This is a genomic window from Pseudomonas mangiferae (assembly GCF_007109405.1).
Classification (GTDB): domain Bacteria; phylum Pseudomonadota; class Gammaproteobacteria; order Pseudomonadales; family Pseudomonadaceae; genus Pseudomonas_T; species Pseudomonas_T mangiferae.
On sequence record NZ_VJOY01000022.1, the window covers coordinates 1 to 40,672 of the forward strand.

Consider the following 40,672-nt stretch of genomic DNA (forward strand, 5'->3'; position numbering starts at 1 on the left):
AGCCCACCCACCGCCACCGCCGCCCACACTGGGCGACGCCCGCACCGCAGGTCGCCCAGCAGGCTGAACAACCCGAGGAACAAGCCGGGCAGCGCGTCCACCATCAACCGCGCGCCGTAGGACCAGCCCGCCCACCAGTGGGGAAAATGGCTGATGGAAACCAAGTGCGCCAGGGGCCAGGCCAGGGTGAGCAGACCCAGGCCGAGGGCGTCGCGGCCCTGCCCCAGCCGCCCCAGGCTGCCCGCCAGCGACACCAGCAGGAATGGCGAATAGACCAGCAGGCCGCGGGCCGGGCTGATCAGGTTGCCCCACAGTGCCGTAGCGAAATCGCCATCCTCCAGCCGCTTGGGCAGGTAGTAGTCCGGTAGCCACTGGCCGTATTCCAGCTGGCTGAAGCCGGCGAACAACGCCAGCCAGGCCAGCAGCACGGTCCCCGCCAGCAGGGCCAGCCGGCGATCCCGGCAGCAGAAGCAGTAGAGCAGCAGGCAGGGCGCCAGCAGCGCCAGGGTGGGCCGGCACAGGTAGGCCAGGAACAGCGCGCTGCCGATGGCCAGGGCGCGCCAGGCCATAGCCCAGGGCGGGTTGCGCACCGCCCAGTAGAGCGCGGCGCTGGAGAACACGAAGGTGAAGTCGTGGGACCAGAGGCCGGTGCCCACGGTACTGGCCAGGGAACTGCCGAACCAGCACAGCCCGGCCAGCAGCAGGCTCTGCCGCGGCCCCAGGTACAGCCGCGCGGTCTTGTACAGCAGGTAGAGGATCAGCCAGGCCGCGCCGGTGGAGAGGATCAGTTGCAACGGCGCCTCGTCCTGGGTCATCCGCCACCCCGCGGCATGGGCCACGGCGACGGCGGGCGTGCTCAGCAGGGCTGTGCCCAGGGGGAAGTAGTTGTAGAAGTGCCCGTTCTTTTCGTGAACGCGGAAGCCGAAGGTCTTCAGGTAGTCCGCGCCGTAGGCGTCCAGCTTCAGGGTGCCGCGTTCCACCAGGGACTCGCTCACCAGCAGCGTGCCCAGGGGGTCGCTCTCGGTGTTGCGGGTGCGCTGGGTGGCGATCACCAGCGCCACCAGCAGGGCCAGCAGCAGGGCGAGGCCGAAGGGCCTGGAAAGCGGTGAGGTCATGGTCGGCGATCGCCTGCGCACCCGGGAAGCCGGGGATGATAGCGGCGCGCGGGGCAGGTTCAAGCCCGGCGACGCAGCCGCGTGCCGGGCGTCACTCGCTGCGGATCTGCGCGTGGCTGATCAGGGCGAAGATCAGGCTGCCGCCGACGATGTTGCCGCCCAGGGTGGGCAGGGCGAACTGCAACCAGAACGCCTTCCAGCCGATCTCCCCGGCGAACACCAGGTAGCCCACTTCCGCGGAGCCCACCACGATGTGGGTGAAGCTGCCCAGGGCCATGCAATAGGTGACGATGATGATGATCCAGACCTTGGCGTTTTCCGCCGCCGGGATCAGCCAGACCATGGTGGCGATCATCCAGCCAGAGACGATGGCCTTGGCGAACATGCCGTAGGCATCGTTGTGCATGACCTCCCGGCCGATCTCCAGGAAGGCCTGGTCGGTGGCGGCGTCGAAGATCGGCAGGTGCAGCATGGCGTAGGCGAACGCCAGGGTGCCGGTCAGGTTGCCCAGCAGCACCACCGTCCACAACCGCAGCAACAGCAGGGCCTTGCCCAGCCCCGGCTCGGCCATCAGCGGCAGCACGGCGGTGAGGGTGTTCTCGGTGAACAGCTGCTGGCGGGCGAGGATCACCCCGAGGAAGCCCACCGGGTAGCCGAGGCTGGCCACCAGGGCGGTCAGCGGATGGCCGTCCAGGTGGGCGCGGAACAGGCCCATGGCCATCAGCGACAAGCCCAGGGTCGGCCCGGCGGCCAGGGCCGACCACCACAGCGCCTGCAGGGTGCGCTGCAACTCGTGGTCACCCTGGGTGCGGATGACCTCGTGGAGCACCCGCGCCTTGGGCGGCTGGCTCTTCTCGACGGTTTCCTGCTCGTCCCGGGACAGGTCCGGCTTGCCATGGCCGGAGGGGGAACCGTCCAGAGGGCGTTCGTCCCGCTCGTTGCGTGGCCTCTGGTCGGCGGCCTGCCAGTCCTCGTCCCGCGTCCCTTCACCTGCTGCCATGTCCGGCCCCTACTGCCTCGCGCGTTCCGCTATAGGCAGCGGGGCGCGGGCGGCGGTTCAACTCACCTGCGCGGGCCCGGCGTCCTAGAAGCGCAGGTACCAGAACAGCGCGGTCTCGCCCTGGAGCCCGTTCTGGGCGCTGTAGAGCAGGCGGTCGATGCCGCCCAGCTCGAACCCGACGTGTTGGTAGAAACGGCAGGCCGGCACGTTGGTGTCCTGGGTCTCCAGCATCAGCCCCGCCAGTCCGCGCTGTCGCGCCCAGGTCACCGCGGCCTCCATCAGCCGCTGCGCCACGCCACGGCGGCGGTGGCGCGCCTCGACACCCAGGTCCTCCACGCAGGCGTAGCCGTTCCATTGCTCGCCGAGCAGCAGGTAGCCGGCCCAGCCCTCTGCGTCCCGGACCGCCAGCAGGGCCCGGTCGGCCGCGTCGCGGGCCATGCGGAACGCCTCGGGGTCCTGGCCATAGTCCTTGCGGTAGGCGGGCACCGGCCGCAGGCAGTCCTCCACCCGAACGCCGAAGGCCGGCTCGAACACCTGCGCCACCTCGAAGGCGAAATCGCCGTGCGCCAGCCAGGCGAAGAATTCCTCGTCTACCGCTTCGATTCGCATGCCGCCCTGCCCTCCTGGTTGCGATGCGGCTCATCTCAGCGGATGCCCCGCGACCTGGCAAGCCTTCAGTACCAGACCCTGGCCGCCTCGCGCATGAAAATCTCCACGGTCTTCGGGCCGATGCCCTCGAACGCCTGCAGGCGTTTCTCGCAGTCGGCCCGGTCCGTGCTGGCCGCCCGCAGGTTGCCCAGGCGGCCGCCATAGTCCGCCTGCAGCCGGGCGCACAGCGCGAGCAGGCGCGCCGCGGTGGACTCGTCGTAGCGCACGTAGCGGGCCTCGCCCAGCATGCGCACCAGTTGGCGATGGCTGCACCGGCCCAGGGCCTGGGGCGTGTCGCAACGGTGGCGTTCGGCGATGACCCGGTAGGCCTCGGCAGCGATCTCACGCTGGATGCGCTTGCCGAACAGGAAACTGGCCAGCAGCCACTTGAACAGCCCGCCCTCGTCGCCCGGGTCGATGCCCAGGTCCTTCGCGGTGATCTCGCCCATGGCGCCCCTCCTGTGACCGGTCCCTGGTTTCGAGCGCCGCCGCCCCGTCGGGGTTCGCCCAGGACATCGCCCGTTCCGGCGTGGCGAATTCACCGGCCTGTCACGCTAGCGTCACGAACCTTCCCTAACGTCCAGCCTGCTTCATTCTGGCGGTGTCCGCGGAGCATCCGGCTGGGCCGGCGCGGTACCGGAATTTTTCATAGCGAAGGATAGAGACATGACGACCCGCCACGCCCTGGCACTTTCGATCGCAGCCTCCATTGCCCTGCTGGCCACCGCCGGCTCCGCCTCGGCTCAGGACAGCCAGGAAAGTTCGACCAAGCTGATGCGGCACATGAGTGATCGCGCCGCCCGCGGCGACGTCACCCAGTTCGGCGGCGCGCGACGCGTCGACCGCAACCTGACCAACGAACTCAAGAATTCCCTGTCCGACGCGCCGGCGAAGAACGTGATCCTGCTGATCGGCGATGGCATGGGCGACTCGGAAATCACCCTGGCGCGCAACTACGCCATGGGCGCCGGCGGCTACTTCAAGGGCATCGACGCCCTGCCCCTGACCGGCCAGTACACCCACTACGCCCTGCACAAGGACACCGGGCTGCCGGACTACGTCACCGATTCCGCCGCCTCCGCCACCGCCTGGTCCACCGGCACCAAGAGCTACAACGGCGCCCTCGGCGTGGACATCGACGAGAAGGACCACGTCACCCTGCTGGAGCTGGCCAAGGCCAAGGGCCTGGCCACCGGCAACGTGTCCACCGCGGAACTGGAGGACGCCACCCCCGCCGCGCAGATGTCCCACGTCACCTCGCGCAAGTGCTACGGCCCCAGCGTCACCAGCACGGACTGCCCGCGCAATGCCCGCGAGAACGGCGGCCGTGGCTCCATCGCCGAGCAGATGCTGGACACCCGTCCGGACGTGGTGCTGGGCGGCGGCGCGAAGACCTTCGGCGAAGTGGCCAAGGCCGGCCAGTGGCAGGGTCTCACCCTGCTGGACCAGGCCCGTGCCCGCGGCTTCAAGGTGGTGAACGACCAGGCCGGTCTCGATGCCATCAAGGTGGCCGACCAGAACCAGCCGGTGCTGGGCCTGTTCGCCGACGGCAACATGCCGGTGCGCTGGATCGGCCCCAAGGCCAGCTACCACGGCAACCTGTCGCAGCCGGCGGTCACCTGCGAGGCCAACGCCGAGCGCGGCGCCAGCGTGCCCACCCTGTCGACCATGACCCAGAAGGCCATCGACCTGCTGAAGACCAACCGCAACGGCTTCTTCCTGCAGGTGGAAGGCGCGTCCATCGACAAGCAGGACCATGCCGCCAACCCCTGTGGCCAGATCGGCGAGACCGTCGACCTGGACGAAGCCGTGCAGGTGGCCCTGGCCTTCGCCAAGGCCGAGGGCAACACCCTGGTGATCGTCACCGCCGACCACGCCCACTCCAGCCAGATCATCCCGCCGGAAACCTCGGCGCCGGGCCTGTCCCAGGCCTTGCTGACCAAGGACGGCTCGGTCATGGCGGTGAGCTACGGCACCTCCGAGGGCAGCTCCCAGGAGCACACCGGGACCCAGCTGCGCGTTGCCGCCTATGGCCCGAACGCTGCCAACGTCACCGGCCTCACCGACCAGACCGACGTGTTCTTCACCATCCGCAACGCGCTGCAACTGCGCTGATCCACGGCTCGACGCCACCCACGAAAAACGGACCCTCGGGTCCGTTTTTTTCGTTTCGGGCCGGCCTCAGGCCGGGGCGTCGAAACGCTGGCGCAGGCGCACCGCCAGGCGCTCCAGCTCGGCGGGGTCGGCCTTGCCCTGGGCATGGTTGCCCAGCCCCTGGTCGGCGTAGCGCGGGACGATGTGCATATGGATATGGAACACCGTCTGCCCGCCCGGGGCGCCGTTGAACTGCATGAGCTGCACGCCGTCGGGCTTCAGCTCATCCACCACCACCCGGGCCACCTTCTGCACCGCCAGGGCCAGGGTGCACAGGGTGTCCGGCTCGATCTCCAGCAGGTTGCGCGCCGTGGCCCGCTTGGGGATCACCAGGGTGTGGCCGAAGGACTGGGGGAACAGGTCGAGGAAGGCGAGCACGTCGTCGTCCTCGTAGATGCGGAAGCAAGGGGCATCGCCGCGGATGATCTGGGCGAAGATGTTCTGTGGATCGTAATCGCCGTACAGGCTCATGGTGGTCTCCATGCAAGGGTTCGCAGGCGACCATACCGGTTTATCGACGACGGGTTAAGGTGGCCGCCGGTTCGCCGGTTCGCCGGTTCGCCGGGTCGCCGGCGGGTCGAACCGGTCTGGGGCGCGTACGGCTCAGTGGGGCTCGCCCGCCTCGTCCGCGCTGAACCCGTAGGCCCGTTCCACCCGCGCCACCCGGGTGGCGAAGGCGTGGTACCAGTCGGTGCGGCCGCGCTCGCGCACGGCGGCATGCTCGGCGTGGTCATGCCAGGCGCGGATCGCCGCCTCGCTCTCCCAGTAGGACACCGTCAGCCCGAGGCCGTCGGAGCGGGCCGACTCCACACCGAGGAAGCCGGGCTGGTGCTGCGCCAGTTCCAGCATCCGGCGGGCCGCCTCGGCGTAGCCCGACGCGTCGTCGCGGCGCCGGGAGCTGAAGATCACCGCGTAGTACGGCGGCCGCGGCGTGTCGGCGATCAACCGACGCGCCTCCGCTCGTGGGCCGCCTGCACCGCGCAGGCCCCCACCAGGCCGGCCACCACCGGCGGCAGGCGCCCGGCCAGGGCGGCCCGCTCCGGCTGGAACAGGGTGGCGAGGAAGAACGGGTGGTCCTGCAACTCGATGGCGCGCACCTCGCCGGCCTCGTCCAGGCCGCTGGCCTGCAGCCGCTCGGCCATCAGCGGCTCGCGGAAGGCCGTTTGCAGGCCATAGCGGCACAGGTATTCCTCGGTGATTTCCAGCACGCCGTAGAGCTCGGCGATCTGGGTGCCGGAGACCAGCTTCACCCGGCCCGCCACGTCCACCAGGGCGCAGCTCAGGGGGGCGATCAGCGGGTCCGGCGCCTCGGGGTTCAGCTCCGCGTGCTGCGCCTCGCCCCAGCCCAGGCAGTGGCGGGCGTACTCCAGCAGGGTGTGCTGGAAGCCGCCACAGGTGCCGAGGAACGGTACCTCGTGCTCCCGGGCGTAGCGGATTGCGGTCAGTGCACCGTCGGTGTCGCGGTAGGGGCTGCCCGGCACGCACCAGATGCCGTCGTAGTCGGCGAGGACGCTGCCGTCGCCGATCCGCTCGGTGCCCAGCCAGTCGGCCTCTACCTTCACCTGCAAGGCCTCGCCGGCCATCTCCAGCGCCAGGGGAATCGCCTGGTGCGCCTTGATCTGTTCGCTACGCTCGCCCACGAGGGCGATCCTGACCCGATTCACGCTGAACATGCCGCTGCTCCTCTCGCTCGCACTACCGACTGGCCCGACGGGCGGAGCCACTATAAGCTGGCGTCCACGCAACAAATATTGGCGTTCAGACAAGCGAAGCATGCAGCGATGCAATATCGAGTCGATTATTCCGACCTGACCCTGGTGCTGGCCCTGGTACGTGGCCGCTCCCTGGCGCGGGCCGCGGAAATGCTCCAGGTGGACGTGTCCACGGTGTTCCGCTCGGTGCGCCGGCTGGAAGCGGCCTTGGGCACCGCGCTGTTCGAGAAGAGCCGCCGCGGCTACCTGCCCACCGGCGCCGCCCAGGCCCTGGCGGAACAGGCCGAGCGCGCCGAGCAGGCGCTGGACGCGGCGCGGGTCGCCCTGGAACAGGGCCAGCAGGTGGTCAGCGGGACGGTCCGGGTGACCTGCACCGACGCGGTGCTGCACAGCCTGCTGCTGCCGGCCCTGGCGCGCTTCATGCCGTCGTATCCGGCGCTGTCCCTGGAACTGGCCACCTCCAACGAATTTGCCAACCTCAGCCGGCGTGACGCGGACATCGCCCTGCGCCTCACCAACACCCCTCCAGAGCACCTGGTAGGCCGACGCCTCGGGGTCATCTCCTACGCCATCTACGGGCGCGCCGGGTTTCGCGAGGCGGTGGCCCGGGAACCGGCGCGGCTGCCGTGGATCGTGGTGGACGACGCCATGCCCGACCACACCACGGTGGTCTGGCGCCGCCAGCACCACCCCGACGTCACCCCGGCCTACCGCTGCAGCGGCATGTTCTCGGTGGCCCGGCTGGTCCAGGCCGGCCTCGGCGTGGCGGCCCTGGCGGACTTCGTCGCCCGCGACCTGGACGGCCTGGAACGCCTGTCCGACGCCCTGCCCGGCTGCGACAGCGAACTCTGGCTGCTCACCCGCCCCGACTGCCGCGCCCTGCGCTCGGTGCAGACCCTGTTCGACGAACTGACCCGCTCGGTGCGCCCCTGAACCGGAAACCGCTTCGGGACCGGCGACCGCCCGTCCTCGCTCTCCCCTCTGCCCAGGACCCACGATGATCACACGCCGCCGAATGACCCTGGCCCTGCTGGCCGGCCCCCTGGCCGGGCTGGCGCTCCCGGCCCTCACCCGTGCCGCGCCCCGGCCTGCCCTCCGCCCGGACGACCTGGAGGCGCGGCTGATCGCCCTCGAAGGCGAGACCGGCGGACGCCTGGGGGTGGCCGTGCTGGACGCCAGCGGCGGGCTCCGCGCCGGCCATCGCCAGGACGAGCGCTTTCCCCTGTGCAGCACCTTCAAGGTGCTGCTGGCGGCCCAGGTGCTGGCCCGCTGCGACCAGGGTGTCGAGGACCTGGAACGGCCGGTGCGCGTCCGGGCCGACGACCTGCTGGACTACGCCCCGGTCACCCGCCCCGCCGTCGGCCGCGAGCTGAGCGTGGCGACCCTCTGCGAGGCGGCCATCACCCTCAGCGACAACACCGCCGCCAACCTGCTGCTGGCGCGCAGCGGCGGCCCGGCGGGGCTCACCGCCTTCCTCCGCAGCCTCGGGGACAAGGTGACCCGGCTCGACCGTATCGAGCCCGACCTCAACGAGGCGCGCCCGGGCGACCCACGCGACACCACCAGCCCGGCGGCGATGCTCCACAGCCTGCAGCGGCTGCTGCTGGGGGACGCCCTGGCGCCCGCCTCCCGCGACCGCCTGGAGGCCTGGATGGTGGCCACCCGCACCGGTGATGCGCGGCTGCGGGCGCGGCTGCCCGCGGACTGGCGGGCCGGCGACAAGACCGGCACCGGCGCGCGCGGCACCTACAACGACGTGGCGCTGTTCCGCCCGCCCCAGGGCGGCCCCTGGCTGGTGAGCGCCTACCTCACCGGCGCCAGCGCGCCGGCGGCCCGCTGCGAGGCGGCCCTCGCCGAGGTCGGCGCCTTGATCGCCGGCACCTGAGGGCGCACGGCCAGCGTCGCCCACCCGCGGTCCGCTGCCTCTCGTTGACCCGCGCGCGCCTCTCCCTCAGGCCACCTGCAAGGCCTGGGCGTAAGCCCCGGCGCAGGCCGCGAACCCCTCGGCGAACGGTCGCGGCGTGATGCCCGTCCGCTCCCGCAGGGCCTGGCCATCATAGGTGTGCTCGAAGGCGATCAGCGCCAGTTGCCGGGCGACGCCGGCACCCAGGGTACGGGTCGCCTCCGCGGCCTGGGCGTGACTCAAATCCGCGGTAGGCGCCGGCACCAGCCCCTGGGCATGCAGCGCCTGGATGACCTCGGCCTGGGTCGCCGGCCGCGCCGGTGCCACGTGGTAGACGCGGCCGCGGTCCGCCGCCTGGGGCGTCAGGGCCAGGGCGACGATGCTCTCGGCCAGGTCCTCCACCGCCAGCAGCGACAGCCGTGCCTCGCCGCCTTCGACGGTCACCGGGTGGCGGCGCAGCAGGCCCACCAGGGCCGGGAGGAACCAGCGATCGCCGGCGCCGTACACCAGGAACGGCCGCAACACCGTGCCGCCGGCGGCCAGTACCCGGCGTTCCGCCTCGCGCCGGGTGCGGCTGGTGACTGAGACCGGCGCCGGCTCCTGCTGGTCTTCCCGCAACTGGCGGTGCACCCCGTCGCCGTACACCGCCGCGGTGCTCAGGTAGATCACCCGGGAGACACCGGCGCGCTGCGCCTCGTCCAGCAGCCGCTGGGTGCCCTCGACGTTGACCGCCTGGCAGGTGGCGTCGTCCGCCGCCACCGCCGAGGCGCAGTGGATCAGGGTGTCGATGCCCTCGCAGCAGCCCCGCAGGCTGTCGGCATCGGTGAGGTCACCGCGCACGGCGAATGCCGCGCCGCCGGCGTCATCCGGCAGGCGCCGCAGCAGCAGGCGCGGTTGGACGTCGTGGCGCCAGAGGGCGCGGAGCACCGCGCCGCCGATGAAGCCGCTGGCGCCGCACAAGAGGATCGAAGGGGATGAGGCCATGGCCATCTCCTGTCAGTGAAGGAAGGTTCGCGACACGGCCTGGAGGATCAGGCCGGCGTAGAAGAACAGCAGGAAGCCGAAGGCCAGGGGCTTGGGCCACAGCGGCACGCGCCCGCCGAGGAAGCGCCAGGCGCCCAGCAGCGGGAAGCCTAGGGCCAGCCAGGGCAGCAGCGCCTCCCCACCGAGGCCCCTCGGGTCCCGGGCGAAGGCCGCCAGCACCAGCAGCTCGGCCGCCAGGGCCAGCGCCAGGGCCAGGACGGCGCTGCCCCGCGGCCCCAGACGCTCCGAATACAGGCGGCTGCCGGGCGCCCCCTGCCAGGCGGTCTTGCGGGCGAACTCCAGGTGCAGGAAAGCGCAGGCGAATGCCGCCACCAGCAGCCCGACCTGGGTACCCGGCGCCCACGTCCCGGCCAAGGCCAGGGAAAGCGCCACGTAGAGGCTGAGCAGCAGTTGCACCGGGTAGGTGGCCAGCAGGTTCACCAGCAGCGACTCGGCGAACCAGGCGCTGCGCCGCTCCCAGGCCATCAGCAGCAGCGCATAGGCCAGGTCGGCCAGCAGCAGCGCGGGGGTCCACGGCCCTTGGACCAGGTTCAGCAGCGCCAGCAGCACGCCGATGAACAGCATCGCCAGGCGCAACTCGCCCACCGAGATGGCCCCGCGCACCAGGGGCCGGTCGGGGTTGTGCTGGCGGTCGTAGTCCAGGTCCTTCTGCTCGTCGACGATGCGCAGGTAGAACAGTGTCAGCCACACCGTCAGCACCCGCACCGCGGTGAGCGCCCCCGGCACCCACGTCCCGGCGGGGGACAGCACCGCCAGGGAGCCCTCCAGGGCCAGCACCCAGAGCAGCGCGTAGGTGCCGTACAGCCGCGGCGAGAACACTGCGTCCATGAAGGCCTTCAGTCGCACCGCCGGCGACACGGTCAGGGAAAGGGTCTTCATCAGGCCGCCTCCTCGCCGTGGTCCAGCACCGTCACCGCCCCGCTGGTGCCGTTGATCTCGATCAGCGCGCCGTCCGGTATCAGCCGGGTGGCGTCCGCCAGGGACACCACGGAGGGGATGCCGAACTTGCGGCTGGTGATGGCGGTGTGGGACAGCATGGTGCCGCGCTCCACCACGATGCCCTTGGCGGTGAGCATCAGGAACAGCCAGCCGGGGTCGGTCTCCCGGGCCACCAGGATCATGTCCTCGGTGGTGGCGATGGCCTGCCGCGGGTCGAACACCACCCGGGCGATGCCGCGCACCACGCCACTGCTGGAGCCCAGGCCGCGCAGCGCGCCCTCACCCACCGCGGCCGCCGGCCTCGACGCGGCACCGGCGGGCAACGCCGGGGGCACCGTGTCATAGGTGGCGAAGGCCATGGGCAGTTCCTCCCCGGGCTGCTCGAAGGCGGTCCGCCGGGTATCGGCGAGCCCCTGCAGGGCGGTAGTGCTGCCGGTGCCCTCGAAGTAGCCGAACAGCTCCTCGCGGGTCAGGTGGACCCCGTCGGTGGCCTCCCGCAGCACGCCGAGCCGGACCAGGTCGCGCCCCAGGGACTGGAACGTGGCGCGGGCGTAGCCGAACAGCTCGCTGCGGCAGTAGCGGGAATTCTCCCGGTAGCGGGCGTACAGGCGCACCTTGTCCACCAGCCACAGCAGCAGGCGGCAGCGCCAGGAGCGAGGCCCCAGGGCGTCCTGCAGCACCCGCTCGGCGGCGTGGCGGATGCCCTGCTCCTGCTGGCGCAGGCCGGCGACGCTGAGCCCGGAGGCGGCGTAGTGACGGACCAGCCGCAGCAGGGTCGCCGGGGTCTGGCGCAGGCTCGGCTGCTCCATCTTCAGCTCTTCCAGGCCGCGGTCGCCGTAGCGGTGCAGGTGCTCGCGGAACGCCCGCAGCAGCGGCTGGCCGAACGCGCCCTCTTCGAGGGCGGTCCAGAGCGCCGCGTCGTCGTCCTCGCCCCTGGCCGGGTGCGGTCCGGCCTGGCTCGGCTTTTCCTGATGGGATGCGGCCAATCGTGGCTCGGCCAACCGTGGCTCGGCCCTGACCCGCTCGGCCAGGGCCACCATGGAGAACAGGATGGCGCTGCTGCGGTTTTCCTCGTCGCCACAGAGCAGGTCGTTGAACAGCGAGGCCGGCGCCTGGGGCACGTAGCGGGCCAGCAGCTTCGCCACCAGCGCCGACGCATTGCTCAGCTGGGTGTCGTTGATCAGGGTGACGCCCCAGTGGTCGTCCACCTCGCGCCAGACCGCGTGGAAATCCTCGATCCGCGCCAGGGGTTCGAGGTCCGCCAGGTCCTGGCCGCGGCGCGCCGCGAACAGCCCCTCCCACCAGTCCTCGAAGGCGCGCATGCGCCCTTCGTTGCGCACCAGCGCCACGCCGACCCGCACCGCCGAGGCGGCGAGCCGGGCCCCGGCACGCCAGCGGTCCACCGTCGGCAATGCGCTGCGCCCGTCCATGGCGCCGGCCTCGATGCCCATCATCCGCTCCCAGCCGGGGCGGAACAGCGGGAACACCGGCAACTGGCTGTGGAGGATGTACCAGTCGTCCAGGCGGTAATAGATGCGCCCGTTGAGGAAGCCGATCATCTGCTGCAGGTGGGTGGCGTTGGCCCGCAGCAGGGCCTCGTCCACCCCCAGGCGGCGGTACAGGTTGCCGAAGATGCTGGCGTAGAACAGCTGGGCGAAGGAGTAGGTCAGTGCCGTGGTCACCCCCGGGAAGCTCTCGGTGATGTTGGCGTTGCTCCACAGGTGGCGCAGCCGCGGGTCGATGGCGATGGGCCGCGCCTGCACCAGGTGGATGCGCCCGTCCTCGGTCAGGGTGCCCTCGATGTCCTGGGGCAGGCCGAAATAGGCTTCCACCCGCAGGGCGAGTTGGGCGATGGCGCGCACCTCGTCCTCGTCCAGCACCGGGCCGTGGACCCGCTCGGCGGGCACCTCCACCACCGTCACCCCAACCTGCCCGCCCGGCTCGGGCAGGCCGTCCAGGGCGCTGTCGCGCACGGCCTGGCGGTGCTTGGCCACCAGGGTCGAACTCAGGACACCAGTGCCCCGGGCGTAGAAGAAATGGTCGACGTCGGCCTTCTCCTGCACCACCCCTTCGCCGATGCCGTGGGCGGCGGCGATCACGCAGCGCGGCGCGGCATCCCGCGGGTCCACGGAGAACGCCACGAAGGAGCGGCTGCCGCAGACCATGGTCTGCACCCCCACCGCCACCCGCGCGGAGAACGGCGACAGGCCGCGTTCCAGGCGGTACAGCAGGGCCTCGTCGTTGAAGGCCGAGGCCCAGCACTGGGCGACGCGCCGCAGCAGGGCTTCGCGGCCCACGTAGAGGAAGCTGTCGGAAAGCCCGGCAAAGGGGTCCTTCGCCGAGTCCTCGCCGACGCCGTCCGCCCCGGTGACCACACAGGCACGGACCGCCACGTAGCCCTCCGACCCGGCCAGGCGCTCGAACGCCCCGAGCAGGGCCGTGGCCAGGTCCGGCGCCAGGGTACTGCCGGCCAGGGCATCACGCGCCTGGGCGGCCCAGCGCCGCAGCCCCTCGCGGTCCCGGCCCGCGGGGGTCGGTGGCACCCGGCCGTCCCGCTGCAGGGCCGCCAGGGCGGCATCGAAGGCCTCCGCCGGCACGCAGCAGAAGGCCGGTACCGGGAAGCCGTCGCGGCGCATCTGCGCCTGCCGGGAGAATTTGAAGCCGACCCGCGCCGGGTCCAGCAGGTCCTGGGGTTCGCTGAGCAGGCTCATGTCACCACACCCCCGGAATGATGCGTTTGTGGTCCTCGGCGTAGCGGCTGTAGCCCGATACCGTGGCGCTCAGGGCGCGTTCCTCGACCCGGATACGCAGGATGATCGAGGGCAGCAGCAGGCAGCAGAAGCCCAGCAGGCCCGGCAGGTTGGCGAAATACAGCACGAAGCCCAGTTCCGCCAGCAGCATGCCGCTGTAGGCCGGGTGGCGGACCCAGCGGTAGGGCCCGTCCTGCACCACCTGGTGGCCGTCGATCACCCGCACCTGGTGGGAATAGAAGTCCCCCAGGGTCTTGATGGCCTGCAGGCGGAAGACGATGCCCAGCAGGAACAGCGCGATGGGCAGCAGCAGCCAGGGCTGCCAGGCCGCCCAGGGCAACGGCGCACCGTACAGCGCGGCGGCGATGGTGATCACCCGCGCCAGGCCATAGAACTGCAGGGTGCCGCGGTCCGCCGCGCCGGACTCCTCCTGGGAGGTGCGCAGGGTGATCTTCAGCTCCAGGAAGATCCACAGCAGGTGCACGGCGATCAGCAGCGCGGCCACGGCATGGGGCACGTGGGCCCGCAGCGTCCACTCGCGCCAGAAGGCGAAGGCCAGGGCGAGCAGGCCGATGGGCAGCAGCAGGGCGGGAAAGCGACGCAGGACGGCGTTCATGGGCGGTTCTCCGAAGTCTGTGCGCGATGGGCCTGGCGGATGCGGGCATAGAGCCGCGGGCTGACGGCCCGGCCACTGAGGGCCAGTTCGCCCACCGGCGTGTCACCGTCGTACAGCTCGAGGAACTGGATGGCGTTGCCGGTGCCGGCCGCCTGGCCGGCCCGGGCGACGATGTCCAGGCGGGCCTCCCGGGAAAAGGCGCGGCGAAAGCGCGCGGTGATCGCCTCGAGGATGAACGGCCGGCCCGCCGGGGTGGCGTGCACGCGGTGCTGCAGCAGCAGCGAGAACTGCCGGCAGGCCTCCACCAGCTCCAGGGTGGTCCGCCGATCCCGCTGCCGGCCGTGCAGGGCATGGGACGTCGCCAGGGGCAGCAACCGTGCCCGGTAGCGCTGGTCCTCGGTGGGGTGCAGGTCGGTGATGAAGATGTTTTCCCCGTGGTGCTTGTGCACGCCGTCCGCCGGGGCCGGCACCTGGGGGGCATCGGCGTGGCCGGCGGAACGGCTGGCCATCGCCGGCGCGCTGCGGCGGAATTCCACATGCCCCTGGCAGACCGGCGCTTCGCCCTGGAGTGCCTGGAGATCGCAGCGGCGACGCCCGTCGAAGCCCTCCCCCACCACGGTTTCCAGGCGGATCGCCGCGTCTTTCTCGGCGAAGCGCTGGAAGTTCAGTTGCAACTCGGCGACATAGCGGATCGCCGATGTCGACTCGCTGGCATTCAACGCCCGCTCGGCCAGGGATAACAGACCGTCGAGCAACAACATGCCCGGAACATGATCGACCGGATGGTCGAAAAAGAACGGATCGGTTTCATCCAGCTCGAGTTCTTCGGCATATACGGGGACGGTCCGCAGATACCGCTCGGGTATATGCAGTTCACTGTCTTTGATGCTGTGCATGGCTAACTCCCGGTATTCAACGTTCCACTGTTACCGCATGCGCCGTGGCGCACTTCCAGATATCACTACATGTTTTCCGGGCAACAACAGGCCTCTCTCCGGCTCACGGGCATGCATGAGCCGAAGCACGGTTCCAGAGCGGTTCCGACGATCATTGTTGTAAGTACCGTAATGCAGCCTTCCCAATTCAGGCGAAGTTGGGAAACCTATCGGGATAGTCATCCGGGCCATACCGGTGACGAACGTCGACTGCCATCGAATAAGCCTCCGGAACGCATCCGGATGGCACTTCGATAACCTGAAGCCTTACCAAGGTGACACTGGGATATTGAAGTAGATGGTCACTGTAAGTTCGCGCCCCAGTCATAAAAAAACAATAAAGATTCGATTGTCCGACAGTTCTGTTTCTTGTGTTGGCTGAACGGCGAGGGCAACTTCAAACATTATCGAGAGGAAATACGGAGAAATAACGACACTCGCCGAGGCGAACCTGTCCGGTTGTCCGACACGTTCCACTGGCAAGGGCCCGCGATCCGGCGGGATACCCAACCAAGGCCGTGGGTTTTGCCTCGATAAAAGACCGACAGGGACTCGACCGGTACCCGGCAGGGGCCGGCCGACGAAAGGTAGCGCCCACGCACGGCAAAACGCGGCGAAAGGGCCGTCGCAGAGCGGCGCCAAGGGGGATCGACAGGAAGGGTGAAGCCGACGGCGGCCCGAGGCCGCCGTTCGATCAGCCGCTGATGCTCTCGGTGCGGCGGATGCGCCCGGCATCGATGAAGCGCGCCATTTCCCGGGCCACGTCCAGCACGGTCGCGTCGGGGTGGCGGGCGCAGTAGGCGCCGATCCAGCTTCGTCGCTGGCTGGCATCGAAGTTCTGCAGCAGGTTGTCGGCCTCCATCAGGTCCTCGTCGAGGCCGTAGAGGTAGCCTTCCACCCAGCGGCCAACTTCATGGGCGCGGGCGGCATCGGTTTTCTCGAGCTGGCTGAGGGCATGGCATTGCAAGGCCGCCAGGCTGGATTCGTCCGCCAGTACGCGTCCGGCGAACGGCAAGGCCAGCAAGGCAAGGAACAACATCTTGTTCATCGGGATCGCTCCGTGTGTCACACCGGCGAACCGCGCCGGGTGGTCCGTGTGACCATCCCGGGGCGCCATGTATCCCCAGGTGGGCGCACTCGGGCGGAGAATCCCCGATAACGTGCGCGAAGTCTCATAACGGCACGAGGCACGAACCGGCATTTTCGCGTCGTTTCCGACCGGATCCGCTGCCCGTCGCGGTGCCGGGCTTGCTACAGTGCCGGCTCGCCGCCCGTGCCTGGAGTCGATGCCGTGCCACCCTCTCGCGATCCCCGAGCCCTGCCCCGCTTCTGGCGCGACGACGCCCTGCCCTTCCTGGAGGCACGCGGGGTCGAGGACGGCCGCCAGGTCTGCTACGCCGCCCACGCCCATGCCTGTTTCTCGGTGGGTGCGGTCACCGCCGGCTGCAGCACCTACGTCAACGGCCGCATGCGGCGGCGCATCGCCGCCGGCAGCGTGGTGGCGATGAACCCCCAGGCGGTGCATGCCTGCAACCCCATCCAGGGCCAGCCCTGGTCCTACGTGATGTTCTACGTGGACAGCGCCTGGCTCGGCGCCCTGCAACGGGAACTGGGCGTCAGCCCGGACGGCAGTTTCCAGCCGTTCGACGCGATCCTCAGTCGCGATCCGGCGTTGTTCGCCGCCCTCATGGGGTTCTACGACGCGCTGCTGGATTCCACCCTGGACAGCCCGCGCAAGTGTCGCGCGGCGGTGGACTTCTTCACCCGCCTGCAACGGACCCTGGCACCCGAGCCCACCGGGCCGGACGCGCCGCCGCTGGCAGCCCTGCAGCGGGCAGCGGCCTTCATCGACGAACACTGCACCCGGGCCCTGCCCCTGGAGGAGATCGGCGCGGCGGCCGGCCTCTCCCCCTCCTACCTGATCCGCGCCTTCAAGCAGCACTACGGCCTGACGCCCCACGCCTACCTGGTGAACCGGCGCATCCAGCGCAGCCAGGCGTGGCTGCGCCAGGGGCACGACCTGGCCGACGTGGCGCTGGCGGCGGGCTTCGCCGACCAGGCGCATTTCCAGCGCGCCTTCAAGCGCCACCTGGCGGCGACGCCCGGCCAGTATCGCGACTGAACGGCCTCAGCCCTCCAGCAGGTACAGCGCACTGCCCACCAGCAGCACCGCCATCGTGCGGTTCAGCAGGCGTACCCGCGCCGGGTGCTCCAGGTGCCGGCGCAGCAGGCTGCCAGCCCAGCCCCAGCAGGCCACCGACAGGTAGCAAATGATGAAGTACAGCGCGGCGAACAGGCCGATCCGCGCCAGGTCGCCGTCCGCCACGAACAGGCCCATGCCGGCCACGGAGGCCAGCCAGGCCTTGGGGTTGAGCCATTGCATCAGGGCCCCGGTGCGGAACGACGGCCGCGCCACTGGCCTGTCGCTGCCCAGGCGCCCGTCGTCCAGGGCCAGTCGCCAGGCCATGTACAGCAGGAAGGCGATGCCGCCCCACTGGATGCCGGTCAGCAGCACCGGCGCGCGGACCAGCAGTTCGTGCAGCCCCAGACCGACCAGCAGCAACAGCAGGGTGAAGCCGACGGTGGCCCCGCTGACGTGGCGCAGGCTGGCACGAAAGCCGAAGCGCGCCCCGCCGTTGAGCGCCACCAGGTTCACCGGACCGGGGGTGATGGAAGCCGCGAGGGCGAAGGCGGCCATGGACAGGTAGGGGGACATCGCGAATGCTCCGGGAGGAAAAGACCTCGGCAGGCTAGGCGGTGGCGAACGGCGGGTATTGAAGAAAATCACCCCGGTCGCGGCGCCGCGCGCCCGGCGCCCATCGGGCGCGCGGTCCCACTGGGCGCACCTCGGCGAACCCGACGCCGCCCTCGCCACTCTGTAGTCAGGCAAGGTCAATGCCATCGAGGCGACCCACGCACCCTTTTCCCGCTGCGAGGATGTCCATGAGCCGTCCGTTCAATCCCTGGCAGTCGCCGGTCGCCCGCATGAAGACAGTGGCCGGCCTGCTGTTGCTGGCCGCCGCCCTGCTCTACAGCCTGGCGACGGCGATGCTCCGCCACCCGGAGGCGGATGCCCCGGCCTGGAGCCTGACCGCCTGGGGTTACCTGGCGGCGTTCGCCGAGGCCGCCATGGTGGGCGCCATCGCCGACTGGTTCGCCGTCACCGCGCTGTTCCGCCACCCCCTGGGGCTGCCGATCCCCCACACCGCCATCATTCCCCGCAGCAAGGCGCGCATCGGCCGCACCCTGTCGTCGTTCATCACCACCCACTTCCTCGCCACGCCCCTGGTGCTGGCCAAGCTCCGCGCCCTGGACCTGGGCCGCCGGCTGACCGACTGGCTGCGCCACCCGGCCAACGCCGAGGCGGTGGGCCGGCAGTTCGTCGGCGTGGCGCGCTTCGGGGTCGAGGCGCTGCAGGACGAACGGGTGCGCGCCTTCGTCCAGCACAAGGCGATCCAGCGCCTGCAGGCTCTGGACTTGGCGCCGGCGCTGGGCCGGGTACTGGAACTGCTCACCGAGCAGGGTCGCCACCAGGCGATGCTCGACGAAGCCCTGGTGAAACTCGACGAGGTGCTCCAGGACGGCGACACCCGTGCCCTGGTGGCCCGGGCCATCACCGCGGAAATCCGCACCCTGCGCTACCTGGGGCTGGGCAAGAGCGTCGGCGGCTGGTCGGCCAACAAGGTGGTGGATGGCCTCTCGGCGTTGATCGGCGAAGTGGCCGCGGATGCCGAGCACCCGTTGCGGCAACGTTTCGACGACCTGGTGGCGGGCTACATCCAGCGCCTGAAACACGACCCGGCCTACCGCCTGGACGTGGAACGGCTGCTGGCCAGGCTACTGGCGCACCCCGCGGCCAGCGCCTACCTCCAGGGTCTCTGGCAGGACCTGACGGACTGGCTGCGGGACGACCTGGCCCGGGACGACTCGCGCCTCGCCGCGCGCCTGGTGGCCCTGACCCGCAGCCTGGGCGACGCCCTGGACAGCGACCCGGCCATGCGCGGCTGGATCAACGACCGCCTGATGGCCGCGACCCCGGCCCTGCTGGAGCGCTACCGGATACGGATCGGCGACTACATCGCCGAGCGGGTGGAGCAGTGGGAAAGCCACGAACTGGTGGCGCAGCTGGAGCAGAGCGTCGGCAAGGACCTGCAGTACATCCGCATCAACGGCACCCTGGTGGGTGGGCTGGTGGGCCTGGTGCTGCATGCCCTGACCCAGTGGCTGGCCGGCCCCTGAGGCCTCGCCGCGGCCGGCGGGCCACTGCGGTACCCAGGGTATTCATCCTTTTATCGAACGGACGCTTTCCATGGACCTGCTGTTCCTCGGCACTTCTTCCGGCACGCCCACCCGCGCCCGCAACGTCAGCGCGGTAGCGCTGCTGGAGGGTCTCGGCAAGGGCTGGCACCTGGTGGACTGCGGCGAAGGCACCCAGCACCAGGTGCTGCGCAGCCCGCTGTCATTGCACGAGCTGCAGGCCATCTACATCACCCACGTCCACGGCGACCACTGCTACGGCCTGCCCGGCCTGCTGGCCAGCGCCGGCATGAGCGGCCGCACCCGGGCGCTGCCCATCGTCGCGCCCGCCGGCATCCAGGCGTGGATCGAGGCCACCCTGCGCATGAGCGAGACCCACCTGCCCTACCCGCTGGAATTCCAGGCCACCGAGGCCCTGGGCGACTGGCGACACGGCGACCTGCGGATCGAGGCGACCGCCCTGTCCCACCGGGTGCCGTCCTACGCCTATGGTTTCAGCGAAGCCTCCCCCGATCCGCGCCTGGACACCGCCCGCCTCGATGCCGAGGGCATCCCGCGCGGCCCGCTCTGGGGCCAGTTGGCCCAGGGGCTCGACGTGGAGCACCAGGGCCAGCGGCTGCGCGGCGAGGACTATCGGTTGCCGACGCGCCCACCCCGGCGGGTGGTGATCGCCGGCGACAACGACCGCCCCGCGCTGCTGGCGGCCGCCTGCCGCGACACCCAGGTGCTGGTCCACGAAGCCACCTACACCCGCGCCGTGGCCAACGCGGCCCGCGCCGAATTCGGTCACAGCACCGCGGATGCCGTGGCCGCCTTCGCCCAGTCCGTGGCGCTGCCGAACCTGGTACTCACCCATTTCAGCCCCCGCTACCAGGCCGACCCGACCCGCAGCCCGAGCATCCAGGACGTGCGCCAGGAAGCAGCCGCCAGCTACCACGGGCGGCTGTTCCTGGCCCAGGATTTCCTCCGGCTGCGCCTGGACAAGGACGGCCTGCTGGAGCGGGTGGAAGCGGAGCGGCGCCAAGCGCCCTAAAAGGACGGGACCAGAGGCGTCGGGCAGACCAGGCGGACAAGCGTCGGAGCATGTTCAGCGAGGCACGTCCTGGGTTCTAACAAGCGCCGGTGCGGCCTCGTGAAAAACGGGGTCGGCATGCTCATTCACCGCACGAGTACCTGGCGTCTTCACCCATTGCCTCGCGGCCTCGCTCGCCGCCGTTTCGTACAGGCCCTAGGGGCTCTTGGAACGGGCGCTGCGCCATTCCGCCGTGGGCAGGCACTGGATGACGCAGGCCAGCAGGGCCAGGCCCGCGCAACCCAGCCAGAAGACGCCGCCGGCGGGCGCGACGAAGCCGACGGCGCCGATCCAGTTCCCCAGCAGGCCGCCGAGCAACGCGGCGGTGCCCAACAGGCCGAACAACGCGCCCAGACGCGCATCGTGTACCTGGGCGGAGGCCACCGCGTCGATGGCGGGGTCGATGATGATCTCACCCACGGTGTACAGGGATACCAGGGCCAGGAACGGCAGCAGCTGCGGCACCTGGTAAAACCCGAGCATGGCCAGGGCGATGCAGCCGAAGCCGATGAGGATCATCTTGTCCAGGCTGAACCGGCGGCCCAGGTAGTAGTTCAGCGGGACCTGGAGCAGGAAGACCGTCGCCGTATTGAAGAAGAACAGCAGCCCTACCGTCCGTTCGGAGAAGGTGTTGGCCGTGGCGATCGGCAGGGTGAACTCGAGCTGCGCGTAGAGCGCGATGTAGACCAGGTAGAGCAGGCTCACCTTGACGATCACCGGGTTGGTCAGCATGCCGAGGATCTGCCCGGGCGCGCGCAGCCCCGGGTGCTCGGCCTTCAGCACGGCGCTGCGGGCATGCAGGGCGCGTACCGGGGGGAGCCCCAGGAAACACGAGCTCAGGGCCTGGACGCCGGCAGCGCTGGCGAACAACACCAGGGGGTCCAGCTCGATCAACGCCGCGCCGATCAGCCCGCCCAGCGCCATGCCCAGGTTGTTGGCCGTGCTGCGTAGGGAAAACATCAGCGGCTTGTGGGCCGGGATGACGCTCTGGCTCAGGGCCGACTTGGACGCCGGCACGAACAGCGCGCCTGCGAAGCCGAACACCAGGGACGCCACGCTGATGACCAGTTCGTGCTCGCTCCAGGCGTAGAGGAAGAACGAAAGGATGCGCAGCGCGGCACCGGCGCCCATGACCCACAGCGGGCCGAACCGGTCGGACAACAGCCCGCCCACCAGCATCAGCCCACGCTGGGAGAACAGCTTCAGGGTGAGCTGCACGCTGACGAAGGCCAGGGAGAAGCCGAGGGTGTTGTGCAGGTAGACGGCCAGGAACGGCACGACGATGAAGCTGCCGATATTGAAGGTGAGGCTGATGGACAGCAGCCAGAGGGTGCTGGGGGAGAGCTTTTTCAGGTCGTCGACAAGATGCGCCATCCATGGACTCCTTCGGGTACGTGCGGGCCCGCCTCGTGCGGGTGCCGCGGGGGTCGCGCCGGCTGCCTGCGCAGCAGGTCGTCGACGATGCCTAGGCTGACGCGCCGGCAATGCCGGGTGTTGGTCTCGTAAACGCCGCAGAAGAAATGCACACCGCTGGTGAGGTTACCGATCACGTACAGACGGCCAGAGCCCTGGGCCTCGTTGGTCTCGAAATCCACCTCGACGCCGCCCAGCGGGTGGGCCTGGACCAGGCCCTGCCTGTGCAGCGTGTCGAACAGCGGGTCCTCGGTGCGCGCCACGTCGTTATCCGGCGCCGTGGCGTTGATCAGCACGTCGAAGCGTCGTTCTTCGCCATGGGCCACCCGCGCCACGAAGGCGCCATCCCGATGGGTCACGGCCTCCAGCCCCGGTACCAGTGCCAGTTGGCCGGCCTGGAACAGCGTATCCAGCACTTGGGCGTTCGCCAGGGGGATCGGCACGCGGATGGCCATGAACCGACTGTAGCCGTGACGCCGGAAGCGCGCCCGGTCGGCGGGCGAAAGAGATTGCCACAGGTCGCCGATGACCGCATTGAGGGCGACGAAAGCCGCCTGCCAGGGCTGGGGCGCCCGGCAGGTGGCCTGTAGGTCGCGGCGCAGCGCGGCCACCGCGTCACCGCCGGCGGGCTTGCGGGCCTTGACGCTGAAACGCGCGCCGAGGGACAGGCTCAGTTCCTTCAGCACCAGGCGCAGGACCATATGCAGGGACAGCCGCCCGCCCATGCGCGCCCGGAGGGCCCGGACCCTGTCCACCGTGCAATAGCGCAACGCCGCGTTGCCTTGGGGCCGTTGCACGCCGGGCAGGTAGCCCTGGCGGGACAGCAGGGTGATGGGCCCCCGGTGCCCGTGGCGATGCAGGGCCACGACCGCGTCGATGGCGCTGAGCCGGGAGCCGATGATGGCGACGGTGCACTCGGGCGGGATGCGCGGGACCGTTTCCCGCAAGGGATAGGGAGAATGGAAATAGCCGGGTAGGCCCAGCAGGTGCCGATAGTGCCGTTGCGGCAGGTTGCCGGTGGCGAGGATCACATAATCGGTCTGCCACGCCCCGCGCGCGCCCACCAGCAGGTAACACCCCGCCTGGTACTCGAGGGCCTCCACCCGCTCGCTCACCGGGACCACGCAGTGGCCCGCTCCGGCGGCGAGGTCCATGGCCTGGTCCAGCGTCGCCCGCAAGTAGTCCCCGAACAGCGGCCGCGGCAGGTAGTCGTCGGGTGCGTGGGCCGTCCGCTGACCGGCCAGCCACTGGACGAAGTCCCCCGGCTCGTCGGGGGAGACCGACATGGTGTGCCCGGTGCGATTGAGGATCGCGCAGCGGTCATCGTTGCGGTAGGCCGCGCCGGGGCCGAACACCCCGGAGCGCTCGAAGGCGAGGATCTTGGTGGGCGGCGCCTTGCGCTCGATCAGGTCCCTGACCAGGTGCACGATCATCGATACGCCCACGGCGCCCACGCCCACCACGGCGATCCGGTAGTCGAAACGGCTCATAAGGCTCCCTCCTCTGCCATCCTTGCGGGCGGTGCCAAGAACACCGGCCTGGGTGCCACGTGACGCGCCGGACGCGACCTCACGCCCAGCACGTCGCCCGGGTGAACCAGTCGGCCGCCTCGCGCAGGCGCTGGTCGAGCTGCTCTTCGGTCTCCCCGGTGATCAGCAGGGACGCGATCTCGCCGTTGGTGTAGGCCATCTTCGCGTAGGTCTGCCCGACCCGGGCATAGGCCTTGTACACCGCAACCCAGTCGAACGGCGCCCGCTCCGGCAGCGAGGTCAGGGTCCCCGGCTGGGGAGGCACGTTCAGTTCGGCGACCAGCCGCCTGGGTGGATAGCGGAGGTCTTCGGCGGGCTCACGCCGCCCGCATTCGGCCTTGAGGTATTCCACCCGGATGTCCACATCGAACGCCTGGCGGATCTGTTCGTTGGCCAGGCAGCCCGCCAGCCGGCAGGCCGCCTCGCACAGGAACAGCCGGTCGTCCGGGGTGTGGAACAGCTCGATGTGGAAGAGGCCGTTGCGCGGCATCGGCAGCACCTGTTCCAGCAGGTTCTGCCCGAACGCGCACAGCCGTGGCCAGAGGGGATTGGACGGCGCGACCATCTTCAGCCCCAGCCATTCGCCATCCAGGAACTGCAGGTTCGAATGCACGCACTGGACGCAGGACACCAGCACGCAGGTGCCGTCCAGGTACAGGCCGTTGACCTGGTACATGTCGCCCGCCACGAACGATTCCACCAGGGGACTGCGGCCCTGGGTGAAGTCCGGCGATTCCAAATAGGCGTCCAGCGCCTGTCGGTCGGCGATGACCTGAACACCCGCCGACCCCTTCCCGTCCACCGGCTTGACCACGATCGGGTAGTGGTAGTCCTCGATGAACGCCAGCAGGTCCAGCGCGCTGGCGGCCAGGCGGTACCCCGCCACCGGCACCCCGTGGCGCTCGGCGCGGCGCTTCATCTCGTACTTGTCGCGAAACAGGCGGGCATCCTGGGGCGAGAGACCGCCGAGGCCCCAGCGCTCCCGCAGCCGGGCCGCCCGCAGGACGTCGCTCTCGGCCAGCGCGATCACGTTCAGGAAGGGGTCGACCCGGTGGAAGTCCAGGGCCTGGGTCTCGACACGGCCGCTGCCGGCGTAGTCCTGGAAGAAATGGATCTCGGCGAATGCGCCCTTCGCATGGGCCAGGACCGCGTCCTTCGCCGCCAGGTCGGTGAACAGGACGGCATCGCCGCCCGCGGCGTCGACCCAGTCCCGGGCCGCGGTCTGCAGAACGATCTTCGGGGGTGCCAGTATCAGCGCTCGCATGGGGACATCCTTTTCGTGAACGACGGGCTTTTCGTGAACGACGGGGAACGCTTCGCCTGCCGCCCGACAAGCCGCGGGCGGCTGCCCTGGGTCAGGACTCGACCCAGGGCTCCCAGTGCACCTTGACCATGTCGCGGGTCGCGTCGGCGTTCCTCATTGCGTCGTCGATGTCCACGCCGGTGCACAGCACGTAGCCCTGCCGGGAGTCGGAGCCCTTGAGGCGGCCGATCTTCTGGCCGGGCTGGAGCGAGCACTTGACCCGTACCACCGCCTCGGCCCGCTGCGCCTGCTCCAGGTTTTCCACCTTGAGGATGTGGGCGTTCTCGTAGGGGAAGAAGCGGATGGCCGCCGCTGCCGCGACGGGCGCGCGCGGGGGTGGGGGCAGGTCCAGCAGGCAGCAGATGGTCTCGGTCATCAGGTCCACGCCACTGACCATCTCGCACATTTCCCAGATCTGGTCACCGCCGATGCGGGTCTGCGACTCGATGATCCTGGGGCCATGGCGGGTCAGGCGGATTTCGGTGTGCGCCGGGGCCGTGCGCTGCTCAATGACATCCAGGAACCTGGTCACCAGTTCGTGGATGGCGCCCAGGGTGGCCTCGTCGAGCCGGGCCGGCACCTGGTGGCCGAGCTCCACGAAGTACGGCAGGGCGGTGGTGATCTTCTCGGTCACCATGGCGATCTCGTGGCGGCCGTTGCGGGAAATCGACTCGACGCTGAACTCCGGCCCATCGAGGAATTCCTCCGCCAGCACCACACCGTCCGTGTCGTTGTAGGTCCAGCCCCAGCGCTCGCGGATGGACGCCTCGTCATCCACGTAGAAGACGCCCTCGCTGCCGCCCCCGGAAAAGGGCTTCAGCACCATGGATTGACCGTCGAGGGCGCGGAAGAACGCGATCGCCTCCTCCACCGTGCGGCAGGTGGCGTAGCGCACCGGGCTGAGGGCGTGGTCCTGCATCACGTCGCGCATCCTGATCTTGTCCCGGGTCAGCAGCACCGCCTGGAGGTTCTGCCCGGGCAGGCCCAGGTCGATGGCGCACCGGGAGGCCGCATGCATGCCGTATTCGGCGAAGGACACGATGGCGTCGAAGGGATCCTTGCCATGCCAGGCGCGGGCGACCAGCAGCACCTCCTCGACGTCCTTGTAGTCCATCACCAGGTAGCGATGGGCGCTCTGGATCTGCCTATCGGTGACCAGATCCGGGGTCTGCATCATGGAGTAGCGCACGCCGAGGCGATCCAGCTTGTCCAGGGTATGGTCGCGGCCACCCACGACCAGCACGTGGTTGTATTTCATCCCGTCACCTTTTCCTTTTCACGGTGAATGAGGTCCTGAGGCAGGCGATAGTTGAAGATCAGGGTGTCCCGGTGGCCCCGGGCCGTCGTGGAGTCGGCGAAGCACGAACTGACGCCATGGAACAGGCGGCGGTCGTCCACCACCAGGAACTCCAGGGGATCGCGCATTTCCTTTTCGAACACCACGCGCCGCTCGGCATCCAGCACCTGGGTGACGCCGCCCGTCATGCCTTTCCGGTCGATCAGGATGGCGAAGAAGTAATCCACGCCGTCCTGGTGGACGCCCTCCGGGGTCGGTTCCCCCGCCCGGCCCCGCTCGCTGACGGTGCGGATCGGGTGCAACTCCGTATCCCAGCGAGAAGCTGGCCTGATCCGGTGAATGATCGCGCTGGTCAGGGCGAACAATGCCTGCATCGTCGGCGCGGCAAGTTCCTCGTCCCGGAGTTCTTCATATACGCGTGCCTGGCCACCATTGAGGGCGTTATAAGCGGTGGACTGATAAAACGGGCGGGACGGTTGCCGCTGGAATTCGAAAGTGTCTCCCGTTCGCTCGGCGCCCAGGCAGGAAAACCGCCGATACCGATAACGCCCGCCATCGGCCATGAAACGGTCGAGAGGAAGTTCGTCCCAATAACGCTGATAACGTGCCAGTTCATCTGCCAGGTTTGGAACGTAGTGCGAAAGCAGTCGGACACTATCCGCTGCGCCGACACTGGCATAACCCTGCTGGCGCACCCAATAGGCAATGGAATCCACTAGATCGGACGTAATGGACGTCACCATGAATGATCCCCCGGGGTCATTATCATCAGGACCAGAAAATGAGTTCCCGGTCGGATAACCTGCCCAGTGCAGACGTCACGGTGATGCGCTCGTCGGCCGTGGGGTCCACATAATGGAAGTTGCGGGTATTGAACACCACGACTTCACCCGGGCGCGGCTCGAAGGCAGCCTTCTCGCTGCCCTGGCTGACGGCGGGGTCGTAGCCATAGGAGCCGTCCTTGTAGCGTTCGTGTTCGGGATTCCATTGGCGCTGGAAGACATGGGTCTTGCCGCCGTTTCCCGAGGTGCGCAGGTAGAGATTCCAGGCCAGTTGATGGGTCACCTGGCCGACGCACCAGCCCTCCTGCTCGGCCGGCGCGAAATCCACGTGGATCAGGGTGCCCTTCTCGATACGGCGTACCAGGCCGGCGAAGTAGTCGGCGCCCGCCTCGGTCCGCGCGACACGCGCGCGGTAGGCGGTATGCGCCTCGATGAGGCCCCTCAGCCGCGCGATGGGGTCGAAGCTCCGCTGGAAGATGGCCTCCTGAATCTGCCGCGCGGTTCGGGCGTCTTCGAAGTAGCGGCGCTTGGAGATGGCGTTGTACTCGAATACGGTGATCCCGAGTTTATCGATCCGTGGCTCCACGTTCCGGTATGCGTTGAACCCGTGCTGGCCGGCCTCGGCCACCAGATGCTCGCATTCGTCCCGGGTGGCGAAGTCCGGAATGCGGATATAGGGGATTTCATTGGCGAAGAGCCTTTCCAGACTGTCGGCGGACAGTTCATTCGCCCCGGCACCGACCCACTTGGATAATGGCCTGGTTTCTTCCCGCTTCGCGATTTCCAACACGTCCATATTCATCGCCTCCCTGAAGTCGTTCCGCTCCGACAGGCGAGCGCCTATATAACGCGCCCCGTGTCGTGATCGAAAAATTCGAATCGCCTTATCCGCCGCATACGCGTGCTTATCGCACCCGCATATACGATGAAAGCGCGCGCGAGCGCACCGCGTACAGTGTATTAAGAGGGGAATAAATTCATGGAGACATCCTCACATCCTATGGGGAGCCGGCTGACGCCGAGAGAGATACTGCCAATCCGTTCGTTCACGACTATAAGGAAAAAACACGACGTGTCTACCTCGAACAGCATTTTTCCTGAATTTTTCGATTATTCGAAATGACCTCTCAGTCACGGTTATTTCTATGTCGCTGACATGTACGGGATTATCGTTTCATACAATACGCGGGCTGGCGCCTGCACTGCTTCAGTGCAATTAAAAAGGCCCACCTATTTCACGCTATATATCGGGCACCGATTGGTTTCGCCGTTTTTTCATATATAGACGCGTATCGCACAGTAATGGCTCTGCAAAAAAGACCAGAAGCCTTTGAAGTAACGCAGGCTGGGTTATCGAAAAAGCCGGCCGCTCGCCACCCTTGGAACTGGCTCAAAGGCTGCGCGCCATGGCCAGACCGTATCCGGCCTCCCTCGCCGCCCTGACCTGCGGATTCGCTGCTCCTCCCATTTCGCGACAGACCACTGCCCCGCTCGCCACGCTGGGTAGCGGACCTGCGCGGAAAAGGAGCCGCTGGGAACGGCCGATCCCGCCGTCACCGGTGAAGGCGGACAACGCCCGGCTCGCGTATCCGGATCGGCGACTTACGCCGGGCCTCGTCAGGGATTACAGGCAGTGTCCACGCAAGGAGCCGCCATGGACGCGCTGCGCCCGCAATTGGTGGTGTTCTGCAGCGCCTTGTCCTGGCGGGTCGCGAAGCGCAGCGGCCTGCTGAATGCCTTGCGCGCCACTGGCGTGGCGGTCAGGGCCGCCGCCCACCCGGCCTCGGCCTGGTGGCACAAACCCTCGCGACGCTTGAAGGATCGCAGCGGACGGGAGAGTTTCCTGGCGGCGCTGGGCGAGGTGATGACCCCAAGTACATGGCCCTGAGGAGGGTCAGCGACGGCTAGACACCGCGCCTCGGCCTGCCCGGGCGGCACATCGCACGTCGGCGAAGAACCGGCGAGCGAACGAATGCGTGCCGGCGAAACGGTTGGGCAGCGATCGGCCCCAGCGCCCGTGTGCCTGGAACGCCCGTATCTCGACCGCGTAAAGAGGCCAGACCCACTGGGGTGTCCGAACAGGCCCACGCGAGCGAACGCAGCGCTCCGGACCGGGCCAGGGCCTCCCCACTCGGCGCCGTCGACTCGCCCCAACAACCCAGCGCCGGGAATCCCCGGGAGGTACGAGAAGCCCTCCAGGGAGACGGGCCCCTCGTGGGTCGAGCCAGCCGTCGAATCAGAGCGCCGGCGTATAGCGCACGCTGAACATCAGGTTGCGCGGCTCGCCGTAGTAGTTGTTGTAATCGATGGTGGCGTAAGCCGGGACGTAGTAGGTCTTGTCCAGCAGGTTGTTCAGGTTGGCCGCGACCGTCACCTCGTCGCTCACCCGGTAAGCCAGGCGTGCGTCCCAGAGGGCATAGCCGGGCAGGTCGAACTTATGGTCGTAGGACGTGGTGCCGCTCACCGCCGTGGTGCCCAGGCCGGCCGAAACGCGGTTCCAGTCGCCCGGCAGGGTGTAGTCAGCCCACAGCTTCACCTGATGCGTGGGCGTCCAGGTGCTGAACACCTTGCCTTGGTAGTCGTTGTCCTCAAGGTAGGTCGTGCGGGTGTAGACGTAGCCGGCCATGACCTGCAGGCCACTGAGCACCTCGCCGCTCACCTGGGCCTCCAGGCCCTGGCTGCGCACGCGTCCGGAGGCCTTGGAGCAGTACCAGCCATCGCAATCCGTCGGCCCGCCGACATCGAGCACGGCACGGTTCTCGTGGGCGTAGCGGAACAGCGCGGCGGAAGCGTTCAGCGCCCCCTGGAAGAGTTCGCCTTTCACGCCCAGCTCGTAGTTGGTCCCGGTGATCGGCTCGACGACGGCGCCCGAGGCGGTGCGTGCCGTCTGCGGCTGGAACACGTCGGTATAGCTGGCGTAGGCCGACCACTGCTCGGTCAGGTCGTAGACCAGCCCCGCATAGGGCGAGACCTTGCCGGTGCTGCTGGTGGTGGATTCGCTGCGCCCTCCCTGGGTGAAGCGCTCCGCGCCGTAGGTGTAGTCGTACCAGCTGGTGCGGGCGCCGAGGATCAGCTTGAGCGGCTCGGCCAGGTCGATCGACCACCGGCTGTACACCCCCTTCTGCTGCACGTCGTAGTCCGTCAGCCGTCCCAGGCCGCGGTCCGCGAGGTCCTGGATCGAGGGCATCGGTCGGTGGTGATCGACCTCGAAGGCATTGGCGCCGAAGGTGGGCGCCCGCGCCCAGCGGTCGTCGGTGGTGATCCGCGAGTAGTTGGCCCCCAGCAAAAATGTCTGCGCGAAGCCGAAGCCGGTGAACTGGCCGTCCAGGTAGAGATCGACGCCCTTGCTGTGGGTGGTGAAATCGGTGGTCCAGTCGATGTAGGTGTTGTCCCCGGAGCCGTCCGTAGGCAGGGCGTCCCACAGCGCCTGGTAGGCCGCGCCGTTGTGCTCGCTCAGGTAGACGCTGGCGGCCTTCACCCGCCAGTCGTCGTTCAAGCGGTAGGTGGCGTCGAGGAAGACGCTGGTCTGGTCGTTGTCGGCGCGGTTCCAGTCGGCGCCGACATAGGTCGAGCGCGACCAGCCGGGGTCGCCGCCATCGGCGTAGCGCGGCAGGCCGAGCATCGGCGGGCGCGAGTGCCCCTTCTGGTGGGCGACGCCCAAGCCGACGGTGAGGTCGGGGGTGAAGTCGTAGTCCACGGCACCGTAGACGGTCTGGCTCCAGCCGCGGACGTAGTCGATGAAGGAATCGCCGTCCGTGTAGTTGATCACCGTGCGACCGCGCAGGGTGCCGCTGTCGTTCAGCGGGCCGCCGGCATCCAGTTGCATGCCGTAGCGGTCCCAGGAGCCGGCCTTGCCGGTGAGCACCACCTGGGCCTGGTCGCCGCCGCGCTTGCGCACCAGGTTCAGCGCCCCGCCCGGGCTGTCGCCGCCTTGCAGCAGGGCAGCCGGGCCGCGCAGGACCTCGGCGCGGTCGTAGAGGCTCAGGTCTTCGGTCAGGTAACTGCCGAGGGAATAGGTATTGCGCGGGATCGGCACGCCGTCGTACTGCAGGGTGTCGATGCCGAACCCCCGGGAGTAGATATACAACCCCGAGCCGGGTGAGCGGGTGGCGGTCAGGCCGGGAGTGCGGTCCACCAGCTGGTAGAGGGTCTCGGTGTTCTGGTCATCCATCTGCTGGCGGGTCACCACCGTCACCGACTGCGGGATGTCCTTCAGGCGTTGCACGCCCTTGCCCAGGGAGACCGCACCGGACGTGTAGGAGTGGCTGCCCTCAGTCGTCGCCACCGGCTGCCCGGCGACGATGCGGGTGCTGCCGATCTCCAGGGTGGCGACGCGCCTGACCAGCCGGTAGCCGTGCTCGCCCCGGTCCGCCTGGTAGCCGCTTCCGGCCAGCAGCCGGGCGAAGCCGTCCTCCACTTCATAGCGGCCGCGCAGCCCCGGGGATGTCAGACCTGTGAGGTCCGCCGTACGGAACAGGATGGCGACGCCGGCCTGCTGGGCGAAGCGGTTCAGGCTTTCGCCCAGGTCCCCGGCGGGGATGTCGAACGCCGCCGCTTCGGCATGGACGGCGCTTGGCAGCAGAGCGCCACCCACCAGCGGAAGGACCATATGTACGGCCATGGCCAGCGGGATCGGGACGATACGCCGCCTGCGGTTTTCGACGAGGAACGACATCGGGAAAGCTCCATTCTTGAGTTGGCGTCTTCCTTGACGGACACCTCGGAAAAAGCGGAACCCCGGTCCGTGTCATTTCTGCTCGCGCATGCCGATGCGCGTCAGCCAGGGCGTGAAGCGCTGTACCGTCACCGGCAGGCTGTCCTCGATCAGCGCCAGGGCCCGTGTGCTGTCATCCAAGGGCAGCACCGCGGAAATGCGCAACGCATTCAACGCCGGGTCGCGGTGGTGCCAATAGCCGCGCTGCTGCCGCGCCAGCGTGTCCAGTACCTCGCCCAGCGGGGCATCGCGCACCACCAGCTGGCGCTGGCGCCAGGCCTGCTCGGTCGCGGCGGGATCGATGGAGCCCAGCCGTTGCACGTCATCATGGACCAGCCTCGCCCGGGTGCCGGCTGCCACGTCCAGGGTGCGGGCACCGTCGGCGCTCCGCGCGGAGACCCTGGAATGCAGCATGCTCAACAGCGTGTCGTGTTCCTCGCGGGTCACCACGAAACGGGTCCCCAGCGCGCGCATGCTGCCGTCCACGGTGTCGACGCGGAACGGCCGCCGCGGGTCGGGTGCGACCTCCACCAGCACTTCGCCGCGCAGCAACTCGACACGGCGCTGGCCCTGGTCGTAGTGCAGCTTCACCGCGCTGTTGCCCGCCAGCAGCAGCACAGAGTCGTCGGCAAGGCGCTCGCGCCGCCACTCGCCCGGGGCGGTGTGCAGGTCGGCCAGCCAGTTCTGCCGCCAGCCGTCGTTCAGCATCAGCAACAGGGACACGCCGAGCGCCATCGCTCCGAGCCCGGCCAGGGTACTCGGCAGCCGGCGGCGCGGCGTGGCCAGGGTGCCGGCCAGGGCGGCGCCGACCGCGTGTCGCTCCGCGTGAAGCCCCTGGAGTTGGCCCACCAGCCCGCGCATCTGCTCCAGGGCCTGCCGATGGCGTGCATCGCGGGCGTACCAGTGCTCGAAGGCTTGCCGATCGGCCGCGGAACACCCTTCGTCCAGGCGCAGCAGCCAGTCCGCCGCCGCTTCGAGAATGCGCTCGTCGTCCATGGCTCAGACGTCCAGGGCCTGGTTGCAATGCACCAGGGACTGCACCAGGTGGCGTCGCACCATGCGCTCGGAGATGGAAAGCCGCTCGGCGATCTCGGTCTGGGACAGCTGGCTGAGGTAGCGCAGCAGGAAGACCTCCCGGGCGGTGGTGCCGAGCCCCTCCAGGGCGAAACACAGCGACTCCAACAGCTCCAGCGTGGCGTTGATCCGCTCCGGCGAAGGCGCCCCCTCGGACGCGTCCTGCTGCCGTCCCAGCTCTTCCAGGTAGATCGCCTCCAGCCGCTTGCGCCGCGCCTCGTCGATGATCAGCCGGCGTGCGGTGGTGCTGAGGTAGGCGCGCGGCTGGCGCAGGTCGGCCAGGCTGGCGGGCGAACGCAGCAGGCGCATGAAGGTGTCGTGGGAAAGGTCCGCCGCGTTGTGCGGGCAGCCCAGCTTGCGCCTCAGCCAGGCGAACAGCCAGCCGTGGTGGTCGACGTAGAGCGCGTGCAAGGCGCGACGCAGCGGATCGGCGGGCTTGTCCATAAAGGGGGGGCACATATGCAACTGATAAGTGTTATCGATTGTATGTATCCCACCCGCATGCCGTAAATGCCTGGATGACCGTCACCGATCGACAGATGCCCGTGGCGTCGCCTGCTGTTGGGCACCCGGCCCGGTCTTCGCTGAGCCACTGCCCCCTCGCCCACCGTCTACCGCGTTCCCTCCACCTGCCGCATCAACCGCTGGAAGGATGGGCACGCCAGGTGATCCGACGCCGGGCAGGCGGCGGCGTGGCGCAGGGTATCGCGCAGGGCGGTGAGGCGGACGATGGTCCGGTCCACCTCGTCGGCCTTGGCGGACAGGCGCTCGCGGTCGATGGCGGGGCGGCCGTCGGGACCGAACATGCGGGCGATGTCGTCCAGGGAGAAACCCGCGGCGCGGCCGAGGGCGATCAGGTTGAGGCGCTGGAGGACGTCGGCGGCGAACTGACGGCGCAGGCCCTGGCGGCCGACCGAGGCGATCAGCCCTTTTTCTTCGTAGTAGCGCAGGGCCGAGGCCGGCAGCCCGGAGCGTTTCGACACGGTGGCGATATCCAGGGTCTTCATGGGTGGCCTCAAGTCGGCTTGAGTTCGGAGCATGGGCGCGGATGGCTCGCCAGGGCAAGCCGGCACGTACCGCGGCCCTCCTGACGCGCCGCTGCCCACAGAGGTCATTCGGAGATTCCGCTCTGTTCGAACGCGACGCCTTCCTGCCCCTCGCCCTGCCCATCGACTTCGGCACCCCTTGGTCATGGACTGGTGGTCACTGTTCCAGCGGCGGGCGCTGGGCCTGCAGACCCTGGACTACGATGGGTCGACCGCTGGCGCCTCGCCATGGGCCACGGCCAGCGCCGCCACGCCGCCATCGGCCACTCCCGCGCGCGGCCGGGCAAGCGCCCCGTCGGCTGGCTGTTCCATGCCTTCACTGAAGTGGTCTTCGCCGCCTGCCTGCTGGCGATTGCCGGCCCCTACGGGGAGCAGCGACCGACCTCCTTCCGGTCCTGCTGGCGGGGGTGCTGAGCCTGGCCGCGCCGTGCCTGGTCATGCCGGCGGCCTTCGGGATGGTCATCGCCGCTTCCCGCACGCCCAAGCCAGCCGTCGCCCGCCTGCGCAGCCTGGACACGTACCTGGCCTTCGGGCTCGACCTGTACCTTGCCGCCCGGGTGTGCGCTCTGCCGTTCCCAGGCTGAAGGCACCCGGCATTCCGCGCCCGCCCGACGAGACGCCGCCCCCAGGCCATGCCCCTTGGCTATGCTCAGCGATCCGCATTGGTTTTTTTTCGCCAGGAACGACAAGGAGGTCCAAACCCATGCAAGGCAAGGTCGACGTACTCATCAATGGCTGTGGGATCGGCGGCGCGATGCTGGCCTACCTGCTGGGCCGCCAGGGCCACCGGGTGCTGGTGGTGGAACAGGCGCGGCGGGAACGGGCGATCAATGGCGCCGACCTGCTCAAGCCCGCCGGCATTCGCGTGGTGGAGGCCGCCGGCCTGCTGGCGGACGTTCTCCGCCTGGGCGGCCGGACGCGGCATGAACTGGAGGTCTACCACGACGGCGAGCTGCTTCGGCACTTCGACTACGCCAGCGTGGACGGTCGCGGCTACTTCATCCTGATGCCCTGCGAGGCGCTGCGGCGCCTGGTGCTGGAGCGAATCGACCGGGACGCCCCCTCGGTGGAGCTGGTGTTCGAAACGCGCATCGAAGCCATCCAGCGCGAGGCCGGACAGAACGTGAGCCAGGTGCGCCTGAGCGACGGGCGCGTGCTGCGTCCCCGGGTGCTGGTGGGCGCCGACGGCCTGGCCTCCTACGTGCGCCGGCGGGTGCTGGACATCGACGTGGAGCGCCAGCCCTACCCCGCGCCGATGCTGGTGGGCACCTTCGCCCTGGCGCCCTGCGTCGCCGAACGCAACCGCCTGTACGTGGATTCCCAGGGCGGGCTGGCCTACTTCTATCCCATCGGCTTCGACCGGGCGCGGCTGGTGGTGAGCTTTCCCAAGGAGGAGTCGCGGCAGCTGATGGCCGATACCCGGGGCGAGTCGCTGCGCCGGCGCCTGCAGGCGTTCGTCGGCGAAGAGAGCGCCGAGGCCATCGCCGCCGTCACCGGGACCTCGCGCTTCAAGGGCATCCCCATCGGCTGCCTGAACCTGGACCGCTACTGGGCGGGCAACGTGGCGATGCTGGGGGACGCCATTCACAACGTGCACCCGATCACCGGCCAGGGCATGAACCTGGCCATCGAGGACGCCAGCGCCCTGGCCGATGCCCTGGGCTCGGCGCTGGCGGGCGCCTGCCCTCTGGACGAGGCGCTGGCCGGCTACCAGACCGAGCGCTTCCCGGTGAACCAGACGATCGTTTCTTACGGCCATGCCCTGGCCACCCGCCTGCCGGATCGCCAGGCGTTCGCCGAGGTGTTCGACACCGCCCTGCAGGGCAGCAGCCGCCAGCCGGAGACGATGCGGGGAGAGCGGCGGTACGCGCCGGTGCTGTCGCCGACCCAGGCGGCGCCGTCGAGCTGAACCGCCAGGCGATCGCCGAGGTGTTCGGCACCGCCCTGCAAGGTAGCGGCCACCAGCCGGAGACAGTGCGGGTAGAGCGGCGGTACGCACCGGTGCTGTCGCCGACCCAGGCGGCGACGTCGAGCCTGCCCCCCATCCTGATGCGCTTCTTCACCGTCAGGGACGCCAAGGAAGCCCGCAAGAGCGTGTTCTACGCCACCGGGGTTCATCGGCTATTTCTACACCCTCACCTTCATCATCGGCTTCGGCGCGAAGCCTGCTGGTCAGCACCATTCCGACCGTCAAGGATTCCCCCGGCTGACCAACCCTGTACACCGGGCGCCCTGGAAGACCCGCTAGACCAGCACCTGCCGGGTGGTGGCGATCAGGCGGTGCACCTGCCGCTCGACGGCCGGATCGGTCGGGGTCTCCGGGCCTTGCCCTCGCGGGCAGGGCAGGCTCGAGGTGGTGCCGAACAGCCGACAGATGAGCGGCCGCTGGTCATAGACCTCGCAGCCATGGGGACCAAGGTGGACGCAGTTGAAGTCGGCCAGAGCCGCGTCGTGCTCGGCCTCGCTCTTCACCGGCAGCCGCGACAGTTCCTCCGACGACGCGGTGACCGGGCCGCAGCAGTCGTGGCAGCCGGGCACGCAGGCGAAGCCGGGAATCTGCCGGCGCAGCGCGTCGACCCGGCGCAAGGTGCAGCTCATGGGCGCCCGCCTCCCGCCATCCGTCCCGTCTGCCTGTTGGCCACCATCATGCCTCCACCAGGCTCCACTGCTTGCTCAGGCGCTTGTCGGAGACCGCCATCCGCGTGCCCAACTGCTGGGCGAACAGGGAAACGCGGTACTCCTCCAGCATCCAGCGGTACAGCGTGAGGTTGGGATCGCGCTTGCCCTCCTGGGCGTGCTTGGCCGCGCGGGCCTGGTACTGCTCCCAGTAGCCGCTCAGCTCGCCGGACCAGACCCGGTCCCGTTGCACCTGAGCGCCGATCTTGTCGAAGCGCTGCTCCACGGCCTTGAGGTAGCGCGGGTATTCCCGCAGCCACTCGGCCGGCGTCTCGCGGACGAAACCGGGGTACACCAGCCGCGCGAGCTGCGCCTTGATGTCGTTGAGGGCCACCGCCTGGGCCAGGTCGATCCGGCCCTTGAAACGCTTCTGCAGGCCGTGCCACAGGGTGAGGATGTCCTTCACCAGCCTGGCCAGGCGCTCGGCGTGCTCGGTCCAGGCGCCGCGCGTGCGCTCCGCCCGGGATGCCAGGGCCGCGCCGTCCCGCGGCAACGGGTTCTCGCCTTCCAGCACGCAGCTGTCAAGGCTGGCCAGCAGGATGTCCTCCACCAGGGCGTCCTGCTTGCCCAGGTCACGGTAGAGCAGGCCCATCTCGGTGAGGCCCGGCAGCTTGCCGCGCAGGAACTTCGCCGGTTCGGCCAGTTGTTGCAGCAGCAGCCGCTGCAGGGCGCGCCGGTGCTGGTAGTCGGCTTCGGCCTGGGTCGGGAAGCGGCCTTCCTTCACCGCGCCGCCCTCCTCTACCAGGGCCGGGTAGACGGTCATGCTCAGGCCGGCGATGGTCTGCTGGGTCTTCTGCGCGACTTCGGCGAAGGCCTTGGCTTCCACGGGTTTCTGCGCCTGGCTGGCCTGGGGAATGGCCAGGGCCGCCTGGCTCGCCTCGGCGAAGCGGGCGGTGAGTTCGGCCAGGTCGCGCCCCTCGCCGAGAGGCTTGCCACGGGCGTCCACCACCTCGATGTTCATCTTCAGGTGGTCCTCGATCTGCCGGGCGGCTTCCGCCCAGGCCTCCTCGGACACCCGAGCGCCGGTCATGCGCAGCAGCTCGCGGCCCAGGGCCTCGGGCAACGCGCCCTGGCCGAAGGCGATCCTCTCCAGAGCCGCCTTGACGAAGTCCGGCACCGGCACGAAGTTCTTGCGCAGCGCCTTGGGCAGGTTGCGCACCAGCGCCACGGCCTTGGCGTCCAGCAGGCCGGGCACCAGCCAGTCCAGGCGCTCCGCCGGCAACTGCGGCAACAGCGGCGCCGGCACCCGCAGGGTGACCCCGTCGCGGGGATGGCCGGGCTCGAAGTGATAGTCCAGGGGCAACTGCAGCTCGCCCAAGCGCAGGTGATCCGGATACTGGGCGGCGGTGACCTCCCGGGCATCCCGGGCCAGTACATCCTCCTCGCGCATGATCAGCAGCTGCGGGTCGCGGGCGCTCTCGCGCTTGTACCAGGCGTCGAAGCTGCTGGTCTGGTACAGCTCCGCGGGTAGCCGCGCCTCGTAGAACCCGTAGAGGGTTTCTTCGTCGGCGAGGATGTCGCGGCGGCGGGCCTTGGCCTCCAGCTCGTCGAGGCGCTCCAGCAGCGCACGGTTGGCCGCCAGGCAGCGGGCGCGGCTAGCGATCTCGCCGCGCACCAGGCCATCGCGGATGAACAGCTCCCGGGCCGCCACGGGGTCCACCGGGCCGTAGTGCACCGGGCGGCGCGCCACGACGATCAAGCCATAGAGGGTGACCTGCTCGAAGGCCACCACCTGACCGCGCTTCTTCTCCCAGTGGGGCTCGAAGTGGTTGGTCTTCACCAGGTGGCCGGCCAGGGGCTCGATCCACTCCGGCTCGATGCGCGCCACCATGCGGGCGAACAGCTTGGTGGTCTCCACCAGCTCGGCGGCCATGATCCAGTTGGGCCGCTTGCGGCCGAGCACGCTGGAGGGGTGGACCCAGAAGCGCCGCTGGCGGGCACCGAGGTAGTCGCCTTCCTCAGTCTTCTGGCCGATCTGGCTGAGCAGACCGGCAAGGATCGCCTTGTGCACGGCGGCATAGTTCCTCGCGCGCTGGGCGGCCTCGCTCTGTTCGACCTGATGCCGGGTGACCGCATTGACCTTGTTGTCGCGAGTCGCCTGGGGGGCCTGTGCGACCTGTCCGGTGGATGAGCCGGCGGCGTCATCCACCCTACTCGCACCTCCGTCGTAGGGTGGATGGCCGGAGCCATCCACCGCGCCATGCTCGACCGGGAACCCGGAACGCGAGTCCACCCTGCCAGCGCGACCGGCCGTCCCGGTGGATGAGCCTGCGGCGTCATCCACCCTACTCGCGCCGTCGTAGGGTGGATGGCCGAAGCCATCCACCGCGCCATGCCCGACCGGGAACCCGGACCGCGAATCCACCTTGCCAGCGCGGCCGGCCGTCCCGGTGGATGAGCCTGCGGCGTCATCCACCCTACTCGCACCGTCGTAGGGTGGATGGCCGAAGCCATCCACCGCGTCTTGCCCGACCGGAACCCCGGACCGCGAGTCCGCCCTGCCAGCGCGACCGGCCGTCCCGGTGGATGAGCCTGTGGCGTCATCCACCCTACTCGCGCCTCCGTCGTAGGGTGGATGGCCGGAGCCTTCCACCGCGCCCTGCCCGACCGGAACCCCGGACCGCGAGTCCGCCCTGCCAGCGCGGCCGGCCGTCCCGGTGGATGAGCCTGTGGCGTCATCCACCCTACGGGCCGCGCCCTGGGGTGAGGCGGGGCCATCAACGCTCCCCGCGCCTTTGCCCGTCAGTTGCAACTCGCGGCAGATGAGGGTGAGTTGGCGGTGGGCGTCGCGCCATTCCCGCAGGCGCAGGTAGTTCAGGAAGTTCTTCCGGCACCAGCTGCGCAGGGCGTTGGAGCCCAGGGCCTGGCGCTGCGCCTCGAAGCCCCGCCACAGGTTGATCAACGCGGCGAAGTCGGAATCGACATCCTTCCACTGGGCATGGGCCTGGTCGGCGGCCTGCTGGCGCTCCGCCGGGCGCTCGCGCACGTCCTGCACCGACAGGGCGCTGGCCACCACCAGCACGTCGTCCAGGCTGCCCAGGTGGGCGGCTTCCAACAGCATGCGCCCCAGCCGCGGGTCGATGGGCAGGCGCGCCAGCTGGCGGCCCAGGGGCGTGAGCTGGCCCTCGCGGTTGACCGCCGACAGCTCCTGCAACAGGGTGAAGCCGTCGCTGATGGCCTTGCCGTCCGGCGGCTCGATGAAGGGGAAGTCCTCGATCCGCCCCAGGCGCAGGTGCAGCATCTGCAGGATCACCGCCGCCAGGTTGGTGCGGAGGATCTCCGGGTCGGTGAAGGTGGGCCGGGCGAGGAAATCTTCCTCGCTGTAAAGGCGGATGCAGATGCCCGGCTCGACCCGGCCGCAGCGGCCCTTGCGCTGGTTGGCGCTGGCCTGGGAGACCGCCTCGATGGGCAGCCGCTGGACCTTGGCCCGGTAGCTGTAGCGGCTGATCCGCGCAGTGCCGCTGTCGATCACGTAGCGGATGCCGGGCACGGTGAGGGAGGTTTCCGCCACGTTGGTGGCGAGGACGATCTTGCGCCCGGGCCGCGGCTGGAAAATCTTCTGCTGCTCGGCAGGGGTCAGCCGTGCGTAGAGGGGCAGCACTTCGGTGAAGCGCAGGTTGGCCTTGCGCAGCACCTCCGCGGCGTCGCGGATTTCCCGCTCGCCGGGAAGGAACACCAGCACGTCGCCGGGACGCCGGCCGACGCTGCGCTCATGGGCGGCGATCTCGTCCAGGGCGGCCAGGATGCCCTGGTCCACGGACAGGTCTTCCTCGACCCGGTTGCCGTCCTCGTCGGTGTCGGCGGTGAGCGGCCGGTACCAGGTGTCCACCGGGAAGGTGCGCCCGGACACCTCGATGATGGGCGCCGCGAGCTGCCCATCGCTGCCGAAGTGCCGGCTGAAGCGCTCCAGGTCGATGGTAGCCGAGGTGATGATCACCTTAAGGTCGGGCCGCCGCGGCAGCAGGGTCTTCAGGTAGCCCAGGAGGAAGTCGATGTTCAACGATCGCTCGTGGGCCTCGTCGACGATCAGCGTGTCGTAGCGTTCCAGGTAGCGGTCGTGCTGGGTCTCGGCCAGGAGGATGCCGTCGGTCATCAGCTTGATCAGGCTGCGCTCGTTGGACTGGTCCTCGAAACGCACCTGGTAGCCCACCAGTTCGCCCAAGGGCGTGCCGATCTCCTCGGCCACCCGGGTCGCCACGCTGCGGGCGGCGAGCCGGCGAGGCTGGGTATGACCGATCAGGCCGTGGGTGCCGCGGCCGATCTCCAGGCAGATCTTCGGCAACTGGGTGGTCTTGCCCGAGCCGGTCTCGCCGGCGATCACCAGGACCTGGTGCTTCTCCAGGGCCGCCTTGATCTCGTCGCGTTTGGCGGCGATGGGCAGGCTGTCGTCGTAGCGCATGACCGGCACGCTGGCGCGACGCGCCTCCACCCGGGCGCAGGAGGCCTGGACCCGCTCGACCCACTGGGCCAGGCGCTTCTCGTCCGGCACGGCGTGCTTGCGCAGCTCATGGAACTGCCGGCGCAAGCGGTGCCGGTCGACCACCAGGGCGCGGTCCAGGTGTCTCAGCAGGTCATCGGGCGAGGAAAGTGAGTCGGTCATCGGAGCTCGGCGATTCGAATGAGGGGCGATTGTCGCAGATTTGCCCGTGGCGCCCTACCCTGCGGGCTGTCGCTTATAAACATCCGACGCTGC

At 69.3% G+C, this 40,672-nt stretch carries 34 protein-coding genes and 2 pseudogenes; 10 read left to right on the plus strand and 26 right to left on the minus strand.

Annotated elements, in window-relative coordinates; genetic code table 11:
• From FM069_RS19890 to FM069_RS19905, 4 genes are all read right to left on the minus strand, one after another.
• A partial coding sequence (locus FM069_RS19890) for a hypothetical protein (protein ID WP_143490151.1) occupies positions 1–1,115 on the minus strand: 1,115 nt, incomplete at its 3' end.
• Between the two features lie 91 nt (positions 1,116–1,206).
• Positions 1,207–2,115 carry a formate/nitrite transporter family protein gene (locus FM069_RS19895; RefSeq protein WP_143490152.1) on the minus strand — a complete coding sequence of 303 codons (909 nt, stop codon included), beginning with the start codon at positions 2,113–2,115 and terminating at the stop codon, positions 1,207–1,209.
• A gap of 84 nt (positions 2,116–2,199) precedes the next feature.
• Positions 2,200–2,724 (minus strand): GNAT family N-acetyltransferase, encoded by a 525-nt coding sequence (locus tag FM069_RS19900; protein ID WP_143490153.1) that lies wholly within the window; start codon positions 2,722–2,724, stop codon positions 2,200–2,202.
• A 65-nt stretch (positions 2,725–2,789) separates the two neighbouring features.
• The gene (locus FM069_RS19905; protein ID WP_143490154.1) at positions 2,790–3,212 is read right to left on the minus strand and encodes an HhH-GDP family DNA glycosylase; all 423 of its coding nucleotides are present in this window, start codon (positions 3,210–3,212) and stop codon (positions 2,790–2,792) included.
• A 217-nt stretch (positions 3,213–3,429) separates the two neighbouring features.
• Between FM069_RS19905 and phoA the strand changes: the two genes are divergently transcribed.
• On the plus strand, positions 3,430–4,878 hold the full coding sequence (gene phoA / locus FM069_RS19910; protein ID WP_143490155.1) for an alkaline phosphatase: 1,449 nt from the start codon (positions 3,430–3,432) through the stop codon (positions 4,876–4,878).
• 66 nt (positions 4,879–4,944) lie between these two features.
• Here the strand turns inward: phoA and FM069_RS19915 are convergent, their stop codons facing one another.
• From FM069_RS19915 to FM069_RS19925, 3 genes are all read right to left on the minus strand, one after another.
• Entirely contained in the window at positions 4,945–5,388 is a 444-nt protein-coding gene (locus tag FM069_RS19915; protein ID WP_143490156.1) for an HIT family protein, read from the minus strand.
• Positions 5,389–5,520: 132 nt separating this feature from the next.
• Positions 5,521–5,862 (minus strand): antibiotic biosynthesis monooxygenase family protein, encoded by a 342-nt coding sequence (locus FM069_RS19920; protein ID WP_143490157.1) that lies wholly within the window; start codon positions 5,860–5,862, stop codon positions 5,521–5,523.
• On the minus strand, positions 5,859–6,590 hold the full coding sequence (locus FM069_RS19925; protein WP_143490158.1) for a CTP synthase C-terminal region-related (seleno)protein: 732 nt from the start codon (positions 6,588–6,590) through the stop codon (positions 5,859–5,861). The genes FM069_RS19920 and FM069_RS19925 overlap by 4 nt, the downstream gene beginning before the upstream one ends.
• A gap of 108 nt (positions 6,591–6,698) precedes the next feature.
• Here FM069_RS19925 and FM069_RS19930 point away from each other — a divergent pair, with 108 nt between their 5' ends.
• Both FM069_RS19930 and bla read left to right on the plus strand, forming a co-directional pair.
• Positions 6,699–7,562 carry a LysR family transcriptional regulator gene (locus FM069_RS19930; RefSeq protein WP_143490159.1) on the plus strand — a complete coding sequence of 288 codons (864 nt, stop codon included), beginning with the start codon at positions 6,699–6,701 and terminating at the stop codon, positions 7,560–7,562.
• A gap of 64 nt (positions 7,563–7,626) precedes the next feature.
• Positions 7,627–8,514: a class A beta-lactamase gene (gene bla / locus FM069_RS19935; protein ID WP_143490160.1), complete on the plus strand. Its 888-nt coding sequence runs from the start codon at positions 7,627–7,629 to the stop codon at positions 8,512–8,514.
• 66 nt (positions 8,515–8,580) lie between these two features.
• On the opposite strand, the gene FM069_RS19940 is transcribed toward bla, so the two are convergent.
• The 6 genes from FM069_RS19940 to FM069_RS19965 all read right to left on the minus strand — a co-directional run bounded on the left by FM069_RS19940 (position 8,581) and on the right by FM069_RS19965 (position 15,864).
• Positions 8,581–9,516: an NAD-dependent epimerase/dehydratase family protein gene (locus FM069_RS19940; RefSeq protein ID WP_178106867.1), complete on the minus strand. Its 936-nt coding sequence runs from the start codon at positions 9,514–9,516 to the stop codon at positions 8,581–8,583.
• Between the two features lie 12 nt (positions 9,517–9,528).
• Positions 9,529–10,455 carry a UbiA prenyltransferase family protein gene (locus FM069_RS19945; protein ID WP_143490162.1) on the minus strand — a complete coding sequence of 309 codons (927 nt, stop codon included), beginning with the start codon at positions 10,453–10,455 and terminating at the stop codon, positions 9,529–9,531.
• Positions 10,455–13,226 carry a PEP/pyruvate-binding domain-containing protein gene (locus FM069_RS19950; protein ID WP_143490163.1) on the minus strand — a complete coding sequence of 924 codons (2,772 nt, stop codon included), beginning with the start codon at positions 13,224–13,226 and terminating at the stop codon, positions 10,455–10,457. The genes FM069_RS19945 and FM069_RS19950 overlap by 1 nt, the downstream gene beginning before the upstream one ends.
• Position 13,227: 1 nt before the next feature.
• The gene (locus tag FM069_RS19955) at positions 13,228–13,881 is read right to left on the minus strand and encodes a methyltransferase family protein (RefSeq protein ID WP_143490164.1); all 654 of its coding nucleotides are present in this window, start codon (positions 13,879–13,881) and stop codon (positions 13,228–13,230) included.
• Positions 13,878–14,777, minus strand: coding sequence for an AfsA-related hotdog domain-containing protein (locus FM069_RS19960; protein WP_143490165.1), 900 nt, complete (start codon positions 14,775–14,777; stop codon positions 13,878–13,880). Before FM069_RS19960 ends, FM069_RS19955 begins: the two co-directional genes overlap by 4 nt.
• A 733-nt stretch (positions 14,778–15,510) precedes the next feature.
• The gene (locus FM069_RS19965) at positions 15,511–15,864 is read right to left on the minus strand and encodes a hypothetical protein (protein WP_143490166.1); all 354 of its coding nucleotides are present in this window, start codon (positions 15,862–15,864) and stop codon (positions 15,511–15,513) included.
• Positions 15,865–16,107: 243 nt separating this feature from the next.
• On the opposite strand from FM069_RS19965, the gene FM069_RS19970 reads away from it, so the two are divergent.
• Entirely contained in the window at positions 16,108–16,938 is an 831-nt protein-coding gene (locus tag FM069_RS19970; protein WP_143490167.1) for an AraC family transcriptional regulator, read from the plus strand.
• Between the two features lie 6 nt (positions 16,939–16,944).
• On the opposite strand, the gene FM069_RS19975 is transcribed toward FM069_RS19970, so the two are convergent.
• Positions 16,945–17,532 carry a LysE family translocator gene (locus tag FM069_RS19975; RefSeq protein WP_143490168.1) on the minus strand — a complete coding sequence of 196 codons (588 nt, stop codon included), beginning with the start codon at positions 17,530–17,532 and terminating at the stop codon, positions 16,945–16,947.
• A gap of 227 nt (positions 17,533–17,759) precedes the next feature.
• Here FM069_RS19975 and FM069_RS19980 point away from each other — a divergent pair, with 227 nt between their 5' ends.
• Both FM069_RS19980 and FM069_RS19985 read left to right on the plus strand, forming a co-directional pair.
• Positions 17,760–19,055, plus strand: coding sequence for a DUF445 domain-containing protein (locus FM069_RS19980; protein ID WP_233282089.1), 1,296 nt, complete (start codon positions 17,760–17,762; stop codon positions 19,053–19,055).
• Between the two features lie 70 nt (positions 19,056–19,125).
• Complete coding sequence (locus tag FM069_RS19985) at positions 19,126–20,106, plus strand: ribonuclease Z (protein ID WP_143490169.1); 981 nt, start codon at positions 19,126–19,128, stop codon at positions 20,104–20,106.
• Between the two features lie 195 nt (positions 20,107–20,301).
• Here FM069_RS19985 and FM069_RS19990 read toward each other — a convergent pair whose 3' ends face one another.
• From FM069_RS19990 to FM069_RS20015, 6 genes are all read right to left on the minus strand, one after another.
• Positions 20,302–21,519: an MFS transporter gene (locus FM069_RS19990; protein ID WP_143490170.1), complete on the minus strand. Its 1,218-nt coding sequence runs from the start codon at positions 21,517–21,519 to the stop codon at positions 20,302–20,304.
• On the minus strand, positions 21,495–23,048 hold the full coding sequence (locus FM069_RS19995) for an FAD/NAD(P)-binding protein (protein ID WP_143490171.1): 1,554 nt from the start codon (positions 23,046–23,048) through the stop codon (positions 21,495–21,497). The genes FM069_RS19990 and FM069_RS19995 overlap by 25 nt, the downstream gene beginning before the upstream one ends.
• 79 nt (positions 23,049–23,127) lie before the next feature.
• On the minus strand, positions 23,128–24,351 hold the full coding sequence (locus tag FM069_RS20000) for an ATP-grasp domain-containing protein (RefSeq protein WP_143490172.1): 1,224 nt from the start codon (positions 24,349–24,351) through the stop codon (positions 23,128–23,130).
• 91 nt (positions 24,352–24,442) lie between these two features.
• Positions 24,443–25,648, minus strand: coding sequence for an ATP-grasp domain-containing protein (locus FM069_RS20005; RefSeq protein ID WP_143490173.1), 1,206 nt, complete (start codon positions 25,646–25,648; stop codon positions 24,443–24,445).
• Positions 25,645–26,430: a 2OG-Fe dioxygenase family protein gene (locus FM069_RS20010; protein WP_143490174.1), complete on the minus strand. Its 786-nt coding sequence runs from the start codon at positions 26,428–26,430 to the stop codon at positions 25,645–25,647. The genes FM069_RS20005 and FM069_RS20010 overlap by 4 nt, the downstream gene beginning before the upstream one ends.
• 25 nt (positions 26,431–26,455) lie before the next feature.
• A complete protein-coding gene (locus FM069_RS20015; RefSeq protein ID WP_143490175.1) occupies positions 26,456–27,265 on the minus strand; it encodes a 2OG-Fe(II)-dependent halogenase WelO5 family protein in 810 nt (269 codons plus the stop codon).
• Between the two features lie 858 nt (positions 27,266–28,123).
• On the opposite strand from FM069_RS20015, the gene FM069_RS20020 reads away from it, so the two are divergent.
• A complete protein-coding gene (locus FM069_RS20020; RefSeq protein WP_143490176.1) occupies positions 28,124–28,357 on the plus strand; it encodes a hypothetical protein in 234 nt (77 codons plus the stop codon).
• A gap of 348 nt (positions 28,358–28,705) precedes the next feature.
• Here the strand turns inward: FM069_RS20020 and FM069_RS20025 are convergent, their stop codons facing one another.
• From FM069_RS20025 to FM069_RS20040, 4 genes are all read right to left on the minus strand, one after another.
• Positions 28,706–31,144 carry a TonB-dependent siderophore receptor gene (locus FM069_RS20025; protein WP_143490177.1) on the minus strand — a complete coding sequence of 813 codons (2,439 nt, stop codon included), beginning with the start codon at positions 31,142–31,144 and terminating at the stop codon, positions 28,706–28,708.
• Between the two features lie 72 nt (positions 31,145–31,216).
• Positions 31,217–32,179 carry a FecR family protein gene (locus FM069_RS20030; RefSeq protein ID WP_143490178.1) on the minus strand — a complete coding sequence of 321 codons (963 nt, stop codon included), beginning with the start codon at positions 32,177–32,179 and terminating at the stop codon, positions 31,217–31,219.
• Positions 32,180–32,182: 3 nt separating this feature from the next.
• Positions 32,183–32,701: a sigma-70 family RNA polymerase sigma factor gene (locus FM069_RS20035; protein ID WP_143490179.1), complete on the minus strand. Its 519-nt coding sequence runs from the start codon at positions 32,699–32,701 to the stop codon at positions 32,183–32,185.
• Positions 32,702–32,868: 167 nt separating this feature from the next.
• Positions 32,869–33,264 carry a helix-turn-helix domain-containing protein gene (locus FM069_RS20040; RefSeq protein WP_143490180.1) on the minus strand — a complete coding sequence of 132 codons (396 nt, stop codon included), beginning with the start codon at positions 33,262–33,264 and terminating at the stop codon, positions 32,869–32,871.
• A gap of 267 nt (positions 33,265–33,531) precedes the next feature.
• On the opposite strand from FM069_RS20040, the pseudogene FM069_RS21945 reads away from it, so the two are divergent.
• From FM069_RS21945 to FM069_RS21950, 3 genes and pseudogenes are all read left to right on the plus strand, one after another.
• Positions 33,532–33,887 (plus strand): annotated as a pseudogene (locus tag FM069_RS21945) (DUF2938 family protein).
• Between the two features lie 119 nt (positions 33,888–34,006).
• On the plus strand, positions 34,007–35,212 hold the full coding sequence (locus tag FM069_RS20050; protein ID WP_143490181.1) for an FAD-dependent monooxygenase: 1,206 nt from the start codon (positions 34,007–34,009) through the stop codon (positions 35,210–35,212).
• A gap of 116 nt (positions 35,213–35,328) precedes the next feature.
• Positions 35,329–35,510, plus strand: a pseudogene (locus FM069_RS21950) (sodium:solute symporter family transporter); the annotation flags it as partial.
• Between the two features lie 37 nt (positions 35,511–35,547).
• On the opposite strand, the gene FM069_RS20060 reads toward FM069_RS21950, so the two are convergent.
• Positions 35,548–35,901: a YkgJ family cysteine cluster protein gene (locus tag FM069_RS20060; RefSeq protein WP_143490182.1), complete on the minus strand. Its 354-nt coding sequence runs from the start codon at positions 35,899–35,901 to the stop codon at positions 35,548–35,550.
• A 46-nt stretch (positions 35,902–35,947) separates the two neighbouring features.
• Entirely contained in the window at positions 35,948–40,579 is a 4,632-nt protein-coding gene (gene hrpA / locus FM069_RS21955; RefSeq protein WP_233282090.1) for an ATP-dependent RNA helicase HrpA, read from the minus strand.
• Positions 40,580–40,672 lie beyond the last annotated feature (93 nt).

Bases quoted from the DNA above. Each gene is read 5' to 3' on its own strand.
- FM069_RS19895 (WP_143490152.1), bottom strand. From the start codon at position 2,115: ATGGCAGCAGGTGAAGGGACGCGGGACGAGGACTGGCAGGCCGCCGAC.
- FM069_RS19900 (WP_143490153.1), bottom strand. From the start codon at position 2,724: ATGCGAATCGAAGCGGTAGACGAGGAATTCTTCGCCTGGCTGGCGCAC.
- FM069_RS19905 (WP_143490154.1), bottom strand. From the start codon at position 3,212: ATGGGCGAGATCACCGCGAAGGACCTGGGCATCGACCCGGGCGACGAG.
- phoA (WP_143490155.1), top strand. From the start codon at position 3,430: ATGACGACCCGCCACGCCCTGGCACTTTCGATCGCAGCCTCCATTGCC.
- FM069_RS19915 (WP_143490156.1), bottom strand. From the start codon at position 5,388: ATGAGCCTGTACGGCGATTACGATCCACAGAACATCTTCGCCCAGATC.
- FM069_RS19925 (WP_143490158.1), bottom strand. From the start codon at position 6,590: ATGTTCAGCGTGAATCGGGTCAGGATCGCCCTCGTGGGCGAGCGTAGC.
- FM069_RS19930 (WP_143490159.1), top strand. From the start codon at position 6,699: ATGCAATATCGAGTCGATTATTCCGACCTGACCCTGGTGCTGGCCCTG.
- bla (WP_143490160.1), top strand. From the start codon at position 7,627: ATGATCACACGCCGCCGAATGACCCTGGCCCTGCTGGCCGGCCCCCTG.
- FM069_RS19940 (WP_178106867.1), bottom strand. From the start codon at position 9,516: ATGGCCTCATCCCCTTCGATCCTCTTGTGCGGCGCCAGCGGCTTCATC.
- FM069_RS19945 (WP_143490162.1), bottom strand. From the start codon at position 10,455: ATGAAGACCCTTTCCCTGACCGTGTCGCCGGCGGTGCGACTGAAGGCC.
- FM069_RS19950 (WP_143490163.1), bottom strand. From the start codon at position 13,226: ATGAGCCTGCTCAGCGAACCCCAGGACCTGCTGGACCCGGCGCGGGTC.
- FM069_RS19955 (WP_143490164.1), bottom strand. From the start codon at position 13,881: ATGAACGCCGTCCTGCGTCGCTTTCCCGCCCTGCTGCTGCCCATCGGC.
- FM069_RS19960 (WP_143490165.1), bottom strand. From the start codon at position 14,777: ATGCACAGCATCAAAGACAGTGAACTGCATATACCCGAGCGGTATCTG.
- FM069_RS19965 (WP_143490166.1), bottom strand. From the start codon at position 15,864: ATGAACAAGATGTTGTTCCTTGCCTTGCTGGCCTTGCCGTTCGCCGGA.
- FM069_RS19975 (WP_143490168.1), bottom strand. From the start codon at position 17,532: ATGTCCCCCTACCTGTCCATGGCCGCCTTCGCCCTCGCGGCTTCCATC.
- FM069_RS19980 (WP_233282089.1), top strand. From the start codon at position 17,760: ATGAGCCGTCCGTTCAATCCCTGGCAGTCGCCGGTCGCCCGCATGAAG.
- FM069_RS19985 (WP_143490169.1), top strand. From the start codon at position 19,126: ATGGACCTGCTGTTCCTCGGCACTTCTTCCGGCACGCCCACCCGCGCC.
- FM069_RS19990 (WP_143490170.1), bottom strand. From the start codon at position 21,519: ATGGCGCATCTTGTCGACGACCTGAAAAAGCTCTCCCCCAGCACCCTC.
- FM069_RS19995 (WP_143490171.1), bottom strand. From the start codon at position 23,048: ATGAGCCGTTTCGACTACCGGATCGCCGTGGTGGGCGTGGGCGCCGTG.
- FM069_RS20000 (WP_143490172.1), bottom strand. From the start codon at position 24,351: ATGCGAGCGCTGATACTGGCACCCCCGAAGATCGTTCTGCAGACCGCG.
- FM069_RS20005 (WP_143490173.1), bottom strand. From the start codon at position 25,648: ATGAAATACAACCACGTGCTGGTCGTGGGTGGCCGCGACCATACCCTG.
- FM069_RS20010 (WP_143490174.1), bottom strand. From the start codon at position 26,430: ATGGTGACGTCCATTACGTCCGATCTAGTGGATTCCATTGCCTATTGG.
- FM069_RS20015 (WP_143490175.1), bottom strand. From the start codon at position 27,265: ATGGACGTGTTGGAAATCGCGAAGCGGGAAGAAACCAGGCCATTATCC.
- FM069_RS20020 (WP_143490176.1), top strand. From the start codon at position 28,124: ATGGACGCGCTGCGCCCGCAATTGGTGGTGTTCTGCAGCGCCTTGTCC.
- FM069_RS20025 (WP_143490177.1), bottom strand. From the start codon at position 31,144: ATGTCGTTCCTCGTCGAAAACCGCAGGCGGCGTATCGTCCCGATCCCG.
- FM069_RS20030 (WP_143490178.1), bottom strand. From the start codon at position 32,179: ATGGACGACGAGCGCATTCTCGAAGCGGCGGCGGACTGGCTGCTGCGC.
- FM069_RS20035 (WP_143490179.1), bottom strand. From the start codon at position 32,701: ATGGACAAGCCCGCCGATCCGCTGCGTCGCGCCTTGCACGCGCTCTAC.
- FM069_RS20040 (WP_143490180.1), bottom strand. From the start codon at position 33,264: ATGAAGACCCTGGATATCGCCACCGTGTCGAAACGCTCCGGGCTGCCG.
- FM069_RS20050 (WP_143490181.1), top strand. From the start codon at position 34,007: ATGCAAGGCAAGGTCGACGTACTCATCAATGGCTGTGGGATCGGCGGC.
- FM069_RS20060 (WP_143490182.1), bottom strand. From the start codon at position 35,901: ATGAGCTGCACCTTGCGCCGGGTCGACGCGCTGCGCCGGCAGATTCCC.
- hrpA (WP_233282090.1), bottom strand. From the start codon at position 40,579: ATGACCGACTCACTTTCCTCGCCCGATGACCTGCTGAGACACCTGGAC.